This window comes from Amycolatopsis sp. NPDC049252, assembly GCF_043197175.1.
Taxonomy (GTDB): domain Bacteria; phylum Actinomycetota; class Actinomycetes; order Mycobacteriales; family Pseudonocardiaceae; genus Amycolatopsis.
In genome coordinates, this window is the sequence record NZ_JBICSQ010000070.1 from 1 (window position 1) to 45,146 (window position 45,146).

Consider the following 45,146-nt stretch of genomic DNA (forward strand, 5'->3'; position numbering starts at 1 on the left):
GGCCGCCCGGAGCGGGTCGCCGAGGTGCCGGGCGTGAGCAGGTCGAGGATGCGTCCGCCGAGCCGGCCGGACGTGCCGGCGTGCACGCGCCGGGCTGCGCGGCGAGCCTGGGCGACGCGTCGGCCGGTGACCGGCCGGGCGAGGACCTTCCTCCAGGGCCCAGCGGCGGTGCGTCTCGGACCAGAATTCGAACGCCCGCTGGTCGAGCTTCAGCGCAACCCGCCCGGACTCGCCCGGGCCGAGCTCGATCTTGGTTGCGGCCTTGAGTTCGCGGATCGGTCGAGTCACCGACGACCGCACATCTTCGATGTAGACCTGGACGACCTCGGCGCCGCGACGCTCGCCGGTGTTCCGCACGACCGCGGTCACGAGGGCTTCCAGATCTCCGCCTTCCGGAGATCCCGTGAGCGCGACTTCGACGTCGGTGACGGAGAACGTCGTGTACGACAGACCGAACCCGAACGGGTAGCTGACCCGCTGGCCGAGCTTGTCGTGGGCGCGATACCCGATGAACAGGCCTTCACCGTAACGAACGTGCCCCGTGTCGCCGGGGAAGTTCAAGATGGACGGGATGTCCTCGAGCCGGGCCGGAATCGTCTCGGCCAGCTTGCCCGACGGATTGGCGACGCCGAGCAACAGGTCGGCGATCGCGCCGCCGGCCGCCTGACCGGCGAGCCAGCTCTCCAGCACCGCCGCGACCTTGGCCTGCCACGGCTCCACCAGCACGCTCGATCCGTTCGTCAACACGACGACGACGTTCGCGGGGACGTCCGCCACCGCATCGATCAACGCGAGCTGATCGGTGGGCAGCTGCATGTGCGTCCGGTCGAATCCTTCCGACTCGGCGCCGGCCGGCAGCCCCAGGAACAGCACTACGTGGTCAGCCGAGCGCGCCGCAGCCACCGCTTCCGAGATCAGCGCCCGGTCGATGGCATCCCCTTCCAGTCCGAAGCCGGGAGCGAAGACGACCGATACGTCATCCGGAAGCCCGGCAGTCAGCTCGTCGAGTGGGACATCCACGCGAGTGGCGTTGACCCGCGAGCTGCCGGCGCCTTGGAAGCGAGGAGTGCGCGCGAACTCGCCGATGACGGCAACCGTCTGGCCGGCGGCCGGGTGAAGCGGAAGTACCGCGTTGTCGTTCTTGAGCAGGACTGCGCTCTCGCGTGCCGCCTGTCGCGCCAACTCGTGGTGGGCGCCCTCATCGAAGTCGGACGGATCGGATGTTCCGGGTCCCGCGCGGCGAGCAAGCTCGACGAGGCGTCGAGCAGTCTCGTCGAGGACGCGTTCGGCCAGTTGACCGCTGCGCACGGCGGCGATGATCCGGGCGTCGCTCCGGCCGATGTCGGGCGGCATCTCCAGGTCGAGTCCGGCTGCCAAGGCGGCGACACGGTCGTTCACCGCGCCCCAGTCCGAGACGACGACCCCGTCGAAGCCCCACTCGTCACGAAGAACCTCGGTCAGCAGCCATCGGTGTTCGCTCGCGTAGATCCCGTTGACCCGGTTGTACGAGCACATGACCGTCCACGGCCGCGCGTCTTTGACAACCCGCTCGAACGCCGGGAGGTAGATCTCCCGCAGCGTTCGTTCGTCGACGTCGGCGCTCACGCGAAGCCGGTCGGTCTCCTGGTTGTTCGCGGCGAAGTGCTTCAAGGATGTGCCGACCCCGAGCTCCTGGACGGCACGCACCATCGCCGTCGCGAGTTCACCCGCGAGCCACGGATCTTCCGAAAGGTACTCGAAGTTGCGCCCGCACAAGGGGGAACGCTTCATGTTGATCCCGGGGCCGAGAACGACGTTCACCGACCACTTCCGGGCCTCGCGCGCGATCGCGCGGCCGACTTCGGCGAACAGGTCGGTGTTCCAGGACGAGGCCAGCGCGGCTGAGGTGGGGAAGCACGTCGCGGGCACGCTTCCGGAGAAACCGACGTGGTCGGCTTCGCCCAGCTGGGTGCGCAGGCCATGTGGTCCGTCGGACATCATGACCGTGCCGACACCCAGGCGTTCGACGGCCGCCGTGGACCAGTGGCCGGAACCGAGGGTGAGCGACGCTTTCTCTTCCAGCGTCATGCTTTGAACGACGTCATCCACCGACGCTGGGTCCTCCTTCGGCACCACGATGGTTCACTTCCTCGAATCTGGTTGCGAGCGACTTCAGCGGCCAGGCGACTGCTCGGACTATCGGTACGAGTTGTGCACCGCGGCGACGAGACTGTCTCGCGCCTGCACGAGCACATCCGTCGGCTCGGGTGTCGTGTCGTGGATGTGGATGTGCCCGACCCGTACTTTGAAGACCCAGCCATCGCCCAAACGCACGAGGGTGTCCTCGGCGGTTGCGGTGTGGATGACCCCGGCGTGCGGTGCCGGCCCGCGCCTCAGCACGTGGTCGTAGACGACGACCTGAGCTTCGTCGCCATCCCCGCTGATCGTCTGCGGAACCTGGACGTGCGTGACGTGGCCCTGCGTGCCGGCCCAGATGTCGGCGGCGAGTGCGCGAATCGCTTCGTGGCCGACGTGCGAGCCATTGCGGCCCAGGTGCTCGGGGAGTCCCTCGTAGCTGTAGTCCGCGTCGGGCGCGAAGCAGGCGACGAACGCGTCTAGGTCACCGGTGTCCACGGCCATCGAGTAGCGCCCGTAGAGTCCGCGGATCGCTTCGTAGTCCTCGGGCTTCAGTGGCATCTGTCTGCCTTTCCGGAGCGACGTCTCAGGCGGGGCTCGACACTCGGTGACGTCGTCACGCACTGCTGGGGCAGGGGATCGGGCGGTTCGGCCGGGCTGTCGCGCACGCGCCGCGTAGCGATCCCGGAGCCACCTGAAGTTGGTAGTAAAACTACGCGGAGCGTCGGGATGGCGCAACGGAGTGCCTCCCGCCGAGGGTTCAGATCGGGTCGAAGGGCGCGATCGGCCGGTTGTCGACCTGCTCGAAGGCGGCCTGGACCGCGGCGAGCGATGCGCTGCGCTCCGCCTCGCTTTGGCGTACCGGTCCCCAGGTCACGACGGGCTCGAGGACGTCGTACCCGACGAAACGCAGGCCGTGGTCGATGTGGAAGAGCAGGGCGGGCAGGTTGCCCGCACCTGTGCTCGGGCTGAACGACTCGGCCGATCCGCCGGTGGTGACCAGCAAGACGGCTCGCCGGCCGGCCAGGGCTGCTTCGTCGAAGTATCCGTACTTACCGCCGCCGAACACCGAGCCCATGATGAAGACCCGGTCGATCCATCCCTTGAGGATGGCGGGTACCGAGAACCACCACAGCGGGAAAGACAGAACAAGCAGGTCGGCATGCAAAAGAGTATCCAGATGCTCGTGAACCTCGGGGGCGAGCGTCCCCTCGCTGGCGGCGATCATCTGCGCCGACTGTGGCTTGAAGTGGCCGTCTTGATGGCCGAACTCGTCGGGTCCGAGCGCCGGCGGCCAGTGATCCTGGTACAGGTCGAACAGGCGAGCGTCGTAGCCTGAGCACTGCAGAGCCGCGATCGCCGTGCGCATCTGGGCGCTGCAGAACGAGTTCGGCTCCGGGTGTGCGTGCACGACCATTGCGGTCTTGCGGGCTCGCGGGGCGGAAGGCGTCTGGGTCACGCGGACAACGTAGCTCACCACCACGCGTTTCCGATATGTAGACATCGCGAAACAGAGTGGATACACTTTGCGAGTTGGCTCACGTCGCCCCCGGCTGCCTCGACGACTGAAGGCCAACTTGTAGTCAAACTACGGCGCCACCGGTCGAAGCGGACCGGCGTGGAGGAACCTATGCAGGAGCAGTCCACAGATATCCGTCCCGGAGAGGGGCGCCCCTCGATCGCGATAGGCGCGCAGAACCTGGCCAAGCGGTTCGGGCATGTGCAGGCACTCTCGGACGCCAGCATCGCCGTACGGTCGGGAGAGGTCGTGGCGCTGTTCGGAGACAACGGCGCCGGCAAGTCGACCTTTCTCAAGATGCTCCTCGGCATCGTCCGGCCGGATGCCGGCCACGTCACGATCGCCGACGAGCAGGTCGAGCTGAACGGCGTCCGGGACGCGCAGCGGCGCGGCGTCGACTGCGTTTACCAGGACCTCGCCCAGGCTCCGGATCTGACGGTGGTGGACAACATGTTCCTCGGCCACGAGCTGGTGCGCCCCGGGCTCGGACGCTTGTTCGGCGGGCTCTCCAGGAACGAGATGCGCGAGCGCGCCGACCAGGCCCTGCGTGACCTTTCGATCAAGCTCCCTTCCCTGAACCGGCCCGTCAGCGATCTCTCGGGCGGCCAGAAGCAGGCGGTTGCCGTAGCCAAAGCGGTGATGTGGTCCTCGACGGCCGTCCTCATGGACGAGCCGACAGCGGCTCTGGGCGCTCGGCAATCAGAGATCGTCTGCGACCTCTTCCGCACCGTCGCGTCGAAGGGCCTCGGTGTGCTCGTGGTCTCCCACGACCTTCCCCGCGTGCTCAAAGTCGCCGACCGGGTCGTCGTCCTCTGGCGCGGCGAGACCGTCCTCGACTCGGCCGCGGCCGAGCTCACTGTCCCGGATGTCGTCGCCACGATGGTCGGCTATCAGAAGGCGGCGTCATGAGCAGCCGCACGGACGTCGCGCCGGTGACGGCTCAAGACCCCGACCTCCGAGCGGTCGAACCGCCGCATCCCCTCGTGCGCTGGCTCGGCGCGAACGGAAGCTGGGTCCTCCTGCTGGACATCGTGTTGATCGCGGTCTTCACCTTCCTCTCGCGGGACTTCGTCTTCTTCAGCGTGCCGAGCCTGCAGTCGACCGCGCTGGCGGTCAGCACCGGACTGATCCTCGCGCTCGCGCTGGGGACGCTGCTCGGCGCGGGCGTCATCGACCTGTCAGTCGGGTCGAACCTGGTGCTGTCGTCCGTGGTCGGGGCCTTCGCGATGCACAAAGTCGCCGGCCCGATCGCGGTGAAGGCGGAACCGGGAGCTCAGGTCACCGCGGTCTTCGTCGGCTTGGCCGCCTGCGTCCTCACTGGGGCGCTGTTCGGTCTGGTCAACGGATTCATCATCGAGGTGCTGGACGTCAACTCGTTCATCGCGACCTTGGGAACCCTCGGTGTCGGCACCGGTGCAGCCTTGCTGATCACCGACGGCGGCGACCTGAGTGGGCTGCCCGCGCAGCTGCAGAGCAACTTCGCGTTCGTGTCCCCGCTTGGCATTCCGTTGCCGGCGTTGGTGGCGCTCGCCATCGCCGTCGCGCTGTGGGCCTTGTTGCGCTACACCCGCTTCGGTCTGCGCACGCTGGCGATCGGCTCGTCGAGGGTGGCCGCCGAGCGCGCCGGGATCAATGTGCGTAAACAGCTCATCACGCTGGTGATCAGCGCAGGCGCCATGGCGGGACTGGCGGGCTTCTTCAGCCTCGCGACGTTCGGGTCGACCACTCTCTCGGGCCACACCAATGACGCCCTGAACGCCATCACCGCCGCGGTGATCGGCGGTGTTGCTCTGGCCGGCGGGCGGGTCAACGTGCTGGGGATCGTCTACGGCGCGGTGCTCGCCCAGGTCTTGCAGGCCGGGCTGGTCATCGTTCGCGTGCCGTCGTTCTGGCAGCTGATCGCCGTCGGTGTGGTCTTGATCTTCGCTGTCGCCCTCGACCGATTCAACACGAAACGGAAGCGCGACTCCTCCCACTAACTCCAGTCAGTAACGAAGGATGACAATGAAGTCACAGCTCAGATCCCTCCGTGTCCGCAACGCCGTCGCCATTCCGCTGGCCTTGGGAATCGCCTTGGTCGCCACGGGATGCAGCAGCGCCGGCACCGGAAGCGGCGGCCAATCGTCGACCGTTCTCCGCGGCGTCGTCGCCAATACGTCGGACCCCTTCTGGAACACCATGGCGTGTGGCGCGACCGCCGCAGCGAAGAAGCGCGGAGTCGACTTGAAGTGGTACGGCTCCAAGAGCACTGACCCCACCGAGTTGAACACCAACTTCAACGCCGCCCTGCTCGACCAGCCCCAGGGAGTCATCCTGGATTCTCCGACCGTGGATCAGTTCTCCGCCCAGGTCGCGGGACAACAGGCGAAAGGCGTGCCGTTCACCATGGCGGTCCCGATGAACCCGCCGTCCTACAACACCGTCATCGGCAATCAGGACGCGCCGCCGGAGATGATCGCCATGGGCGCCGACGTTCTCAAGGGGGGTGGCAGTGTCTTCACCGTCGGTGGCTCCGCGGCGGTGCCCCTCGTAGCGGACCGGTACCGGCTGCTGTTGCAGGAACTCGGCAAGGGTAGCGGGGTGACCATCCTGCCCGTGCAGTTCACCGACTTCGATCCCACGAAAACGCAGGTCGCCGTCAACTCCGCCATCCTCGCCCATCCGGACCTCAAGCTGCTGGTCGCGTCGACCGGACCGGAGACCTCAGGTGTCTTGGCGGCTCTCCAGCAGGCCGGCCGGACGGACATCAAGGTGATTTCCTTCGACGCCGTACCGGCCGCCGTCGAGGCCCTTCGAGCAGGCAAGATCCTCGCGATCGGTTCCCTTCCGGCCGCCGAAGTCGGCGAGATCCAGGTCAACGCCCTCGCCGACTACGTCGACCAGCACAAGGGGAGCGTCCAGAGCATCACCGAGGCGAAGCAGTCCCATATCAAGACCGGCCTTCTGACCCGTCAGAACATCGACGATCCGGCTTCCGCGAGGTTGATCTACAAGGCGACTTGCGACGAGTGACGGCAGAGAGGAACGATCGTGAGGCTCGGCATCCTGCGCTCCAACGGCGTTTGGGAAATAGAAAGCTTCGTCGACGACGTCGCGGCGGCGGCAGATGCCGGGTTCTCGTCCTACTGGATCCCGAATCTCGATGTCCAGGTCGACTCGCTGATGGCGTTGGCGATCGCCGGACCGCGAGTACCCGGAATCGAACTGGGAGCCGGAATCGTTCCGGTGTGGACGCAACATCCGTTGGCTCTGGGCCAGGCGGCGCTCACCGCGGCATCGGTGCTCGATGGGCGCCTGTCGCTCGGCGTGGGCATCGTCAGCAAGCCGGCTGTCGAACACACGTGGGGCATCCCGTTCGAGCGCCCCATCACGTTCATGCGCGAGTACCTGGAGATCTTGCACCCGGTGCTGGCCAACAAGCCCGTCCACTACACGGGTCAGCTGCTGACAGCGCGCGCTCCGGCGATCCTCCCAGTAGCGCCCGAGCCACCGCTCTACCTGGCGGCCCTGGGCACGCAGATGCTGAGGCTCGCGGGGAGCCATTCGGACGGCGCCATTCTCTTCCTGACCGGCCCGAAGACGGTGGCGAACCACACCACGCCGCTCCTGTCGGCCGCCGCGAAGGCCGCCGGCCGTCCCGCACCGCGTCTGATGGCCGGGATTCCCGTGCTGTGCACCGACGACGTCGAGGCCGGCCGGAAGCTCGCCGGCAAAAAGTACGCTGCGTGGGCGAGCTGGCCGCACTACCGGGCGATGTTCGACCTCGAAGGCGTCAACGGGGCGGAGGACATCGCGCTCATCGGCAACGAAGCGGCGATTCGCGACGGGCTTCGCGCGTACTTCGCCGCGGGCGCCGATGACGTCCTGTGCTACGAGTTCGGTGAGACGCAGACAGATCTGCGGCGAACGCGCGCCTGTCTCACCGAACTGGTGAAGGAGGCCGCCTGAGTCCGGAAAAGTAGGGTCGGCGCGCGGTCAGGAATCCTCGGCCAGGCGCAGGGCGATGGTGGCTTTGGCCTTGCGCCCGTGGTGTTTCACCTCATCGGGATGACGGATGGCCACCAGGGTGGCAAGAGCGTCCATGGCCGTGAGAGCAGCAAGCCGGGAGGTGGTCGGAGTGTAGAAATCGGTGTTCTCGAACGTCTCGACGACGATGGCGGCATCCACGATTTCCGAGAGCGGCCCCGTAGCACCGACGATGGCGATCGTGGCGGCCCCCTGGGCCTTCGCGCTCGCGGTCGCTTCGATGACACTGGTGGTACGACCCGAGTTGGAGAAGGCGACGACGGCAGTGCTCGGTTTCGCCAGCGAACCGGCCCACAGCATCATCTGCTGGTCGGTCGGCGCGGAGCAAGGAACGTTCAGAATCGGGAACTTCTGTTGAGCGTCGAGTGCGACGATGCTCGATGCTCCGACGCCGAAGAAGACGATTTCGGTCGCCTTCGCGAGCAGCGAAGCGGCCTTCTCCAGGGCCGTCGCATCGAGATGGTCCCTCGCGTGCGCCAGGCTGGTGACGGCATAACTGAAGATCTTGTTCACGGCGGTCGCCGTGTCGTCCGCTTCCGTGATGCTCGACTGGGTGACCGGGATGCCGAGCGCAAGGCTCTGCGCGAGCTGCATCTTGAAGTCCTGATAACCCTCGAACCCCATGCCGGTGGCGAACCTCATGACGGTCGGCTCGCTGACCTGAGCCCGCTTCGACAGAGCCGCCACGCTTTCGTGGATGACGCGAGCGGGGTCGTCGAGCACCAGGGCAGCCACCTTCTGCTCCGACTTCCGGAGCTGGGGGAGCCGTTCGCTGATCACATCAAGCATTCCCGCCGTCGCGCTCGTCGCAACTGGGTGCTTCGCCATCCGTCCGCCTCTCGATGGAGTTTCGCCGGTGGTGAGCCGGCGTCGCTCTCGTCGATCCTGCCAGATGCCCGAGTGATCTCCGGGCGCCTTGTCTCTTCGGCCGTAGCTCGAGAAGTTTGGATCCAGAAGCGCATTGATTAGGCACGACACGGCGACTGAGATTGCCGTTCTGAATGCAGATCTAGATGCGCCATGTCTGTAAAGTGGATATACTTTACGGAGATCTGGGCCGCCGTGCGGCCAGTGACGTCCGCCGTCGACCCCTGAGTAAAGGACTCTTCATGCAGATCGTCTCGTTTCGCCGTGATGACCCGGGGGACCGGCTCAAGGCGGGCTTCGCCGAGGGCGGTGTGGTCGTGGCCAGTGCGGAGATCGGTTATCCCGACACCGTGCGCGAACTACTGACGGAACACCGCGACCTCGTGCCGGCAATGGAGCAGGCACGTGCGGCACTGTCGTCGGGCAGGGGCGTGGACATCGCGACCGTACGTCTGGGCCCGCCGGTGCCCGACCCGGAGAAGATCCTCTGCATCGGACTGAACTACCTCGAGCACGCCGACGAAGCTGCGACAGCGGTGACCGACTTCCCGGCGGTCTTCGCGAAGTTCCGGAACTCGCTGATCGGCGCCACGGACGAAATCGTCATGCCGGGGATCAGCACGGACATCGACTACGAAGCGGAACTGGCCATCGTCATCGGCAGCCGGGCCAAAGACCTGTCCGTGGACCAGGCCCTCGACCACGTCGCAGGCTATTCCGTCTTCAACGACGTCAGCGCCCGCGACATCCAGTTCCGCAGCAACCAGTGGACCGCGGGGAAGATCCTCGACACCTTCGCGCCCATGGGCCCAGGGATCACGCCGAGACAGGAGATCGCCGACGTCCAGGCTCTCGGCATCGTTGGGAGGGTCAACGGCATGACCGTGCAGGACAGCAACACGGCCAAGATGATCTGGCCGGTCGCGGAGACCGTGGCCTACCTCAGCGGGATCCTGACGCTGGAGCCGGGTGACATCATCGCGACCGGCACACCCGCGGGCGTGGGGCTCGTGCGCGTGCCACCGCTTTGGCTCAAGCCCGATGACGTCGTCGAGATCGAGATCGAAGGGCTGGGCATGCTGCGCAACCGCGTCGCCGCGGCAGGCGCGCTCTCGACCTGACAACCGGACCGCCGAAAGCGAAAGGCCTCGGACTCCGTGTCCGGGGCCTTTCGCTTTCCGAACTCTCGTCCGCACCGGATAGTGGCTTCAGCCCAATGGCTGCGCGCCCCTGCGGATGATCAGCGCGTCGACGGCTACGACGCCCTCGGCGTTGACGACCAGGGGATTGACGTCGATCGCCTCGATCGACTCGGCGTTGCGTTCGGCGAACTCGCCCAGCGCAACCAGGGCGCGGGTGAGCTCTGCGGTCGAGCTCTCCGGCTTCCACCGCGGGCCGCCGAGCACGCGCCCGAGCGCGGTACGCAGCACGGCTTGTTCTATCTCGCCTGGCGTGGCGGGGAGCGGCACCATGGCGACGTCGTCCAAGGCCTCCGCGTAGATCCCGCCGAGGCCGATCAGCAGGAATCGGCCGAGGCCGGGCTCGGCCGCCACGCCGGCGATCGCTTCGATCGTGATGTCGACCATCCGGGCGACGACATACCCCCTCAGCGGAGCGGACGCAGTCGCCGCCTTCAAGCGGTCGAACCCCTTCTCCAGCTCCTGCTCGTCCTTGAGGTTCAGCTCGACGTATCCGAGGTCGGCCTTGTGCGCCACGTCGGCGACGTCGGCCTTGAGCACCACGGGGAATCCGATGTCCGCGGCGCCCCGCAGCACCTCGTCGAAGGAGATGCCGTAGCGGTGTGCCACTGTCGGCACTCCTGCGGCCCCGAGTGCCTTCAGGCTCTCGTACTCACTGAGGGTCGTGGTCGGCTGTGGGGCCGCGCTGTCGCTGCGTGCTTGTTCCGGTGCTGCTGAACCCGCGGGGTGTCGATCGGCCCACGTCCAGTAGGCCTGGAGTGCCTGCAACACCACTGCCGTGTCCGTGAAGAAGGGGATGTCCGCCTCGGCGAGCCATTCCCGCTCGTCGGAGGTGAGGTTGCCGGGAGCAAGCACGATGTGCGGCTTGCCCGATGATCCCAATGAGGCTCGCAGCGCCTCGAACACGGCGCGGCGCTGGTCTGGAGTTTGCAGGACGTGGGCGTAGACCAGCAGGCCCCGGACGTGTGCGTCCGACGTGATCGCGTCGGTCACCTCGCCGGCGAACTCGACCCCGCCGACCCCGCCGATGTCCAAGGGGTTGGTGATCGGTGCGGTGCGGGGCACCTGTTCGAGACGGGACATCGTCTGGGGCGTGAGTTCGGCGAGGTCCAGTCCGAGCTGGGCGGCGTTGTCCGCGGTGATCGAGCTCGCGGCACCGGAGTAGGTGAGAACCGCGAGGTCTCGTGCCTCGCTCGATGGCTTCGAGAGCGGAAACCGCGCTCCGAGCGCAGCGGCCGCGATCAGTCCTTCGGGCGTGCGTGCGGTGGCGATGCCGAGCTGGTCGAACAAGGCTTGGTAAGAGCGCGCGCTGCCGGCCAACCTGCTCGAGTGCGCCGCGGTGGTGCGCGCCCCCACCTCGGACTGGCCGAGCTTGAGCGCGACGATCCGCTTGCCGAGCGCGCTCGCTCGCGCGGCGATCTGCTTGAGGCGGGCGCCGCTGGCGATCGACTCCATGAGCAGGGCGATGACGTGGGTCTCTTCGTCCTCGACCAGGTAGTCGAGGTAGTCGAGCATGTCGAGATCGGCTTCGTTCCCGACCGCCACGAACTTCGACAGTCCTTGTCCCGCGAGGCGCAGGCGTTCGGCGAAGATCGACAGCATCGCTCCGCTGTGGGAGATGATCCCGATGCTGCCGGGCGGGATGTCGGTTCCGTGGGCACTGTTGTACCCGATCGAGATCCCGGCGTTCGCGTTGTAGATCCCGTTCGTGTTCGGGCCGACGATACGCATACCGGTCTGCTGCGAGAGCGCCGTGAGGCGCTCCTGCAGCCCGCGTCCCATCTCGTCGCCGGACTCGGCGAACCCGCTGACGCCGACGATGGCCGTTTGCACGCCGATCCGGGCGGCTTCTTCGGCGGCGGTCACCGCGGCGGCCGGCGGGACGACGAGCAGAGCCACGTCGACCGGTTTCCCGATCGCGGCGAGGGAGGGGAAGGTCGGCAGCCCGGCGACGCTCGCCGCTCGGGGGTTCACGACGAACACGTCGCCGTCGAACCTGGAGCGCAGCAGATTGGGCAAGGGGCGGCCGCTGAGCTTGAGCGGGTCTTGGGATGCGCCGACGATCGCCACGGATCGGGGCGAGAACAGCGTCCGGAGCGCCTCGCGGGTCTTGGCCTCGTCCATCAGTACTTGACCACCACGCACTTCACCTGGCCGTAGTGGTTCAGGGCTTCGATGCCCTTCTCCCGGCCGTAACCGCTGTGCTTGTACCCGCCGAACGGGGTTTGCACCGCTCCCGTCGACCATGTGTTGACGAAGATCTGACCGGCCTCGATGTCGTCGGCGACCCGCAGTGCCCGGGAGATGTCCTTGGTCCACACGGCGGCGACGAGGCCGTAGTCCGAGCTGTTCGCGAGCCGGATGGCGTCCTCTTCGGTGTCGAAGGGGATGGTCACCAGCACCGGCCCGAACACCTCCTCCTGCGCCAGCCGCGCGGAGTTGTCCACGTTGGAATAGACCGTGGGATTGACGAAAAAGCCGCCCTGCAGTGCTTCGTCGTTCGGGAGGTCACCGCCGATCTCCGCGGTGAGGCCTTCTTGGCGGGCGACTTCGAAGTAGCTCTGCACCTGCTCGTACTGCGCGCGGGTGATCAGCGGGCCCAGGTTCTCCCCGGGACGCCGGGTGCGCGTCGCATCCACGACCATCTTCACGAACTGGTCGTGGATGGAGCGCTGCACGAGCAATCGGGTTCCGGCCGAACAGACCTGGCCGGCGTTGGTGGCGAAGCCGCGAACGGCCTCCTTGGCCGCGAACTCCAGATCGGCGTCGTCGAAGACGATGTTGGCCGATTTCCCGCCCAGCTCGAGCGTGAGCGGGATGACGCGCTCGGCGGCGACGTGGCCGATGGTCTGCCCGACCGACACGGAGCCGGTGAAGGCAACCTTGCGCACGGAGGGGTGGCGGACGAGCTCGGCGCCGGCCTCGGGCCCGAGGCCGAGGAGCACGTTGAACGTGCCGTCGGGAAACCCGACCTCGGTCGCCAGGCGAGCCAAGGCGACCGACGTCTGGGACGAGTCCTCGGCCGGTTTGACGACGACGACGTTCGCCGCGGCCAGGGCCGGAGCGCAGGCGCGGGCCGCCTGGTTCAGCGGGACGTTCCAGGGGGTGATGATGCCGATGACCCCGTACGGCTCTCGGCGGGTGTAGACGTGCTGGCCCGGCTCGATGTCGAGATTGTCGCCGATGGGGAGGTTGACCAGGCCGGCGTAGAACTCGAAGTAGGCCGCGCCGACCTCGATCTCGCCGAGCGCTTCTGCCCGGGGCTTTCCGGTGTCTTCGACCTCGAGGTCGGCGAGCGCCTCGGCGTTCGCCCGGATCGCCCGGGCGAGGTCGCCGAGGAGCCGCCCGCGCTTGGCCGAGGGAAAGCGGTGCCAGCCTCGAGCCGCCTGCGCCGCCGACTCCACGGCCGCGTTGACGTCCTCCGAGTTGCCTCGAGCGATCTCGGCGCCCGCGCCACCGTTGGTGGGATTCACATCCTGGTGGTAGGAACCGCTCGACGGTTCCACCGACCGGCCGCCGATCCAGTGGTTGACTCGTGTAGCCATCTTTCCAACTCCAACTTCCGATGTGTGCCTGGCCGGTGCCTTCAGCGCTCGTCGATGACGATCCCGGCTCGGGTCACCTTCCGATCGACTGTGGCGCGCAAGGCATCGCTGACGTCGGCGAGCGCGAAGTCCGCGTCCACAAGGCTTTCCCAGGGGTATTGGGGCGTGGATTCAACGAAGGAGACGGACTTGCCGAGCACGCTGCCGTGGTACCGGATGCTCGCGCGGATCTGGACGCCGGAGCGTGTGAACAGACCCGGGTCGAACTGGGTGAACCGGTTGGGCATGACGCTGCCGATGGAGACCATGATCCCGCCGGGGCGCACGGATCGGACGCCTTCCGAGAACGCGTCCGGGACACCGGTGAAGTCGATCAGGACGTCGGCGCCACCTCCGGTGGTTTCGCGCATGAGCTCGACGCGGCCGGCTCCTCCGTCCGCCTCGGAGAGGTCGATCGTGTGGTGGGCGCCGAACTCGGCCACCTTGGCCAGCCGGGACGGGGCCATCTCGGCGACGAACACTTCGGCCCCGATCTGGCTGGCGATCGCTGTCGCGCACACACCGAGCCCACCCGCGCCGAGCACGACGACCTTCTGACCGCGCTGGATCTCACCGAGGTCGCAGCCGGCGTACGCCTGGGAGAGCGCGCAGTTGGCGGTGGAGACGGCCTTGCTCGAGACGCGGTCCGGCACCTTGTAGACGTACTGCTCGGGGCCGACAGCCATGTGGGTGCCGAAAGTCCCGTGGAAGTGCGGCGGGTGGTCGGCGTCGAGAGTGCCGGCGGGCAGCGCGTTGCGGCAGAGGTTCCCCCTGCCCGCGTCGCATTCGGGACAGTGCCGGCAGAGCTGGAAGTAGGTCGCGACCACGCGGTCGCCTTCGGACAGCTCGTTGCCGGCGAAGTCCCGTGTCACGCCCGCTCCGAGTCGCTCGACCCGGCCGACGCCCTCGTGGCCGAGCACGCTGCCGACCTTCACCAGCGGGTGGTCGCCCCCGAGGAAGTGCACGTCGGATCCGCACACGTTCGCGCGGATCATCCCGATCAGCAGCCCGCCGGCCACCGGATCGGGGATCTGGTATTCCCGCTGTTCCACCTCGTGTGGACCGGCCAGGACTGTGGTGGTGCCTTCCACTGATCCTCCTCGCATGACCGGCAGCGCGAACGAGCCTGAGGTCACGATGTGTCTGTGGTCCGGCGAGCGCCTGGGGATGCAGGCAGGCAACGGCCGGCCTTCGGTAGCGGTCCGGTAGTCGATCTGCGAGGCGGCCGTCGCGCACCGCGGAATCGCCCGCCCGCGTCGGCTGCATCACGGCCCACACTTGCAGAAGTATATCCAAAGTGCAACAGGGCACTGGCTCACGCCTTGCTGGTTCGCCCTGATTGTGCCGCTTATGATCTCTGGACAGTGCTCGGACTGGCTCCTAGACTTCCGGTAAGTGGATCCAAATGTATCGGCGGGGTCCTCGACGATGACGTCGCGAGTCACCTTGGCTCGGCAAAGGAATGCGTATGAGCGGCAACACGGAAACCGGCTCGCACGGCGGCTACCCGACGGTGCGGATCAACGAAGAGGTGATGCGCGAGGGCATGCAGATCGAGAGCGCGGACATCCCGGTCGACGACAAGGTTCGGCTGCTCGAAGCGCTTTCGCGCACGGGCCTGAAGCACATCGTGGTCGGCTCGTTCGTCAGCCCGCGGTGGACCCCGCAGATGAGGCAGATCGACGAGCTGCTCGACCGGTTCGTCCCCGAGCCGGGCGTGGACTACTCGGCGTTGATCCTGAACAAGACCGGCGCTGAGCGTGCCCACGCCCACACCCCGCCGCTCTCGCCCGCGGACGGGGTCCCGCGGACGTTCGTCCACCTCTGCGACGTCTTCGTCCGCCGCAACACCAACCGCTCTCAGGCCGACGAGATCGACGCCTGGGCTGACACGGTGGCGCGGGCAGTCGCTGCAGCGAAGACCGAGGCGGGGATCGGGATCAACGCCGCCTGGGGGTCGAACTGGCTGGGCAAGTTCGACCTGTCCCAGCGCATGGACCTGCTCGGACGGCAGTACGAGCTGTGGACCGACGCCGGCATCCGCGTAACGGAGGTGATCCTCAGCGACCCGATGGGCTGGAACATGCCGGACGCGGTCGAGGAGCAGCTGCTGGCGATCCGTTCCGCGTGGCCCGAGATCACCCGGTTCCACCTGCACCTGCACAACCAGCGCGGAACGGCACCGATCTCCGCCTACACGGCGCTCAGAACCCTCGGCGAGGGCTGCGAGCTGGTGCTCGATACGACCCTCGGCGGAATCGGCGGATGCCCCTACTGCGGCAACGGCCGCGCGACCGGCATGATGCCGACGGAAGACCTGGTCGATCTGCTGGAAGAACTCGGCATCGACACCGGGGTCGACCTCGACGCGCTGATCGAGGCTGCGGTGCTGCTCGAGCAGATCATCGGCCACCCGACCGATTCGCACGTCGCCCGGACGGGCCCGCGGCCGCGCGGTGAGCGCCTGTATGCGATGGACATGCCCTTCGTCGAGACTTTGGAGCAGGCACAGCACTTCCGCCTCGGGCCCGCCGTCTACGCAGGCGCTCCCGCCCCCTGGAAGGGCGTCATCACCTCCCCGGCGCGAGACCGGCTGGGACTTCACCAAGACCGGCTCCCGGAGTCAGCCGGCGGCACCGACCCGAAAGGCGTGAAGGCATGACGAGCCTGGACGAGGAGGTCCTGTTCGACGTCCGGGACCGCGTCGCTTACATCACGCTGAACCGGCCCGAGAGCCGTAACGCGTTGAGCCAGGCGGTCGTGGCCCGCCTGAGTGAGGTCTTCACCGAGGCCGCGGAAGACAACGAGGTCTGGGCCATCGTCGTGACCGGTGCCGGCGACCGGGCGTTCTGCGCGGGCGGGGATCTGAAGGAGCTCAACCGCATCGCGCAGGAGGGCGGCCGCTTCCCGGTGCCGATGACGGGGACGGAGAGGAACCTCTTCGAGCTCGTCCTCGAGATCGGCAAGCCGGTGATCGCCTCGCTCAACGGTCCCGCCGTGGCGGGCGGGTTCGAGCTCGCCCTGGCCTGCGACATCCGGCTCGCGGCCGAGCACGCGTCGATCGGTATGCCCGAGGCGAAGCGTGGCATGGGTGCGAACTTCGCAACCGTGCTGCTGCCGAGGTTGGTTCCGCGCTCCGTCGCGTTGACGATGCTGTACCTCGGCGACCTCATGCCTCCCGACGAGGCTCTGCGATGGGGCCTGGTGAATGCCGTCCATCCGGCCGAGCGTCTCGCCGAGGAGACGGAACTGTTCGTGCGCCGCCTCGTCGCAAACGCGCCTCTGGCTCTCCGCCGCTACAAGGAGATGGCCACAAAAGGTTGGGAACTATCCGTTCCGGCTGCGCTGCGGCTCAACGTGGGACCCAATCCGTACCTCAGCGAGGACCGGGAAGAAGGTGTGCGCGCCTTCCTTGAGAAGCGTCCCCCTCAGTGGACGGGGAAGTGAGTGGGCCAGCGGTGGAAGAGGTGCCGTATGTCGACGCGAAAATATCCACTTTGTGTTGCCTTGACTGAGCGTGCCGGGAGTCGCACGGTAAGATTATGGGACTCACCCGGCAAAGACCTCCGAGTCTCGGTTGGCGCTCGGCCAAGTGGATGCAGATGACGGGTTCGGCGATCCGCCAGCCGTGAGACGAGGAGCGAGATGGACGACACTTCCCGAATAGGTGCTGCTCCCCGCCGTGCCGGCGATGACGTCATCCAGGTCCACGCGAGGTTGAGGAGCATGATCCTCGACTGCACGCTCGAACCCGGGAGCAAAGTGACCCAGGCCGAGCTGTCGCGGCTGACCGACGCCGGCCGGACCCCGTTGCGCGAAGCTCTGCGCATGCTCCAGCAAGAGGGCCTGGTCAAGGCGGAGCTCAACAAGCGCATCACCATCGCGGCGTTCGATCTCGACAAACTGGACTGCACCTACGCCTACCGGATTTCGATCGAGGCGGCGGCAATCCGAGTCACCGCGTCACTGTTGAGCACAGCGGAATTCGACGAGCTCGACCGGACGCTGGTCGACATGGGAGAAGCGATCGAACGACGCGATCGTGACGAATTCGAAGGCCCGCACCGCCGGTTCCACCAGATGCTGGTGTCACACGTGCAAGAAGGCGCCCGAGCTCGAATGGCGATCGACGCGGACTGGGCGGAGCGCGTCCGGCGCTTCGTCATGCAGGGCGACCAGCATTCATTGGCACGGGCGGACGCCGAGCACCGGGAGATCCTGGAGGCGTGCCGCGCTCGCGATGGCGTCCGGGCGTCACGCCTGCTGGCGAGCCACCTTGCCCGATCGGCGTTCTACGTGGCCGCTCAGCTGGAGCCGACCTACGACACGATCCTCACTCGCACAGCCTTGCGCATGGTCCTCGGCGACGAGCTGGCTCAGACGGCGAAGTGACGTGCCCACTCTCAGCGGGGAGAACTGCCGGCTCGATTGGCCGCGGTTGCCTCGCTGACAGCTTCCATGTAGCTGCTGATGGCGTCGCGGTTGCGGGTGAGGCAGTCGATGCGGTCGGTCATCCGGTCGCGTTCCCGCGCGAGGAGTTCCAGCAGCTCGGGTTCGGCGTCCTCGACGACGATCGTGTGCGGTTTGCCCAGGCACGGCAGCATCTGCTTGATGATCCGGGTCGGGATGCCGCTGTCGATCAGGCCGCGGATCTGGAGCACTCGCTCGACCAGATAATCGTCGTAGGTGCGGTAACCGTTGGGCATGCGTCGGGGTTCGATCAGCCCTTGTGCCTCGTAGTAGCGCAGTGATCGCGCCGGGGTGTCCGTCAGAGTTGAGAGCTCTCCGATGCGCATGTGTGACTCACCTCGTGCCGTGCCTCGTTCAACCTTGACATTGACATCAGTGACAAGGTTTCAAGTATAAGTGCATGACCCAGGTGCGACAGCTCGAACGCGGAGCCATGCCTCGCTCGACATCACCCAGGCCTACGTCGCGGTGTTCCAGGACGACCTGGTCCGCACCTACTGGGCGTTCCTCACCCAGCGCCGAGCGATCCGCCCGGCTGAGGAGTACCGCTCGCCGACCGAGGAGGAGTGGACGGAGTTCCAGCAGCATTTCCACACCCGCAATCTCGAGCTCGGCACCTGCGGTCGCCCGTACGGGACCCTGTGCCAACACGAGCACGCCTGCTTATCTGCACTAACTGATTGAGGTGCGCAGGCGGCGGGCGACAGAAACCCGGATGACATCAGGGTCATGAGGTGCTTAGGGTCGGCTCATGACTGTTGGTCTCGCAAATCTGATCCGCCGTCCGATCAGTCCAGGGGATGCAGCCGTCTTGGCCGAGCTGCTCAACGCGATCGAGGTCCTTGACGTCTTCGGCGAGTTCTACTCTGAGGAGGACGCCGCCGACCAGATCAACGCCCCTTTGCTCGACCTCGAGCGAGGTACGGTCGGCGTCTTTGATGGCGACCGGATGGTCGGCTACTCCTCGGCGGCGCACAAGCTGCTCGTCGAGGACGTGCACCGAGTGACCGTCAGCGGCGGCGTGCATCCGGAGTATCGGCGCCGGGGGCTCGGTGCGGAGCTGCTGGCTGCTGGGATCGCGAGCGCGAAGGCGCTCCATGCGATCCATCATCCCGGCTTGCCGCTTGCCATCGACGCCCAGAACAACGCGTGCAATGACAGCGCGCGCGCCTGCTACCAAGCCGCTGGCATGACGCCCGTCCGCTGGTACTCGCACATGCAGCACCCACTCGGAGCCGCCGTTGTCGACCTGCCGACGCCGGACGGTCTCGTCGTGGAGCGCTACTCCGTCAACAACGACGCCGAGTTCTTCGCCGTCAGCAACGAGTCAGCGCTCGACCGATGGGGAGGAGTCCCGATGCCGCTGACGCAGTGGCGTGCGTTTCTCGGCTGGCCTGCCTTTCGCCCGGACCTCAGCTTCCTGCTGCGGGACGAGGGCAGCGGCACGGCTGCCGGCATGTTGCTGACCTACTCCTGGGACGCGGACACCGCGGCGACTGGCGTCCGTGACGCGCACCTCTTGAGGATCGGAACCCGCCGCGCATACCGCCGGCGAGGCGTGGCAAGCGCGCTGATCAGCCACGCGTTACGTTCGGCGCGAGACGACGGCTTCGACCGGGCGAGCATCGAAGTCGACGCCGACAGCCCGACAGGATCAAACGGCCCATACGAGCGGGCCGGCTTCTCCGTCGCCCGCACCGAAGTTCGCTACACCCTCAACGCCTGAACGCAGTTCGACTGATTGGATCGACGGTACGATCAACCCTTCGAACCCGCCCGGGCTCGGCGGCAGACGATGAGCCCTGCATCAGGCCCGGAGCACATCACTTCTCTGAACCTACCTCTCATCGGAAGTGGTCCTTCCGGAGATGGAACCGAACGAGGGCATGCCGAGTTCGGTCGCTGTTGCCTGCCGTCGTTGGAACGTGGCGTCGATCTGGGCGAGCTTGTCCTTGACACCGCTATAGCTGACCTGGAGTCCCTCGACTTCGCCGAGCCATCCTTCGCGTTTCGCCTCGATGATGCGGGCCTCGAGGTTGTCGCGGATCTCGTCGAGCCTGGCGCGTTGGGCGGGGTCCGGTCGCAGGAGCGAGCATCTCACACAAGCATGTTCATGGACGCAGGGCGATCCGAATGCTCTCGCGCAGGTCCCAACCGATACTTTTTCGTTTCTCGAAGTGCGCGAGGAACGCGTCCCATTCCGCGTCGGTTGGAGTGCGGTATTCTTCGCTGGGCCTGGTGGCGCGACGACGGCTAATGAAGGCGCGATGTGCCTCAATTGCTTCAGCGGGATAGACGGCTTTGTAACCCATCGTCGTGTCGATGGTCTTGTGTCCGCAGATTACCTGCGCGATGTGCGGCGGCAGCCCGTTCATGATAGCGTCTGTGACAAAGATTCTTCGGAAATCGTGGGCCTGGAACATCAAAGGGTCGCCATGGGCGTCGGTGAGCTCGGTCGCGGCGAGGGCGTTGATGAGAAGTTTGCGGATGGCCGACGGGGTGATCGCGCGGCGCTCGTTGCCGATGGCCCGCTGGAACAGCAGCGGCATCGGCGGGTGCCAGATCTTCTCTCGGATGTCGTAGGAGGCGATCAGCGGGACAGTTCCGTTGGGAGTGCGCAATCGCTGGACGATGGCGCTGAGGACGTCGGCCAACTCGGGGCTGACCAGCAGCAGTCGTTCGGTGTCGGTCTTGGACGGGGCGATCTGCAGCAGCGGCACCAGCTCACCGGTGGTGGGCAGCCGATATTCGGTGATGCTGTGGTGGGACAGTTCGAGTAGTTCCTCGCAGCGGATGCCAGTCAAACGCAGAACCTCGACGGTGGCGAACGCCCAGAACGCTTCCTCTTCTTCGTAGGACAGGTTGCGTCGTTTGCCTGTCGCGATGTCCTCGGCCCAAACAATCCGCCCAATCGCGTTGGGCGCCACAGCTTTTCGCAGTGCACCATCGGTGCCGTCGATCACCGCTCCTGGCGCGGTCCCCTGCGCGGCGGCGAGAAGGCGGACAGCAGCCAGGTGCCGGTCGTTGGCGGTATGCACCAGGACGGGCAGGACGGGCAGACGCTCGCGGGTGCGCTGGTCCATGCGCGCCTTGCGGTGCCTGCGTTCCTTGGCCTTCTGGACTTCGGCACCGCTGATCGGGCAGGGTGCGACCCAATGCGCCCAACGGGTGGGATCCTCAACGGCCCAGTGGGCGATGTCGAGATAGAGCGCTCGGACACGCATCAGCTCGTCCTTGGCGTTGAGACGAGGGCTCGACACCTCGATGCGCTCGCCGGCGGCGTTGGTCGTGGTGCGTTTGACGGTGCTCAGCTCGTCCTTCCAGGCGCGGACAACGTCTGGCGGGAGCCGGAGGGTGTCGATGCCGGGAGCGAGGGCCTCGACGCGGGCCCAGAACAGCCCGGCCAGTGTCCGCGAGACGGCGTCCAGGCTGGTGAAGTCCAGCGAGGGCTGACGTTCCCGCAGGTAGTCTACGAGCAGGTCCCGGATCGGTCGGCATTGGATGCGATATCGGTCGACCAGCTGCTCGATCGTCAGCCGTCCGCCGGCCAGGCCGAACGCGCGGATGCTGTGCGGCGCATCTCCGGGGAAAACGCCGAGGGCGCGCAACCGCAGGTAGAAGTCGACTTTCTTCTGCCCGCCGCGGGTGTGGACGCGCCGCATCGTTTCCACCAGCTCGACGCAGTCGCCGACGGTGATGTCGGTGATGGCGCCGCCCTTGCAGGCCATCAGTGTGGCGATCCGGGTCGCCGCGATCTTGGCGTCGCACTGGGAGCTGGCCGGTTCGGCGGCGGCCAGCTCTGCCAGCCTCGCGAACCCGGCCGGATCCCGGACCTGCGCCATCACCGACGCCAGATACCGATGGGTGCGGGTGAGCATCCACGGCAGACCGGGGCGGATGACGTCGCCGCAGATCAGCATCAGCAGGCCGGACGGCAGGTCTGTCGAGTCGTAGGACGCCGCCCCGCCGTGCGCTGCCAGCCAGTCCAACGGCGGGGTGACCCAGCGTGCGCCCGGATGCTCCTCGGCGCCGCTGGCCAGCCAGCGGTCCTGCCAGGTGTCCCCGGGAAACGTCGACAGCCAGCGCAGCAGCTTGGTCACCCCGCGCCGTCGCCCAGCCTGGGTGCCGTTTGCCGCGGCAGCGAACGGCGCGGCGATCAACCGCTGCTGCACCTGCTCGGCCGTCGCCGCAGTATGCGGCCACCATTCCTCGGCTGAGCGTGGTGGAAATTCGGTGCGCAGCTGACGGTTTCGCAATCGCTGCTCGGCGGCAACCGAGGCGACTGCGGGCAGCGGCTTGCGCGTGCTGTGCTTGACCGTGGAGGTCACAACGTCCTCCCGAACAGCACGTTCAACGCCTGCGGGTCGTAGCCGGGCGCGGGCGGCGGAGGCGTCGGCTTGTCCCGCTGCTCTGCGGTGCGGGCGTGATGGGCCAGGATTCCGGCGATCACCTCGTCCTTGTTGGGAGTCAGGTAGATCTCCGTGGTGGACAGGTGTGCGTGGCCCATGACGAGTTGCACGTCGCTGAGCGTCAGCTGCGGGTCGCGGGCCATTCTCGCCGCCGCGCTGTGTCGCAGGTCGTGCAATGTCCAGTCCGACCCGAGTACGGCGTTCGCCCGCTCGAACATCCGGTGCGCTGCGTGGTAGTTCAGCGGCCGTCGTGGCCGGCGCAGCGTCCACCACGCCGGCTGAGTCCGGCCTCGCGGGACCTGGCCATGTATTTCCTCCTGATACAAGCGCAACCACACGAACGCGTCCGCCGATGCGGGGACCTGCTGCGCGGCCCGTGTTCCCTTGCGCACCACCGTGATCAGCTGCTGGCCCGGATCGATGTCGCACTGCCGAACTCCCAGCAGCTCCGACGCGCGCACCCCGGTCGAGATCCAGAACGCCACCAGCGCCCGATCCCGGTTGGACGGCAACGCGGCAAACGGCTGGTTGAACCGCGGATCGGGAATTGCCCTGGGAACCCGGTGCGGAACCTTCGGCCGGTAACGTCCCACTCGCTCGCGCGCCCACCCGTCCATCGGGTTGTGGTGCGCATGCGCTCGCCGGGACCGCCGGGCAGGATCGAGCGGAAACGGGTTCAAAATCGGGCCGGTGCCCGCGTCCCGGTGGAAGTCGTAAAAGCCACGCAGCACCGTTTCGCTGTGTGCCACCGTCGCTGGCGCGTACCGATCTCCCAACCCGGGCTTGCCGGTGACCGGGTTCGGCGCCCCGGCGTTGCCGCGGCCGCTGACCAGGCGTCGCTGCTTTGCCGTCACCTGGATCCAGCAGCTGAAATCGCGGGCTTCCATCCGGGACGCCCGATGCCAGCCGACATTCACCGCGTGCAGGAATCGCCACCACCGCAACAAGTCCATGCCATACGAGCGCAGCGTCGCCGCCGACCGCCCGGCCGCCAACAGTTCCCGCAGGAACACGGCCACCGGCTCGACCACACCGCCATCGGCGTCCAGCAGACGGTACGGCTCCGTACCGTCGCGGGTCGACACCAGACGACCGGTGCACGGCACCACCAGACTCGCAAGATCGCGAGCGTTCTTCTCCGAGTTGATCACGGCGGGCAACGTAGCGATGCAGTCCCAGCCGGGCCGCCTCGACCTGCCTAAACCACGGAGTTAGTTCAGTCAACGGTGCATCCGTTGCCCCGTCCTGCGCGTCGATCCGCGCCAGCGCGAGCGGCTTGCCGAGATTGCGCGCAACCCCGCCGACCGCATCACCGAAGCCCGGATGAACGGCTGGCTCGGCGAGGTCGACGGCCTCGCCGTCAGCCTGCATGCCGCCGCCACCAAGCTCACCGACCTCGACCGCACGATCACCCGTGCCCGCGACGGCGGCCCGGTCAGCATCGGGATGCCAATCCTGCGGTCATGACGACGGCCAATCTCGCATTCGACGTCAAGCACCGACGCAGCGGAGGACCTCGGCACGCTCAACGTGGCAAACCTCCTCCCGCCGTTGCTGGCACCGGAACGATCTTCGTTCGGGACGACACAGTGCAACTCGACGACGGTGCGAAACTGGTGACCGGCATCGCCGCGAGCACGAGCGGCAGCAAACAGCTCCGGACCACCGAGGTGCTCGACGACGGTCCGATCGAGTGTCCCTGGGTCCAGACGGCCCACGCTACTCAAAGTGAGCTGGCGCCCCGCCGCCGGGTGCGTTCTCGAACCGCCAGGGCGCCGGAGCGCCTGCGACACCACACTGTTCCCCGACCACTCCGCGCCACGGTGGCACGGGGTGCGGCGGATCCGGCCAGCTTGGTGCGGTCAGGATTCTGCATGGGGAGACTCGATGACGTGCAGCGGCCGATTGTTCCGGCGCACCACGACCGCAGTCAATCCAGCCATGATCGCGGTGGCGAGGCCGAGGACCGCAAGCGCGCCTCGAATTCCACCGGCGCCCGTGCTGATAGCAGACAGAACGAGGGGGGACGCGAACTCGCCGAGGAACAGGGTGCTGGTCCACAGGCCGGTGCCCCGGCCCCGCTGCTCGAACGCGAGCCGCTTCACCGCCCAGGTCACCAGGGTGGGCAGCAGCATCCCCGTGCCGAACCCGGTGAGCACCGCGCCGATGGTGATGACCACCGGTGATGCCGAGGCGAACACGACCAGGAACCCGGCGGCTGAAAGCCCGAACTCGAAGGGCAGCAGAACTCGAGGAGTCTCCCCGGCCAGGGGGCCGAACACGATCGCACCCACTGCGGTGCCCAAGGACATGATCACGGAGACGAGCCCGATCGTGCCCGTAGACGAGACTCCCACCTCAGTCAGCACGTAAGGCAGCTCGACGATCAGGGCGTAGAAGACGATGCCACCGAAAATGGTGACCAGGCATGGTGCGGCCAACTGTGCCCACGGCAGTTTGGGAAGGTGGTTGTCCGCGGGCGACTTGTCCGGGGGTGCGGGCTGCCACAACTTGAACGCCATCGGGATCGCGAGTGGTGCTGCGACGACGTACATCCAGTACCCAGTGCGTGCACTGCGACGAGCGCGGTGATCAGCCGGGCGCGCGGGTCGGCGAGCCGGTCGAGTACGCCACGCAGCTGGTTGAGTGGCAGCGGCCGCGGGAGTCGTTGCGGCTGGCGTGCAGTGACGGCTTGGGCGGGGTCGGTGAAAATGCACCGCTCGCGCTTCAGGCTGCGAAAGAGTGACCGCAGGGCGCTGCTCACGTTCGTCGACGACTTTCCGCGGTGCTTGCGCACGGCGTCCTCGACGTCTTGGCGCACGACCGCGCGCAAGGAGCCTAGCGCGTAGCCCACTCGTGGACGGCGGGCTCGGCGAAGTTGAGGTAGGTGGCCACAGTGGACCAGGCAACCGCGACAGAGGGTCGGCGGCCTTGTCCGCGCAGCGCTGCGATCCATACGCCTACGTCGCCTCGCACACTCTCGGGCAGGTTCGCCAGGCTTGCGTGCACCCAGCGCTCGTGTCCGTCCGGTATAGCCGCTGCGGTGGCCGGGGCGAGCATGCCGTGTTCGGCCAGCAATGGAAAGAGACGCCGCGGACTGGCACGGCCGTGGCAGGCTGCGATCGCACGTAGATCCGCCTCCGGCACAGGAACATTCAGTCCGAAATGGAACGTGGCGATTCTCAGCACATGCCGGAAGTACTGTCGAGTCTGGGTCGGCCAGCGGTGAGCCCTCGCCTGCTCGATCAGCGCCTGCTCGAGCGCCGGTGCCGTTCCCCGCAACTGCGGAAGTGCTCCGAGATCGACGCGCGTCCAATCCCGCGTCAGGCCAGGCAGCTCCAGCAACAGCTGCCCCGGAAGTGGTGCAGGTGAGGTGAGCGGCGGAGGGACGTCGTCGGCGGGAAGCGGTCCGACGGGTTGCTGATGGTGCAGCCACAGCTGTTCACCGAGGCCGCGCTCGGCCATTTTCAGGCGTTCCTGCAGCGTGCACCACGGGCACTGGCCATGGCGTAGCGGCTGGTGCCGGCCGCAACCTCGGCAGTCTCCTACCGGATGCGCGCTGCGCCGTTCGGCGCATCTGCTGCAGAGTGCGCCGCCGATCCAGACGTGCCAGGCCCCGCAGGTCGGGCAGCTGCGCGCCGCCGTCGCGATCTTCATCGCGCTCAGTTCGGTGGCAGCGGGCGCCGCTGCCGGCGAACTCGTTTACATCGGTGATGTCGGCACCGGGTTCAGTGAGGTCGACCGTGCTCGCCTGCAGGGCCGCCTCGAGCCGCTGGAACTACGAACGCATCCGTTCGCGGTCGCGCCGCCCCGCGCGGACGTCGCCCGGGGCCGCTGGGTCGAACCCGAGCTCGTCGGCGAGGTCGTGTTTCGAGGGCCTCGGCGCCATCCAGCTCACCGGCAAGGCGGCCGAGGGCTCGAAGAAGCTGTTCGGCTCGATCACCGCGGTCGAGATCGTCGACGCGATCAAGGCGGCCGGTGGCCCGCTGCTCGACAAGCGCGTCATCGAGCTGCGCGACCACATCAAGACCGTGGGCAAGCACTCGGTCGGTGCCCGGCTGCACCCGGACGTCAAGGTCGACGTGCGGCTCGAGGTCAAGGCCGTCGCGCAGTAAGACGGCGACAGCAAGATCCGGCTGTTCCACAGGCAGGGCGTCCCACACCGGGACGCCCCGCTTGTTTCATTTCTCGCCGGAAATAACCCGATCGGGGGAATCCGTGCCCGTAAATTGTCATCTTTTTCGGCCCAATGAATCGGGTGGACTGCGTTAAGATCCTGACCGACCTCGTCGAAACAGGCAGCGGAAACGCAACGCAGGGGGGCTGATGAGCGACGTACCACCGCCGGCGCCGATCCAGGTCGGCAGCGGAGGTAGTCCCGGCGGCTACAAGTTCGAGCCCGACCAGGTCGACGCGGTGCTCAAGCAGTGGCAGGACCTCTACGAGGAACTCCAGAAGGACATCAGCCACGCGCAGAAGATCGCCCGGGTCGACCCGCCGGGTTCGGAGTTCGCCAGCCGGCACTTTGTCGACTCCGGCGCCAAGCACTCCGGCGACACACTCCTCGATCAGCACAAGTGGATGAAGAACTACGTGCTGAACTACATCCACGCACTCGAGGAAGCGTCGGGCAAGATCCAGCAGGGCGAGCAACTCGCAACCGATGCGGTCAACAGCCAGAAACCGGTTCTCTAGTGCGCATCTTCAAGATCACTCGGTTCGCCGCAGGCGCCTTCGCCGCCCTCGCACTGCTCACCGCGTGCACCGGCAAGACGGGCTCCGGGACCACCAGCGGCTCGGCCTCACCCGTACCGACCGGCGAAGCCGCCGACAACGGCGCTCCCAAGGTGCCCGCCCCCCTCGACGCCGACGGCATCCTCGCCGACCCCTGCAGCGCGCTGTCGGCCGCGCAGCAGGACGACATCGGCATGGTGAAACCCGGCTCGGCGGAGCAGGGCCCCACCGGACCGGAGTGCCGGTGGAAATCGACCGCCTCGCCCCTCAACTCGGCGGAAGTAAGCCCGTTCACAGCGAACAAGAACGGGCTCTCCGACATCTACGCACAGAAGGCAAGCAGCGCCTATTTCGAGCCGCTCACGATCGCGGGCTACCCAGCCGTTTCGACCAACGTCTCGGACTTGCGCTCCGACGGCGACTGCCCGCTCTGGGTCGGCGTGAGTGATCAGCTCGTCGTCGTCGTCACCGCCCAGCTCGGCGAGGGGAAGAACAGGGCCACGCCCTGTGTGGTGGCCCAGAGGGTCGCCGAAGCGATGATCCAGCATCTCAAGGGAGCGGCTTGAGAGCCGTGGCACCGAGCGCTTGAGGAGGGTGGGACACCGTGGGGAATGCAGCCAACTCTGTCGGCAAGGGACTCAAGGGCGCCGCCGCCGGGGCCGTGGCCGGGTCGGTCGTGCCCGTGGTGGGGACCGTGGCCGGCGCGGTGGTGGGCGGTCTCGTCGGGCTGTTCAGCGGGGGGCCGGAGGCCCGGCACGCCGAGGCGAACGTCGGTGGTCAGTCGATCGACGCCCGCGCGATCTGGGAACAGATCAGCCCGGGCAACACCAACTCGCTCGACGAGGGCTCCGCGGCGGCCAAGGCCCTCCAGGACGTGCATGCCGCCCGCGCCAAGCAGATCGACGCCCTCAACAAGACGATGGACGCCGCCTGGCAGGGCAACGGTGCGTCGGCCGCACAGGCCGGCGCCCACCCGCTGGGCATCTGGCTCGACTCCTCCGCGAACAACCTGCAGCAGAGCCACACCTACCTGAACAACCAGGCGGAGTCGTTCCACACCGTCAAGGGCAAGGTGCAGGAGATCGCGAAGGAGCCGCCCTCCGCGGGCTTCGTGGACGGGATCAACCCGTTCAGCGACAAGGACGCCCAAATCGACCGGTACAACGAGCAGGGCAGGACGAACGTCGCCGCGTTCGCCGCCTACTACCAGGCGAGTGCGCAGAACGCCGGCGGTATGCCGCAGTACCAGGCCTGGGAGGGCAACAACATCTCCGATCCCGGCGGGGGCGGGCACTTCGGTGGCGGGGGCGGTGGAAGCTTCGGCGGCGCTGCTGGTGGTGGTGGCGGCGGTGGCTCCTTCGGGAACGGTGGCGCGGGCACCGGTTCGTTCACCCGGCCCACGCCCGAGCCGCCGCGGTTCGACGCCACCCCGCCGGGCTACCCACCGCCGGGCAGCACGCCGCCGGGCGGGAGCCACCCCGCACCGGACTTCCCCGGTTCCGGGCCGGGCCGGTTCGGCGACGGGACGAGTGCGGCCGGCTACCTCGCGCCGGACCCCACCGCGAGCGGGTTCGGCCCTGTCGGTGGCGGGTTCGGCGCCGCCGGCAGCGGTGGCTTCGGTCCGGGCGGCGGCAGTGCCGGCAGTGCTGACGCCGGCGGGTTCGCGGGCCGGTTCGGCCCGGGCGCGGGCGCCCTCTCCGGAGTCGGCGAGCCCGGGACCGGTGGCGGGCCCCGGGGCGCCGGTGGCGCGACGGGCGTCCGGGCCGGTGCGACCGGCGCCGGCGGGATGGGCGGCGTGGGGCAGGGCGCCGGCAAGGGCGGAAAGGGCGCCGAAGACGAGGAGCACACCAGCAAATACCTGATCGCCGAGGACCCCAACGAGCTCTTCGGCTCGGACGCGCTGACCGCTCCGCCGGTCATCGGCGAATGACCACAGGGGATCACACGTGCTCGACCAGCCGACCCGATTCGCCATCCCGGCACTGCTCAACCTGATCAAGCGCCGCGGCGGGGAAGCCCACCAGACCTTCTCCGACCTGCCGGTGTTCCAGGACGAGACAGCCGAGCGCACGCTCGACCAGCAGGTCGACGCGGTGCTGGTCCAAGCGGGCCTGATGGGGCCGCGGGGCATGGACCGCGACCTGCTCGGCCTGCTCGAGTCGATCTCACAACCGCAGGTGGAGTACTACGGCTGGTTCGACGGGGAATTCGAAGACGGGAGCCCCGCGAAGTTCTCCGCGTTTTCGGGCAGCGGCAACGGCGGGGGCTTCGCGCTGATCCGGGTCAGCGGCGAAGACACCGTGGTGCTGCAGCGGCAGCGGGCCGACCGGGTGCTGCCGACGTTCCTCGACATGATCCCGGTGGCCCACGCGGCCGCCGGCTCGCCGCTGGTCACCAGCAAGAGCGAGTTCGAGAGCGGCCGGGCGGCCACGGCCGATGACGGTCGGCGGTCCGTCATGCAGAAGCCGCCAGGGCGCCACGAACCGCTGTCACCGCTCCAGGAGATGAAGCGGATCATCGGGTTGCCGAGGACCGGAGCGGGCACGTTGTACGTGGCAGGCCGGCGCGGACCCGGCACCCGGCGGCAGCGGTGTCCGCGGCCGGTCAACTTCATCGACACCTCCGAGGGCCGCTGGCTGATGGAGGAACGCCCCGGCCGCGGTGACTCGCTCGTCGTGTTCACCCCCGGCACGCCCCAGGTGATCGGCGAGCGGCTGCGCAACGCCCTGAGCGCGCTCGCCTGAGCACGCTTTTCGGGGGAACCTCGGACACCGCGGCGCCGTCGGCGGAGAATCGGCGCGGACGCGAAGGGGATGGATCGGGAGGGTAACGAGGTCAACATGTCCGCGCCGGCCGGCGGTGGCAGCGGTTTCACGTTCGACGCCGACAAGATCGACGGCGTCATCAACGATCCGCGGCGAGCAAGCCCATCGGCACGGCGTGGGACTGCCCGCGAGCCGCTTGTCCGCGGGTTCGGTCCCGTGGGCGGGCCTCGTCCGCAGCGCCACCGAGGTCCCCGACCTCGCCGACGTCGAGGCGCGGCTGGCCACGGAGTCCCTGTTCGTCTTCGTCACCGCCGACGACACGCGCCTCGATCACATCCGGGCTGGGTACGCGATGGAACGGGCCTGGCTGACCGCGGTCGACCTCGTCTGGCGGCAGCGGTGCTCACGCAGCCGTTGCACCTCGAACCGGTCCGGTCAGCGCTGTGCGTGGACCTGGTGCTGAGCGGGTTCCCGCAGGTTCTCATGCGGGTCGGCTACAGCACCGACGTCGACCCGGCAGGACCGCGCCGGGCGGTGGAAGGGGTTCTGCGCAAGCCGTGAACCCTGGGGACCGAGTGCCTCGCACCCGCGGTACCCAGTGCTCTCCAGCGCGGTCGCCCGCATCGCCGATCCTGGATGCACCCCACGCCCGGGGCGACCAGGGAAGGCGAGAGCGATGTCCATTCTCTTCACCAGACTGCGGCACACGCTGCTGCCGAGACGCAACACCGTGGCCCGGCCATCGGACCGGATCCAGGTCGCCTTGCTGCTCCTGCTTCTCCTGCTGTCGCTGGCCGCGGCGGCGGGGGCGATCCTGCTCGGAGCCGGCATCCACGTGGTCGAATCCGCCCGTTCGGTCGAGCAGACCGCGTCCCGCTACGCGACGACGGCGGTGCTGCTGGCAGACGGTCCCTCGCCCGGCACGGTCGGCCGCAGCGGCACGGCGGGGGAGCCCGGGCCGGCGAGGGCGACCTGGGTGACACGAAACGGCCGGCGGCACACCGGCGACGTGGACGCCCCGGCGGGAACGGTGGCGGGCAACGAGGTGCCGGTCTGGCTGGACGCCACGGGAGCTCCGGCCGAGCGCCCCCTCACCCCGCTCGCGGCGGCCGTCGACGCGACTGCGATCGCGGCAGGCGGCTGGGCGGCCGTAGGGTTCCTCCTGTGGCTGGCCTACCGCTGCGCGGTCTTCGTGCTGGACCGTTTCCGCCTGGCCCGGTGGAAATAAGAATGGCTCCACGTGAGCCGTCCCCGGCGGGGTGACCAAAGTCCCGCCGGCTCGTGACCGGTGACCGCAGCCGATGTGCCGAGGCGGCCGGGATCCTCGATCCCACCGTCCTCGAAGGAGTGATCATGAAGGCAGCCGTCGTGACCGATTTCTCGTCCCCGCTGGAACTGCGGGAGGTGCCGATCCCGGAACCCGCCCCGCGTCAGCTGCTGGTGCGGCTGGAGACCTGCGGGATCTGCCACACGGACATCCACGCTGCCCGTGGCGATTGGCCGGTCAAGCCGTCGCTGCCGCTGATCCCGGGCCACGAGGGCGTCGGGATCGTCGAGCGGGTCGGCGTGGGCGTGCCCGAGAGCCGGATCGGGCAGCGGGTCGCGCTGCCGTGGCTCGGCTCGGCCTGTGGTGAGTGCGGGTTCTGCGTCTCCGGCTGGGAAACGCTGTGCGAGTCGCAGCAGAACACGGGCTACTCGATCGACGGCGGCTACGCGGAATTCGCCGTCGCCGACGCGCATTACGCGGTGCCGGTGCCCGAGGGTGTCTCACCACTCGAGGCTTCGCCGCTGACGTGCGCGGGCGTGACCACGTACAAGGCAGTCAAGGTCGGGAACGTCCGCCCGGCGGACCGCGTCGCGGTCTTCGGCGTCGGTGGTCTCGGGCACCTCGCGATCCAGTACGCGCGCATCGCCGGCGGTTTCGTCACGGCGGTCGACATCGAGCCGGCGAAGCTGAACCTGGCACGCGAGCTCGACGCCGACGAGGTGGTCAACGCGAAGTCCGAGGACCCGGTGGCAGCCATCCAGGCCCGGGGCGGCGCCGACGTCGCGATCGTGCTGGCGGCGGCGCCGAGCGCGTTCGAGCAGGCGCTGGGCTCCCTGCGACGCGGTGGCCGGCTGGTGTGCGTCGGCATCCCGGCGGGAGGGGTCCTGCCAATTCCGATCTTCGAGGCGGTGATCAAGGGCATCTCGGTGATCGGCTCGATCGTGGGCACCCGCAAGGACCTGGCGGAGGTGTTCGCCCTGCACGCGGCCGGCCGCACGACGGTGACGGCGGAGACCCGGAAGCTGGAGGAGATCAACGACGCGTTCGAAGAGGTCTTGGCCAACCGTGTCCCGGCGCGCCTGGTGATCGAGTACTAAGACCGAGCTGCCCGCTACGCCCTGGCGCCCAGGCCCAGAATCCCTTGGTGAGAGCACGTGTGGCAGCTCGGGTCGCGTCGTGCCTGCTGGGCTATGTCCTGGCCGCTGCGTGGGAATCGTAGGAGAGAGTGTTCTTCGTTGGTGCTGTGGAGGTTGGTGACGGCGAGCATGAAGTGATTGACGGCTTCGCCCGCTGCGACGCAGTTGAGCGCGATGACGCTGGGCGCGGGGACATCGTCGACGTAGCGCGCCTGTTGGCGGACGCGGTCCGGCAGCATGTCCAAAGCGAGCTCGGTCGGGTTGATCAACTTATTGCACCACATGCAGCCGTTGCCGGGGATCAACTGGCGGACCGCGACGTGGATCCGGCCGATCGCGCCGGTCTCGTCGACGGGGATCTTCACGCCGGCTTGGGTGGCCGGGATCAGGTACTGGTGGACGGTCCGGTCGGCCCAGTGCCGGGCGGCGTTGGTATCGGCCGCGAGGAAGATCCAGTCGCAAGTCGCGATGGCCTGCCGGGCCTTCGGGTGCTGCACGTCCTCGTCGAGCACGGTGAGGTCGATGCCGGGGTTGGCGCGGCGGGCGTTGCGAACGGCGAGTTCTGTCTTGCGCGCGTCGACGTCATCCAGTTCCGCGGCGACGAGTCGCGGCAGGTTGGTGTCGGCGACGGTGTCGGCGTCGATGAGGACGAGCTGCCCGACGCCGAGCCGTGCGAGTAGCTCGGTGACGATCGAGCCGACGCCGCCGAGACCGACGACGGCGACCCGCATCCGCGTGAACGCCTGCTGCCCCCGGTCACCGAACAAGCGGGCCTGGCGGTCGTGTCGGGCGTCGCTGATCTCGGCAGGGCCGGGCGCAGGGGTGAGGCGGACGAGGTTTCCGCCCGGGATGAGGACCTCGGCGAGCGTGGCGCGGGTGCCGGCGGGAAGCCACAGATCTCCGGCTGCAGCCTGGGGGGTGAACACCAGGCCGCCGACGACTTGTTTGGTGATCTTGCGCAAGGCGGGATAGCCGCGTTCGTGGCTCTCGAAGTCGATGGGGGAGAAGCTGACTGACGTGGTGCCGAAGTGGTTGTGAACCGCGAGGTACGCGAGCTGCTCGCTACGGGCGCGCAAGGCCGCGTCCCGCACGAACTCGGGCCGGAGGGCACAGTAGCCGGTGGTGCCCGCGACGTAGTCGACGCCGTCTTCGGCGAGCAGGAGCTCGCGGGCGAGCAGGCGGTGCCCGCGGGGGCCGTCGCATGCCCGGCGAGGATGACGGCGCCGTGCTCGTCACCGTCGTCGCGGAACAGGTGCTGGGTGAGGTCTGCCCAGAGCCGGGGTGGAGCGGTGAGGCTCCAACCCGGCGCGGGCGGATTCACGCCTTGGTGAACCACGAGATCACCTTCTCGGCCTTGAGCGCAGCGTTGTCGAGGCGCGGCTTGGCGGTGGGGGAGCGGCGCGAAAGCTGCAGGGCCGCCCGGCCGTTCCAGTCGACCGGCTGGACAGCTTGGCCATGGGCCTGGCCGTCCACGCGGCTGACCCGCGCGATGTAGTGCGGGTAGACGTCGGCTTGGGGATAGGCCGAGCTGATGTGGAAGCCGAGCCAGCTGGTGCGAGGCGTGTAGTGGTCGCCGAGGTCGACGTCATCGACGACGAGGGTGGTGCCGCCGGCGCCGTCCGGGACGACCTCGACCGGTTTCCCGGCGAAGTGGGCCCGGACGGCCACGACGGCGGCCTCGACCTCGGTGGTCAGGGTCGTCACGAGTTGTCGTCCGCGGCGACGGCGACGAACTCGTCGTGCTCGTGGACCGTGATCACCTCGTCGTCGTCGACGACGTGGAAGCGGTGACCGCGCTTGACCGACAGCTGGAAGCCGATCTGCAGGTCAGCGCCCTGCTTGACCGCTGCGGCCTTGATCTGCGCGCCGCTGAGCTGGTGCTCGGAGAGGATCACCCGGTCGTCATTGACGGTGACGGAGATCCGGATCGGGGGCCGATCGTGGTGGCCGGGAGCATGACGCTCACTGGTCGTGGACATGACGTTCTCCTTGCGTTGGGGCCTGGCGCACACCTTCGAGGGTTAGGTGTACCTATAGTCACGCAGTGTTCGACATGTCGAACACTGGTGATCAAAGGGTAGCATGAGTGCTCGACTTGTCGAACAATGAACGACAGACGAAGCCGATCAGCAGGAATAGGAGCCTGAGTGGCCAACGCGAGCATCGATGTGATCGCTCTACATGGGGCGCTGGACGCGGCCCGGGAGGCCCGGGAGTTGTCGTGGCGTCAGCTGGCCAAGCTGCTCGATGTCAGCCCGTCGACGATGTCGAGGCTGGCGAACGGGAAGAATCCGGACGTCGACGCGTTCGCCGCGATGGTGCGGTGGCTCGACGTGCCGGCCGAGAAGTTCATGATCGATGACGCTGAGCTGGAGAGGCGCACCTCGGAGCCGCCTGACTTGGTGGCCGAGCTGGCGCCCTTGCTGCGGGCTCGTCCGGACCTGCAGCCGGAGGACGTCGAGCACTTGGAGCAGCTGATCGGCTCGGCGGTGCGCCGCTTCAACGCCGACCGGCAGGCGAAGGCGGACTGAGTCATGTGCGCGCGGTGGACACAGGCAGAGATGCGGAAGGTCGCCGCGGAAGAGCGAGCGGAGCTCGGGCTGTCCCGACTCGCGTCCTTGGATCCGTACCTGCTCGCCGAGGAGCACGGTATCCGCGTGTACCCGATCGACGAGCTCGGCGATTGTGCCCGCGCCGACGCCGCGATCCGGCACTACACGTCCGTGCGCTCGAAGATCTGGTCAGCCGCCATCATTCCCGTCGGAAGCAGCCGGATTATCATCGAGAACACGGCACACTCCGAGGCGCGTCGACGTGCCAGCCTGGCTCACGAGCTGGCGCATCATCTGCTCGAGCACGCGTTCACCGAGGTGTTGACGACCGAGGACGGCTGCCGGCGCTTCGATCTCGTGAAAGAGAAGGAGGCCAAGTTCCTCTCGGGGCAGCTGCTGATCCCGGATGAGGCCGCGAAGCGCGCCGCGTTCGACGACAGGACCAATGCCCAGATCGCCGCCGCCTACGGGGTGAGCGAGCCATTCGCCCAGATGCGCATGTCCGGCGCACGCGTGATGGCCCAGCACGCTCGTGCCAAGCAGGCGTGGTCTCGATAACTCGACCTGTAGGTCGGCGGCGAACTTGAGTGCGTGCGTTTATGGGCGGCGGGCCTCTGGATGAGACGAATTCCCAGTAGAAGTCGTCGAAGACGGATTGAAGGCCTTCAGCAAACTCGGCTACACCTTGTCTCCTGGAGGGCAGAGTGCCGGAGTTAGAGGCGTGGGTGGCGCTACCCGCGGCACTGGACCGCCCCATCTTGGAGGAGATAGTTGGTTCTAGCTCTGTGTTACTTCATTTGCTGCGTTTCGATCCCTGTGTGGACTTTGGTCGAGTGCGAGGTTTCCGGGCGGACTTCGTGTCATCGGTATCGCGAGATGCAGCGTACGCGGCGACGATTGACTCTGGGATTCGTCCTCGACTGCTTACTTCGTAACCGCGGTCGCGGGCCCACGAACGAATATCGTGAGCTGCCGTGTATTCGTCGATCGGCCGGGGTTCAGACTTCGTGTCGTCGGTTGTCTGGCCGACGGCGACCTTGATGCGACGTCCGCCGGTGCGTCGGGCCGCTGACACGAACGGAGTCAGTGCTGCGCGCAAGGTGTTGGCGTTTGCGTTGGAGAGGTCGATCTCATACGAAACGCCGTCGAGTCCGAAGGGGACGGTTTGGTCGGCGCGGCTGCCGTCCGTGTCGTCGGATATCTCGATGGTGACCTTCCTGGCCATCTGCGTCTGCCCTTCTCGTTGGCGGTTTCACTTTCGGGGTCGGTTGAATAGTAGCGTCCCCGAAATCGTCTGGCTGTGGCGGTATCTGCGTTGACGAGGTTCTTTGAGTTTCTTTGGAATTTCTATTGACTGCTGGTGAGTTCGTGGACATGGATGGCCATGTGCTGTGGCGAACACTTCCCTGAGCCCGCCTCTGAAAGTAAACGAGAAAACGGAGGAGTACGTGATGGAAACCGAATGCGTCCAGGACGACGCCCACGACTGTGCAGTTGCTGCCGCGGTACGAGAGCTCGCGGCTGCTGTCCGTGCGACCGCGCCGGCGCCGCCGGAGGACCCGAACGTGCTGCTGACCGCGGAAGAGGTGGGGGAGTTGCTGCAGCTGTCGCCCAGGACCTTGAAGGACCAGGCTGCCGCCGGCGTGCTGCCGCACCGCCGGTTCGGGAAGCACTACCGCTTCACTCGGAGCGATGTCGCCGAGATCGTGAGGCTCGGTGCCACTCCGGTGAAGCCGCCACGGCGGCGGGTGTGCGTTGAGGACCTTGCCCAGGACTTCCGCGCCGCGTGATGCGGACGGAGTAACAGAGAAGAGGAGTCAAGATGGCCTACGGTCAAGAAGCGCCCGGGACACGCGAATGGCGTGCCCGGTACAAACGTCCTGATGGGACGTGGGGGAGCAAGTCGGGATTTCCCACGGAGAAGGCCGCCAAGGACTGGGGCTTGGAGCAGGAGGCGCTGATCCGGCGGAACCTGTGGCTGGACCCGCGCGATGGCGAGACGAAGTTCGAGGACTTCGCCGAGGAGTGGCTCGAGGCGGTGTCGCCCCGGCTGGAGCTGAACACGGTCGCGAAGTACCGCTCGTTCCTCGACAACCAGCTGCTCCCACAGTGGCGAGCATGGCCGCTGATCGCGATCTTCAACGGTTACGTCGAGATCGAGCGGTGGCTCTCGGAGCTGCACGACGAGTTCGCTGAGTCATCGGTGTCGTCGTATTTCGCGCTCTTCTCGACGATCCTCAATGGCGCCGTCCGGGCCCGGATGATTCCGGCCAACCCGTGCAACGGCGTCCGGGTGACCAACGGCGAGTTCGACGCGGAGCGCCTCGTGGCCACGCCTGCCCAGGCTCTGAGGGCCGCGATGCGGCTCTACGAACTGGGACTGGGGATGTCCGGGTTTGTGCTGTGCTTGATGGATGTCTACACGGGAGCCCGTTGGGGTGAACTTGTCGGGCAGCAGCGGCACGAGTACGACTCCGAGCGCCGTGGCATCGAGATCCGGTCGCCGCTGAAGGAGATCGGTGGGAAGGTCTACAAAGGAGGCCGGAAGGGTGATGATCATCACTCGGATGGCCGTCAGCGTCCGCCAACGCGGCGCGGGAATTCCCGGCCGAAGAAGGGGCGGACGAAAACCCCTGCGGGGACTCGGTTCGTGGCGTTGCCGCCAGGGATCGCGGTGCTGTATGAGGAGCTGATGGACAGCCATCGGGATCCGTTCGTGCTGTCCACCCCGGAGGGGCATCCCTGGCGGCGGTCGAACTTCCGGATCCGGTTCTGGCGGCCGGCGTGGGACGGGGTCGATCTGGATGAGTCCGGGGCGGGGGAGCGGCGTCCGCCGATCCTGCCGACGTTCACGTTCCACGAGGGGCGTCACACGCATGCCACGTGGCTGACCGAGGACGGGATCCCGGAGGTCGCGCGGCGGGCGCGGCTGGGACAGAAGATGAAGGGCATCGCTCGCGTCTACGACCACGTGACGCCGGCGATGGTGAATCAGATCCTGGATGCCCTGGAGGAGCGCTGGCTGCGATCGCTGGCGTCCCTATACCCGGGGGAGCGGGCCAAGCTGGTGTCCTGGTTCCCGCACCTGCGATCCGGGCGGGCCATCCAGGCGCTGGGTGCCGTCGCCATTTCGTCGCCATCTGACGACTGAAGCCCTGCCCCTCCGGGGAGGGACAGGGCTTCTGACCTGCGAAAACACGTGGTGCGCGATACTGGGATTGAACCAGTGACCTCTTCCGTGTCAGGGAAGCGCTCTCCCGCTGAGCTAATCGCGCGAGGTGGAGACGGGATTCGAACCCGTGTACACGGCTTTGCAGGCCGTTGCCTCGCCTCTCGGCCACTCCACCGTGCCAGGCCTCGAGAGCCTACCGAGCGGATGACGGGATTCGAACCCGCGACCCTCACCTTGGCAAGGTGATGCGCTACCAGCTGCGCTACATCCGCACTCCTCAGCTCCGGTTCGGGAGGCTGTGGGCCGTGGCCCGGTGCCTCACCCCGTCGCCGTGGTGTGGAAAAACCATATCGGACCCCGGAAACGGCTGTGACACCGGGGTGTCACTTGGCCGTTGCGGGCCCGTGATCAGGCCAGATCGTGCGGGATGAGGTGGGTGAGCGCGTCGTCGACGTCGACCCACAGGTGCTCGTTGCCCGGCAGCACGACGTCGTAGGTGCGGTCGAGGAAGTCGGCCAGCTCCTGGGCGGACGCCTCGAACATGGCGTGCCCGGACGGCGAGTTCAGCTCGATGAGCACCGATTCGGGGTCCTCGACGGACGGGCGGATGCGGACGTCGCCGTCGCCCGCGTCGGCCAGCAGGCCGTCCGCGAGGAGGTCGCGTGCGTACACCCATTCGACCCAGCCGGCCCGGCCCGTGCGGAAGGCGGCGACGACCGCGTAAGGGTCGCGTGTGTCGTAGCGCAGCTCCACCTTCACCGGAACCGCGGGCGTCCGCGGCGCCAGCAGGTCGAAGACCGCCGTCGAGCGGAGCGTCACGTGATCGTTGCGCATCGTCCTACCCCTCGTCTCCCTTCCCGGCCCGGCCTGGCCGAGGGCGTCACCACTGGGACGCATCGGGAGGCCGAATCCGTCGCGGGTGCGCCGCAGATCACCCGTCCGGGCTCATCGGCCCCCGTCGGCCGCCCGTGTTCACCCCGCGGCGCGCAGCACGACGGACGCGCCCGCGAGGGTTCACCCGTCCATACTGCGCGGTTTGATCGCCGCGTGGTAGCACCGTCGCACGGATGTCGAACGTCGTGTCGGGCGGCCCCCGGGCCCCGCAACCCCGGCTAGCTCGGGGTTGTTCGTTCCGTACTCGCCGGTAAGCGGAGTGTGGTCGCTCAGGACCACCCGTTTGCAGGCGTTCCGAAGTAGTGCGGTACAGTCATCACGACATCCCGAGCGGGCGATTAGCTCAGGGGGAGAGCGCTTCGTTCACACCGAAGAGGTCACTGGTTCGATCCCAGTATCGCCCACGAACTCAATCGGGTAGAGCCCTGCTTGCGGACTACGCAAGCAGGGCTCTTTCGTTGTGTCCCGTGGGGGCCGAGCCCCCACGCCCCCGCCGGGGCGAGCCCCCGGACCCCCAGCGTGTGGTCACTTTTCGCGGGCGGCTTCGGCACGCGCGATCAAGGCGATCATCCCCCGCGCGGGTAGTCGTGCGATCCGGAGTGAACTGTCACTTCGCGGCCGCCGTATGGCTGTCAACAGAGCTTCGGATCCGGGGGTACCCGGGTCCGGTGGATCTTCTTCCGGAAACCGCCGTGCCGGTGGGTTTCTGTCGAACTCGGACGTCTGTGAGGTGGCGGTGTGATCCTCGGCACGCGACGGCGGCGCGATCGGGCCGGTCCGCCTCGTCGTGAGCGGACGGTCACGGTGCGTGGCCGGCACATCGCGGGCCCGGCGGCCGCGGGTCCGTGGTCCGCTCGCGCAGGGTGATCGTGTGACGGAAAACGGCACGTGTGACGGCTTGGCGGCGAACGTCACCACTTGATCACCCCGCGTGTCACCTGGCACTCGTCGCGGACCGGTTCGATCCACAATGGACCGCCGGCCTCGAGAAGTGTCCACAGTAGATCGCGGCGGCCGTTCGGCCGTTCGGACAGGTGGCGTCCACCCGGGTGCGGGTATCGCGATTTATGGCTACATTGCGTAGTTTTTCGAGGGATACGCGCTATTACGCATCGTCATCATCTTGTTATCTTGCGGCCATTTTCTGGCGGGGAAGACGCGCAGCATGTGGCTGGAAATCCTTGTAACGATGCTGAGAGAGTCGCCGATACCTTGCCTTGTGAAGCTTCCGCGGCCCCAGCGCGACAACCGAGTTTGCGATCACTCTCCGAAATCACTCTCGGTGACGCAGTGTGCCCGCGGTGACAACTCCGATTCCTGTTTCCGGGAGGTCTGATGGAAGAGTCGGTGCGGCCTTCGTACACGGTGGCGCAGCCACCGCCGCACATCGACCTCCAAGCCATCCCGCGACCCGCCAAGCGGGACGAGAGCCCGGCCGCCGAACCGGCCGGCACTCCGTCCCCGAAGGCGTTGCCGGCGGCCTGGGAGGCCAGATACAGAGCCTGGGTCATCGGCAGCGACGTGTTCGTCACGCTGCTGGTGATCGCGATCAGCGCGTTCGTCATCGACCGCGTGGCTCCGCACGACATGCACGCCTTCGGCACCATCCTCGCGGTGTTCGTCTCGCTCCCGGTCAGCCGGGCGTGGAGCCCGCGCGTGCTCGGTGAAGGCGCGGAGGAGTACCGCACCCTCGGCCGCGGCTTCATCACCGCCGCCGTCCTCGTGGCGCTGGGCGGGCTGCTGTTCGGCGCGCTCGAGGTCCAGGTCTGGGTGTTCATCGTCGTCCCGGCGATCGCCCTCGTCGCCTTCCCGCAGCGCTACCTGCTGCGCCAGGTGCTGCACCGCAAGCGCGCCAAGGGACTCTGCCTGCTGCCGGTGATGGCGGCCGGCAGCCCGGAGACCGTCGCCGACCTGATCGCCCGCACCCGGTCCGAGGCGCACGTGGGCTGGCGGGTCGAGGCGGCCTGCACGTTCACCGGCCACGGCGCCGACCGCGACAGCGGCGAGATCGACGGTGTCCCGGTGGTCGGGAGGCTGGAGGAGCTTTCCCGGCACGTGCGCCGCGGCGGTTACCGCGTCGTCGCGATCACCGCGGACCAGTACTGGAGCCCGAAGCGCCTGCAGCGCGTGGCCTGGGACATGGAGGGCACCGGCGCCGAGATGGTCGTGGCCCCCGTGCTGATGGAGGTCGCCGGCCCCCGGCTGAACGTCACCGGGGTGCTGGGGATGCCGCTGCTGCGGGTCACCGCGCCGATGTTCACGGGCGGGCGCCGTGTGGTGAAGGAGATCGTGGACCGCGCCGGCTCGGCGTTCCTGCTCACGATGATGTCCCCGCTGCTGCTGGTGATCGCGCTCGCGATCAAGCTGAACGACCGCGGCCCGGTGATCTACCGCCAGCGCCGCGTCGGCCGCGACGGCGCCGTCTTCACCATGCTGAAGTTCCGGACGATGGTCACGAACGCCGACGAGATCCGCAAGAACCTCGAGGCGGAGAACGAGGGTGCCGGTCCGCTGTTCAAGATGAAGCGGGATCCGCGTATCACCCGTGTGGGTGGTTTGCTGCGCCGGTATTCGCTCGACGAGCTGCCGCAGCTGTTCAACGTCGTCTCCGGGAAGATGTCGCTCGTCGGCCCCCGGCCGCCGTTGCCGGAGGAGACCGCGCAGTACGCGCCGGACGCGCGGCGCCGCCTGCTGGTGAAGCCGGGCCTGACCGGGCTCTGGCAGGTCAGTGGCCGCAGCGACCTCACCTGGGCCGAGAGCATCCGGCTCGACCTGCGCTACGTGGAGGACTGGTCCCTCGCGCTGGACCTGGTGATCCTCTGGAAGACCTTCCGCGCGGTGATGGGCGGTCAGGGCGCCTACTGACCCGTCCGGCTTCTTCACCGCGCGTTCCGCGCCACGGCCGCCGACCCCCACCGCGGGGGGTCGGCGGCCGTGCCCGTTTCCGGAGGCCTGTGATCCACTTCACCGGCGACAGGTGGTTGAGAGCGAAATAGTTCAATGCTCAAGCATGTTGGACGGGGAGACCGACCCACGGAAGGAATCCCGCCCCATGACCACCTTTGCCGAGCAGACCGAGGCACTCCAGCTCCCCGCGGACGTCCAGAACCTGCTGTTCCGCGAGGCGCGCACCGCCAACAGTTTCAGCTCCGAGCCGGTGACCGAGGAGCAGGTCCGCGCGATCTACGACCTCGTCAAGTGGGCCCCGACGTCGATGAACACCCAGCCGCTGCGCGCGCTGGTGCTCCGCACCGCCGAGGCGAAGGCCCGCCTGCTCCCGCATATGGCCCCGGGCAACCGGGCCAAGACCGAAGCCGCCCCGCTGACCGTCGTCCTGGCCGCCGACGTCGACTTCCACGAAAACCTGCCGCAGGTCTTCCCGCACGCCCCCAGCGCGAAGGACAACTTCTCGGACGAGGACGGCCGCGTCGAGTTCGCCAAGCTGAACTCGCTGCTGCAGGTGGGCTACTTCATCATCGGCGTCCGCGCCGCCGGGCTGGCCGCCGGCCCGATGACCGGGTTCGACGCCGCCGGTGTCGACCAGGAGTTCTTCGACGGCAAACCGCTGCGCTCGCTGGTCGTCGTGAACGTCGGCAAGCCGGGGGAGAACCCGTGGTTCGACCGGTTGCCGCGGCTGGACTTCGAGCAGGTCGTCGAGACCCTGTGACGAAATCCCGCTGAACTGACTACCCCGATCGGGCGGGCCGTCTCCGGTGTGGAGGCGGCCCGTCCGGCATTCCCGGACGCGTGTGAGGCGCGAACCGGCCGCCGACTAGCATCGACGGCGTCATCTTTGTCACTGCAGTCCGAGGAGCCGATCGTGTCGCAGCCGTCCCCCGTTTCCCCCGTGGCCGCCTCCCGCGTGGTGGTACCGGCGGGCACTACGGCGGGCGCGGCGGTCCGCGAAGCCGGCCTGCCGACCAAGGGCGCGGACACGATCGTCGTCGTGCGCGACGCCGAGGGCAAGCTGCGCGACCTCGCCTGGGCGCCGGAAACGGACACCGAGGTCGAGCCGGTCGCCGCGAACACCGACGACGGGCGCAGCGTCATCCGCCACTCGGCGGCGCACGTGCTCGCCCAGGCCGTGCAGCAGCAGTTCCCGGACGCCAAGCTGGGTATCGGCCCGCCGGTGAAGGACGGTTTCTACTACGACTTCGCCGTCGACACCCCGTTCACCCCGGAAGACCTGCAGGCGCTCGAAAAGCGCATGAAGCAGATCGTGAAGGGCGCCCAGCAGTTCTCGCGGCGCGTTTTCGACTCCGTGGACGAGGCGAAGAAGGAACTGGCCGACGAGCCGTTCAAGCTGGAGCTGGTCGACCTCAAGTCCGAAGTGGACACCGCCGAGGTGATGGAGGTGGGCGAGGGCGAGCTCACCATCTACGACAATCTCGACCCGCGTACCAAGGAACGTGTCTGGAGTGACCTCTGCCGTGGTCCGCACGTGCCGACCACCAAGTTCATCCCCGCGTTCAAGCTGACCCGCGTCGCCGCCGCGTACTGGCGGGGGAGCGAGAAGAACCCGCAGCTGCAGCGGATCTACGGCACGGCGTGGGAGTCGGCCGAGGCGCAGGACGCCTACCTGGAGCGCATCGCCGAGGCCGAGCGCCGCGACCACCGCAAGCTCGGCGCCGAGCTGGACCTGTTCTCCTTCCCCGAGGAGATCGGCTCCGGCCTGCCGGTGTTCCACCCCAAGGGCGGCATCATCCGCCGGGAGCTGGAGAACTACTCGCGCCGCCGCCACGAGGAGGCCGGCTACGAGTTCGTGAACACCCCGCACATCAGCAAGGGCGAGCTGTTCCACACCTCCGGCCACCTGCCCTACTACGCGGACACCATGTTCCCGCCGGTGCAGTTCGACGAGGAGAACTACTACCTCAAGGCCATGAACTGCCCGATGCACAACCTGATCTTCCGCTCGCGCGGGCGGTCCTACCGCGAGCTGCCGCTGCGGCTGTTCGAGTTCGGCACGGTCTACCGCTACGAGAAGTCGGGCGTGGTGCACGGCCTCACCCGCGTGCGCGGCCTGACGATGGACGACTCGCACATCTACTGCACCAAGGAGCAGATGCCGGGCGAGCTCCGGTCGCTGCTGAAGTTCGTGCTGGACCTGCTGGCCGACTACGGCCTTTCCGACTTCTACCTCGAGCTGTCCACCCGCGGCGACTCCGACAAGTTCATCGGCGAGGACTGGGAGTGGGAGGAGGCCACCGAGACGCTGCGGCAGGCCGCCGTCGACTCCGGCCTCGAGCTGGTCCCGGACCCGGGCGGCGCGGCCTTCTACGGGCCGAAGATCTCGGTGCAGGCCAAGGACGCGATCGGCCGCACCTGGCAGATGTCGACCATCCAGCTGGACTTCAACCAGAACAAGCGGTTCGAGCTGGAGTACACCGCGCCGGACGGCACCCGGCAGACGCCGGTGATGATCCACCGTGCGTTGTTCGGCTCGATCGAGCGGTTCTTCGGCGTGCTGACCGAGCACTACGCGGGCGCGTTCCCGGCGTGGCTCGCTCCGGTGCAGGTGGTCGGCATCCCGATCACCGCCGACCAGGTCGGCTTCTTGCGCGACGTCGAGAAGGCGTTGCGCGCCAAGGGGATCCGTGCCGAGGTCGACGCGAGCGACGACCGGATGCAGAAGAAGATCCGCACGCACACCACGCAGAAGGTGCCCTTCATGCTGCTGGCCGGCGCGAAGGACGTCGAGGCGGGCGCGGTGTCGTTCCGCTTCCGCGACGGCGGGCAGATCAACGGGGTGCCGGTGGCCGACGCCGTCGCCGCCATCGCCGGCTGGATCGAGCGGCGCGAAAACGCCTCGCCGTCGGCCGAAGCGCTGGAGACGGTCGTTCGGTGAGTGAGGGTCCCGAGTTCGTCGAGCAGCAGGGCGTCGGGGTCCAGGACGCGTTCCAGCGCCTCTGGACCCCGCACCGGATGGCCTACATCAAGGGCCAGGACAAGCCGGACGGCGACGAGGAGCCCGGCTGCCCGTTCTGCCGGATCCCGTCGCTCGACGACAAGACCGGCCTGATCGTCGCGCGTGGCGACGCGGTGTACGCCGTGCTGAACCTGTACCCGTACAACCCCGGGCACCTGATGGTGGTGCCCTACCGGCACGTCGCGGACTACACCGAGCTGACGCCTGCCGAGACACGCGAGGTCGCGGAGTTCACCCAGCACGCGATGAAGGTGATCCGTGAGGTGTCGGGCGCGCACGGGTTCAACATCGGGCTCAACCAGGGGGTCATCGCCGGGGCCGGCATCGCCGCGCACCTGCACCAGCACCTGGTCCCGCGCTGGGGCGGCGACGCGAACTTCATGCCGATCATCGGCCAGACGAAGGTGCTCCCGCAGCTGCTGGGCGAGACCCGCGACCTGCTGGCCGACGCCTGGTGAAGCCGTAACCGGCAACCCCTGATTGAGGGTTCAACCAGGGGTATGCTGGG

At 67.7% G+C, this 45,146-nt stretch carries 43 protein-coding genes, 4 tRNA genes and 3 pseudogenes; 29 read left to right on the forward strand and 21 right to left on the reverse strand.

The genetic code is table 11. The features are described from left to right. Positions 1–204: 204 nt before the first annotated feature. The 3 genes and pseudogenes from ACGFMK_RS39025 to ACGFMK_RS39035 form a co-directional block, all read right to left on the reverse strand. A pseudogene (locus ACGFMK_RS39025) lies at positions 205–2,067 on the reverse strand (glycoside hydrolase family 3 C-terminal domain-containing protein); the annotation flags it as partial. A gap of 108 nt (positions 2,068–2,175) precedes the next feature. Further along, on the reverse strand, positions 2,176–2,676 hold the full coding sequence (locus ACGFMK_RS39030; RefSeq protein WP_392774206.1) for a nuclear transport factor 2 family protein: 501 nt from the start codon (positions 2,674–2,676) through the stop codon (positions 2,176–2,178). Positions 2,677–2,875: 199 nt separating this feature from the next. Further along, the gene (locus ACGFMK_RS39035; RefSeq protein WP_392774208.1) at positions 2,876–3,574 is read right to left on the reverse strand and encodes an NAD(P)H-dependent oxidoreductase; all 699 of its coding nucleotides are present in this window, start codon (positions 3,572–3,574) and stop codon (positions 2,876–2,878) included. Between the two features lie 171 nt (positions 3,575–3,745). Between ACGFMK_RS39035 and ACGFMK_RS39040 the strand changes: the two genes are divergently transcribed. Genes ACGFMK_RS39040 through ACGFMK_RS39055 form a run of 4 tightly spaced genes read left to right on the forward strand, consistent with a single transcriptional unit; the run spans position 3,746 to position 7,582 of the window. Then, on the forward strand, positions 3,746–4,543 hold the full coding sequence (locus tag ACGFMK_RS39040) for an ATP-binding cassette domain-containing protein (RefSeq protein WP_392774210.1): 798 nt from the start codon (positions 3,746–3,748) through the stop codon (positions 4,541–4,543). Continuing rightward, positions 4,540–5,613, forward strand: coding sequence for an ABC transporter permease (locus ACGFMK_RS39045; protein ID WP_392774212.1), 1,074 nt, complete (start codon positions 4,540–4,542; stop codon positions 5,611–5,613). The genes ACGFMK_RS39040 and ACGFMK_RS39045 overlap by 4 nt, the downstream gene beginning before the upstream one ends. Before the next feature lie 25 nt (positions 5,614–5,638). After that, on the forward strand, positions 5,639–6,646 hold the full coding sequence (locus tag ACGFMK_RS39050; protein WP_392774214.1) for a sugar ABC transporter substrate-binding protein: 1,008 nt from the start codon (positions 5,639–5,641) through the stop codon (positions 6,644–6,646). An 18-nt stretch (positions 6,647–6,664) separates the two neighbouring features. After that, a complete protein-coding gene (locus ACGFMK_RS39055) occupies positions 6,665–7,582 on the forward strand; it encodes a TIGR03564 family F420-dependent LLM class oxidoreductase (protein ID WP_392774216.1) in 918 nt (305 codons plus the stop codon). Positions 7,583–7,609: 27 nt separating this feature from the next. Here ACGFMK_RS39055 and ACGFMK_RS39060 read toward each other — a convergent pair whose 3' ends face one another. Next, on the reverse strand, positions 7,610–8,488 hold the full coding sequence (locus tag ACGFMK_RS39060) for an SIS domain-containing protein (protein WP_392774218.1): 879 nt from the start codon (positions 8,486–8,488) through the stop codon (positions 7,610–7,612). A gap of 281 nt (positions 8,489–8,769) precedes the next feature. Here ACGFMK_RS39060 and ACGFMK_RS39065 point away from each other — a divergent pair, with 281 nt between their 5' ends. Continuing rightward, positions 8,770–9,648, forward strand: coding sequence for a fumarylacetoacetate hydrolase family protein (locus ACGFMK_RS39065; protein WP_392774219.1), 879 nt, complete (start codon positions 8,770–8,772; stop codon positions 9,646–9,648). A gap of 87 nt (positions 9,649–9,735) precedes the next feature. Here ACGFMK_RS39065 and ACGFMK_RS39070 read toward each other — a convergent pair whose 3' ends face one another. Genes ACGFMK_RS39070 through ACGFMK_RS39080 form a run of 3 tightly spaced genes read right to left on the reverse strand, consistent with a single transcriptional unit; the run spans position 9,736 to position 14,401 of the window. Beyond that, entirely contained in the window at positions 9,736–11,850 is a 2,115-nt protein-coding gene (locus ACGFMK_RS39070) for an acetate--CoA ligase family protein (protein WP_392774221.1), read from the reverse strand. Then, on the reverse strand, positions 11,850–13,271 hold the full coding sequence (locus ACGFMK_RS39075; protein WP_392774223.1) for an aldehyde dehydrogenase family protein: 1,422 nt from the start codon (positions 13,269–13,271) through the stop codon (positions 11,850–11,852). Before ACGFMK_RS39075 ends, ACGFMK_RS39070 begins: the two co-directional genes overlap by 1 nt. A gap of 41 nt (positions 13,272–13,312) precedes the next feature. Continuing rightward, entirely contained in the window at positions 13,313–14,401 is a 1,089-nt protein-coding gene (locus tag ACGFMK_RS39080; RefSeq protein WP_392774225.1) for a zinc-binding dehydrogenase, read from the reverse strand. A gap of 377 nt (positions 14,402–14,778) precedes the next feature. Between ACGFMK_RS39080 and ACGFMK_RS39085 the strand changes: the two genes are divergently transcribed. The 3 genes from ACGFMK_RS39085 to ACGFMK_RS39095 all read left to right on the forward strand — a co-directional run bounded on the left by ACGFMK_RS39085 (position 14,779) and on the right by ACGFMK_RS39095 (position 17,702). Further along, on the forward strand, positions 14,779–15,972 hold the full coding sequence (locus ACGFMK_RS39085) for a citramalate synthase (RefSeq protein ID WP_392774227.1): 1,194 nt from the start codon (positions 14,779–14,781) through the stop codon (positions 15,970–15,972). Further along, on the forward strand, positions 15,969–16,757 hold the full coding sequence (locus ACGFMK_RS39090; protein WP_392774229.1) for an enoyl-CoA hydratase/isomerase family protein: 789 nt from the start codon (positions 15,969–15,971) through the stop codon (positions 16,755–16,757). Before ACGFMK_RS39085 ends, ACGFMK_RS39090 begins: the two co-directional genes overlap by 4 nt. A 198-nt stretch (positions 16,758–16,955) precedes the next feature. After that, the gene (locus ACGFMK_RS39095; RefSeq protein WP_392774231.1) at positions 16,956–17,702 is read left to right on the forward strand and encodes a GntR family transcriptional regulator; all 747 of its coding nucleotides are present in this window, start codon (positions 16,956–16,958) and stop codon (positions 17,700–17,702) included. Between the two features lie 11 nt (positions 17,703–17,713). Here ACGFMK_RS39095 and ACGFMK_RS39100 read toward each other — a convergent pair whose 3' ends face one another. Further along, complete coding sequence (locus ACGFMK_RS39100; protein WP_392774232.1) at positions 17,714–18,106, reverse strand: MerR family transcriptional regulator; 393 nt, start codon at positions 18,104–18,106, stop codon at positions 17,714–17,716. A gap of 70 nt (positions 18,107–18,176) precedes the next feature. On the opposite strand from ACGFMK_RS39100, the gene ACGFMK_RS39105 reads away from it, so the two are divergent. Both ACGFMK_RS39105 and ACGFMK_RS39110 read left to right on the forward strand, forming a co-directional pair. After that, positions 18,177–18,464, forward strand: coding sequence for a hypothetical protein (locus ACGFMK_RS39105; protein ID WP_392774234.1), 288 nt, complete (start codon positions 18,177–18,179; stop codon positions 18,462–18,464). A gap of 127 nt (positions 18,465–18,591) precedes the next feature. Next, positions 18,592–19,506: a GNAT family N-acetyltransferase gene (locus ACGFMK_RS39110; protein ID WP_392774236.1), complete on the forward strand. Its 915-nt coding sequence runs from the start codon at positions 18,592–18,594 to the stop codon at positions 19,504–19,506. Between the two features lie 111 nt (positions 19,507–19,617). Here the strand turns inward: ACGFMK_RS39110 and ACGFMK_RS39115 are convergent, their stop codons facing one another. The 3 genes from ACGFMK_RS39115 to ACGFMK_RS39125 are packed head-to-tail and all read right to left on the reverse strand — an operon-like array spanning position 19,618 to position 23,340. Beyond that, positions 19,618–19,881: a hypothetical protein gene (locus ACGFMK_RS39115; protein WP_392774238.1), complete on the reverse strand. Its 264-nt coding sequence runs from the start codon at positions 19,879–19,881 to the stop codon at positions 19,618–19,620. A 10-nt stretch (positions 19,882–19,891) separates the two neighbouring features. Next, a complete protein-coding gene (locus tag ACGFMK_RS39120; RefSeq protein ID WP_392774240.1) occupies positions 19,892–22,108 on the reverse strand; it encodes a tyrosine-type recombinase/integrase in 2,217 nt (738 codons plus the stop codon). Next, complete coding sequence (locus ACGFMK_RS39125; RefSeq protein ID WP_392774242.1) at positions 22,105–23,340, reverse strand: tyrosine-type recombinase/integrase; 1,236 nt, start codon at positions 23,338–23,340, stop codon at positions 22,105–22,107. Before ACGFMK_RS39125 ends, ACGFMK_RS39120 begins: the two co-directional genes overlap by 4 nt. A gap of 172 nt (positions 23,341–23,512) precedes the next feature. Here ACGFMK_RS39125 and ACGFMK_RS39130 point away from each other — a divergent pair, with 172 nt between their 5' ends. Next, positions 23,513–23,656: a hypothetical protein gene (locus ACGFMK_RS39130; protein WP_392774244.1), complete on the forward strand. Its 144-nt coding sequence runs from the start codon at positions 23,513–23,515 to the stop codon at positions 23,654–23,656. A 395-nt stretch (positions 23,657–24,051) separates the two neighbouring features. Here ACGFMK_RS39130 and ACGFMK_RS39135 read toward each other — a convergent pair whose 3' ends face one another. Together ACGFMK_RS39135 and ACGFMK_RS39140 are read right to left on the reverse strand one after the other, a co-directional pair. Further along, on the reverse strand, positions 24,052–24,744 hold the full coding sequence (locus tag ACGFMK_RS39135) for an MFS transporter (protein WP_392774246.1): 693 nt from the start codon (positions 24,742–24,744) through the stop codon (positions 24,052–24,054). Between the two features lie 283 nt (positions 24,745–25,027). After that, positions 25,028–25,846, reverse strand: coding sequence for a hypothetical protein (locus tag ACGFMK_RS39140; RefSeq protein WP_392774248.1), 819 nt, complete (start codon positions 25,844–25,846; stop codon positions 25,028–25,030). A gap of 13 nt (positions 25,847–25,859) precedes the next feature. Here ACGFMK_RS39140 and ACGFMK_RS39145 point away from each other — a divergent pair. From ACGFMK_RS39145 to ACGFMK_RS39185, 9 genes and pseudogenes are all read left to right on the forward strand, one after another. Further along, a pseudogene (locus ACGFMK_RS39145) lies at positions 25,860–26,021 on the forward strand (hypothetical protein); the annotation flags it as partial. 37 nt (positions 26,022–26,058) lie between these two features. Then, positions 26,059–26,304: pseudogene (locus tag ACGFMK_RS39150) on the forward strand (50S ribosomal L9 C-terminal domain-containing protein); the annotation flags it as partial. A 211-nt stretch (positions 26,305–26,515) separates the two neighbouring features. Further along, positions 26,516–26,884 (forward strand): hypothetical protein, encoded by a 369-nt coding sequence (locus tag ACGFMK_RS39155; RefSeq protein WP_392774250.1) that lies wholly within the window; start codon positions 26,516–26,518, stop codon positions 26,882–26,884. Further along, a complete protein-coding gene (locus tag ACGFMK_RS39160; protein ID WP_392774252.1) occupies positions 26,884–27,489 on the forward strand; it encodes a DUF3558 domain-containing protein in 606 nt (201 codons plus the stop codon). Before ACGFMK_RS39155 ends, ACGFMK_RS39160 begins: the two co-directional genes overlap by 1 nt. Before the next feature lie 38 nt (positions 27,490–27,527). Further along, on the forward strand, positions 27,528–28,853 hold the full coding sequence (locus ACGFMK_RS39165) for a hypothetical protein (protein ID WP_392774254.1): 1,326 nt from the start codon (positions 27,528–27,530) through the stop codon (positions 28,851–28,853). A gap of 16 nt (positions 28,854–28,869) precedes the next feature. Continuing rightward, positions 28,870–29,667 carry an ESX secretion-associated protein EspG gene (locus ACGFMK_RS39170; protein WP_392774256.1) on the forward strand — a complete coding sequence of 266 codons (798 nt, stop codon included), beginning with the start codon at positions 28,870–28,872 and terminating at the stop codon, positions 29,665–29,667. 196 nt (positions 29,668–29,863) lie between these two features. Further along, positions 29,864–30,151, forward strand: a complete 288-nt coding sequence (locus ACGFMK_RS39175) for a hypothetical protein (RefSeq protein ID WP_392774257.1) — start codon at positions 29,864–29,866, stop codon at positions 30,149–30,151. A 213-nt stretch (positions 30,152–30,364) separates the two neighbouring features. Continuing rightward, complete coding sequence (locus tag ACGFMK_RS39180) at positions 30,365–30,916, forward strand: hypothetical protein (RefSeq protein ID WP_392774258.1); 552 nt, start codon at positions 30,365–30,367, stop codon at positions 30,914–30,916. A gap of 125 nt (positions 30,917–31,041) precedes the next feature. Continuing rightward, positions 31,042–32,052, forward strand: coding sequence for an alcohol dehydrogenase catalytic domain-containing protein (locus tag ACGFMK_RS39185; RefSeq protein WP_392774260.1), 1,011 nt, complete (start codon positions 31,042–31,044; stop codon positions 32,050–32,052). Between the two features lie 14 nt (positions 32,053–32,066). Here ACGFMK_RS39185 and ACGFMK_RS39190 read toward each other — a convergent pair whose 3' ends face one another. The 3 genes from ACGFMK_RS39190 to ACGFMK_RS39200 all read right to left on the reverse strand — a co-directional run bounded on the left by ACGFMK_RS39190 (position 32,067) and on the right by ACGFMK_RS39200 (position 34,070). After that, the gene (locus ACGFMK_RS39190; RefSeq protein ID WP_392774262.1) at positions 32,067–33,167 is read right to left on the reverse strand and encodes a ThiF family adenylyltransferase; all 1,101 of its coding nucleotides are present in this window, start codon (positions 33,165–33,167) and stop codon (positions 32,067–32,069) included. 241 nt (positions 33,168–33,408) lie between these two features. Then, positions 33,409–33,795: a hypothetical protein gene (locus ACGFMK_RS39195; protein ID WP_392774264.1), complete on the reverse strand. Its 387-nt coding sequence runs from the start codon at positions 33,793–33,795 to the stop codon at positions 33,409–33,411. After that, complete coding sequence (locus ACGFMK_RS39200; RefSeq protein WP_392774266.1) at positions 33,792–34,070, reverse strand: multiubiquitin domain-containing protein; 279 nt, start codon at positions 34,068–34,070, stop codon at positions 33,792–33,794. The genes ACGFMK_RS39195 and ACGFMK_RS39200 overlap by 4 nt, the downstream gene beginning before the upstream one ends. A gap of 168 nt (positions 34,071–34,238) precedes the next feature. Here ACGFMK_RS39200 and ACGFMK_RS39205 point away from each other — a divergent pair, with 168 nt between their 5' ends. Together ACGFMK_RS39205 and ACGFMK_RS39210 are read left to right on the forward strand one after the other, a co-directional pair. Continuing rightward, a complete protein-coding gene (locus ACGFMK_RS39205; protein ID WP_392774268.1) occupies positions 34,239–34,622 on the forward strand; it encodes a helix-turn-helix domain-containing protein in 384 nt (127 codons plus the stop codon). A 30-nt stretch (positions 34,623–34,652) separates the two neighbouring features. After that, positions 34,653–35,201, forward strand: coding sequence for an ImmA/IrrE family metallo-endopeptidase (locus tag ACGFMK_RS39210; RefSeq protein WP_392774270.1), 549 nt, complete (start codon positions 34,653–34,655; stop codon positions 35,199–35,201). Between the two features lie 235 nt (positions 35,202–35,436). Here the strand turns inward: ACGFMK_RS39210 and ACGFMK_RS39215 are convergent, their stop codons facing one another. Continuing rightward, positions 35,437–35,868, reverse strand: coding sequence for an Lsr2 family protein (locus ACGFMK_RS39215; RefSeq protein WP_392774272.1), 432 nt, complete (start codon positions 35,866–35,868; stop codon positions 35,437–35,439). 226 nt (positions 35,869–36,094) lie between these two features. On the opposite strand from ACGFMK_RS39215, the gene ACGFMK_RS39220 reads away from it, so the two are divergent. Both ACGFMK_RS39220 and ACGFMK_RS39225 read left to right on the forward strand, forming a co-directional pair. After that, on the forward strand, positions 36,095–36,433 hold the full coding sequence (locus ACGFMK_RS39220) for a helix-turn-helix domain-containing protein (protein WP_392774285.1): 339 nt from the start codon (positions 36,095–36,097) through the stop codon (positions 36,431–36,433). A gap of 152 nt (positions 36,434–36,585) precedes the next feature. Further along, positions 36,586–37,794, forward strand: coding sequence for a tyrosine-type recombinase/integrase (locus ACGFMK_RS39225; protein WP_392774274.1), 1,209 nt, complete (start codon positions 36,586–36,588; stop codon positions 37,792–37,794). A 49-nt stretch (positions 37,795–37,843) separates the two neighbouring features. Here the strand turns inward: ACGFMK_RS39225 and ACGFMK_RS39230 are convergent. The 4 genes from ACGFMK_RS39230 to ACGFMK_RS39245 form a co-directional block, all read right to left on the reverse strand. Beyond that, positions 37,844–37,918, reverse strand: a tRNA-Val gene (locus ACGFMK_RS39230). 1 nt (position 37,919) lies between these two features. Next, positions 37,920–37,990, reverse strand: a tRNA-Cys gene (locus ACGFMK_RS39235). A 24-nt stretch (positions 37,991–38,014) separates the two neighbouring features. Continuing rightward, a tRNA-Gly gene (locus ACGFMK_RS39240) sits at positions 38,015–38,087 on the reverse strand. A 136-nt stretch (positions 38,088–38,223) separates the two neighbouring features. Then, positions 38,224–38,649 carry an SsgA family sporulation/cell division regulator gene (locus ACGFMK_RS39245; protein WP_033293569.1) on the reverse strand — a complete coding sequence of 142 codons (426 nt, stop codon included), beginning with the start codon at positions 38,647–38,649 and terminating at the stop codon, positions 38,224–38,226. Positions 38,650–39,041: 392 nt separating this feature from the next. Here ACGFMK_RS39245 and ACGFMK_RS39250 point away from each other — a divergent pair. The 5 genes from ACGFMK_RS39250 (at position 39,042) to ACGFMK_RS39270 (ending at position 45,096) form a co-directional block, all read left to right on the forward strand. Beyond that, positions 39,042–39,113: transfer RNA gene (locus tag ACGFMK_RS39250), tRNA-Val, on the forward strand. A gap of 931 nt (positions 39,114–40,044) precedes the next feature. Continuing rightward, the gene (locus tag ACGFMK_RS39255) at positions 40,045–41,574 is read left to right on the forward strand and encodes a sugar transferase (protein WP_392774277.1); all 1,530 of its coding nucleotides are present in this window, start codon (positions 40,045–40,047) and stop codon (positions 41,572–41,574) included. A gap of 187 nt (positions 41,575–41,761) precedes the next feature. After that, entirely contained in the window at positions 41,762–42,376 is a 615-nt protein-coding gene (locus ACGFMK_RS39260) for a malonic semialdehyde reductase (RefSeq protein WP_392774279.1), read from the forward strand. Positions 42,377–42,529: 153 nt separating this feature from the next. Further along, a complete protein-coding gene (thrS, locus tag ACGFMK_RS39265; RefSeq protein ID WP_392774281.1) occupies positions 42,530–44,557 on the forward strand; it encodes a threonine--tRNA ligase in 2,028 nt (675 codons plus the stop codon). After that, a complete protein-coding gene (locus tag ACGFMK_RS39270) occupies positions 44,554–45,096 on the forward strand; it encodes an HIT family protein (protein WP_392774283.1) in 543 nt (180 codons plus the stop codon). Before thrS ends, ACGFMK_RS39270 begins: the two co-directional genes overlap by 4 nt. Positions 45,097–45,146: the final 50 nt, after the last annotated feature.

What these genes read in the sequence shown, in the direction of transcription:
- ACGFMK_RS39030 (WP_392774206.1), bottom strand. Translation starts at nt 2,676, where the DNA reads ATGCCACTGAAGCCCGAGGACTACGAAGCGATCCGCGGACTCTACGGG.
- ACGFMK_RS39040 (WP_392774210.1), top strand. Translation starts at nt 3,746, where the DNA reads ATGCAGGAGCAGTCCACAGATATCCGTCCCGGAGAGGGGCGCCCCTCG.
- ACGFMK_RS39045 (WP_392774212.1), top strand. Translation starts at nt 4,540, where the DNA reads ATGAGCAGCCGCACGGACGTCGCGCCGGTGACGGCTCAAGACCCCGAC.
- ACGFMK_RS39050 (WP_392774214.1), top strand. Translation starts at nt 5,639, where the DNA reads ATGAAGTCACAGCTCAGATCCCTCCGTGTCCGCAACGCCGTCGCCATT.
- ACGFMK_RS39060 (WP_392774218.1), bottom strand. Translation starts at nt 8,488, where the DNA reads ATGGCGAAGCACCCAGTTGCGACGAGCGCGACGGCGGGAATGCTTGAT.
- ACGFMK_RS39065 (WP_392774219.1), top strand. Translation starts at nt 8,770, where the DNA reads ATGCAGATCGTCTCGTTTCGCCGTGATGACCCGGGGGACCGGCTCAAG.
- ACGFMK_RS39070 (WP_392774221.1), bottom strand. Translation starts at nt 11,850, where the DNA reads ATGGACGAGGCCAAGACCCGCGAGGCGCTCCGGACGCTGTTCTCGCCC.
- ACGFMK_RS39075 (WP_392774223.1), bottom strand. Translation starts at nt 13,271, where the DNA reads ATGGCTACACGAGTCAACCACTGGATCGGCGGCCGGTCGGTGGAACCG.
- ACGFMK_RS39085 (WP_392774227.1), top strand. Translation starts at nt 14,779, where the DNA reads ATGAGCGGCAACACGGAAACCGGCTCGCACGGCGGCTACCCGACGGTG.
- ACGFMK_RS39090 (WP_392774229.1), top strand. Translation starts at nt 15,969, where the DNA reads ATGACGAGCCTGGACGAGGAGGTCCTGTTCGACGTCCGGGACCGCGTC.
- ACGFMK_RS39095 (WP_392774231.1), top strand. Translation starts at nt 16,956, where the DNA reads ATGGACGACACTTCCCGAATAGGTGCTGCTCCCCGCCGTGCCGGCGAT.
- ACGFMK_RS39100 (WP_392774232.1), bottom strand. Translation starts at nt 18,106, where the DNA reads ATGCGCATCGGAGAGCTCTCAACTCTGACGGACACCCCGGCGCGATCA.
- ACGFMK_RS39130 (WP_392774244.1), top strand. Translation starts at nt 23,513, where the DNA reads ATGAACGGCTGGCTCGGCGAGGTCGACGGCCTCGCCGTCAGCCTGCAT.
- ACGFMK_RS39135 (WP_392774246.1), bottom strand. Translation starts at nt 24,744, where the DNA reads ATGTACGTCGTCGCAGCACCACTCGCGATCCCGATGGCGTTCAAGTTG.
- ACGFMK_RS39140 (WP_392774248.1), bottom strand. Translation starts at nt 25,846, where the DNA reads ATGAAGATCGCGACGGCGGCGCGCAGCTGCCCGACCTGCGGGGCCTGG.
- ACGFMK_RS39155 (WP_392774250.1), top strand. Translation starts at nt 26,516, where the DNA reads ATGAGCGACGTACCACCGCCGGCGCCGATCCAGGTCGGCAGCGGAGGT.
- ACGFMK_RS39180 (WP_392774258.1), top strand. Translation starts at nt 30,365, where the DNA reads ATGTCCATTCTCTTCACCAGACTGCGGCACACGCTGCTGCCGAGACGC.
- ACGFMK_RS39185 (WP_392774260.1), top strand. Translation starts at nt 31,042, where the DNA reads ATGAAGGCAGCCGTCGTGACCGATTTCTCGTCCCCGCTGGAACTGCGG.
- ACGFMK_RS39200 (WP_392774266.1), bottom strand. Translation starts at nt 34,070, where the DNA reads ATGTCCACGACCAGTGAGCGTCATGCTCCCGGCCACCACGATCGGCCC.
- ACGFMK_RS39210 (WP_392774270.1), top strand. Translation starts at nt 34,653, where the DNA reads ATGCGGAAGGTCGCCGCGGAAGAGCGAGCGGAGCTCGGGCTGTCCCGA.
- ACGFMK_RS39215 (WP_392774272.1), bottom strand. Translation starts at nt 35,868, where the DNA reads ATGGCCAGGAAGGTCACCATCGAGATATCCGACGACACGGACGGCAGC.
- ACGFMK_RS39220 (WP_392774285.1), top strand. Translation starts at nt 36,095, where the DNA reads ATGGAAACCGAATGCGTCCAGGACGACGCCCACGACTGTGCAGTTGCT.
- ACGFMK_RS39245 (WP_033293569.1), bottom strand. Translation starts at nt 38,649, where the DNA reads ATGCGCAACGATCACGTGACGCTCCGCTCGACGGCGGTCTTCGACCTG.
- ACGFMK_RS39255 (WP_392774277.1), top strand. Translation starts at nt 40,045, where the DNA reads ATGGAAGAGTCGGTGCGGCCTTCGTACACGGTGGCGCAGCCACCGCCG.
- ACGFMK_RS39260 (WP_392774279.1), top strand. Translation starts at nt 41,762, where the DNA reads ATGACCACCTTTGCCGAGCAGACCGAGGCACTCCAGCTCCCCGCGGAC.